Raw genomic sequence first — 54,853 nt, forward strand, 5'->3', positions numbered from 1 at the left:
TGGGGGACCGACTTGGTCGTCGTGGCCAGGGTGCGGGCGGCGGCCCGTCCGAGGCTCAGCGGGGCCTGGTCGGAGTCCACCGGGTCGGTGACAGTCACAGCGAGAACCACCCAATCATTCGTAAGCCGGGAATGCCCGAGGCTGGCAACGAAGAATCAACATAGCAACGGCGCCCGCGCACACAATGACACGATCGAGTCGGCGGGCTGATCACCTGGTTGGTTTCCGGCCATTCCGGGCATCATCTCCCGTCGCGTGCCGGCCGGTCATCACCCGCTGTTCCCGGTCGTCACCCGGTCGGGAAAATCGCAGCCCGTAAGGGGAATTCGTCGTCGCGGTGGGGCACGGCGCAGGCCACCCCGGCGGCGGTGAACTGCGCCGAACCGGCTATGGTCGCGGCCTGGGTGAGGCCACTCGGATGAATCGAACAATTCTCGGTTGTCCGCTCGGAAATGGGTGGCTAACTTGAGCGATCCGGCGGTGAATCCGCTTGGCGGGAAAGGACGTGGATGAACATCTTCGTGGCCGGCGGTCTCTGGGTGGCCGGCGCGGCTCTCGTCGGGGGCGTGATCGCGTACCTGGTCCGCCGCTTCGGCTGGGACGAGGGACGGCCCGACAACAACGACGCGGCGGGCCAGGTGTTCACCATCGTCGGCGGGCTGCACGCGGTGCTCGTCGCGTTCGTGCTCATCTCGCTGTTCGACGCGGTCGGCGGCGCGAGCCAGGACGCGCAGACCGAGGCGGACAGCCTGGTCGCGGCGACCTGGGCGGCCGACGCGTTGCCCGCCGAGACGAAGGACCGCGTGCACCAGCTCGCCATCGCGTACGCGCAGACCGTCGAACAGCAGGAGTGGCCGAAGCTGAGCGGCGGCAGTGACATCCCCGCCACGGGCTGGACGCAGCTGGACCAGATGCGCCAGGCCGTCGCGGCCGCCGAAGTCGATGGAGACTGGCAGATCGACCGCAAAACCGAGGCGAGCAACCAGCTTTGGGCGGTCTACCAGGCCCGCACGCAGCGGCTGAACAACGCGGGCGGCGGCGGGGTCGGGGCGGTCGTCTGGTTCGCGCTGATCCTCGGCAGCCTGATCACCGCGATCCTGCTGCCCAACCTCTTCGGCGGCACGCGGCTGGCCGCGCACATCATCATCGTCTCCACCCTGGCCGGCACGATCACGTTGCTGCTGTTCGCGATCTACCAGCTGCAGAACCCGTTCAGCGGCGGCGCGAAGATCCCGGCGGAGGCGTTCACCGGCGCGCTGGAAAGGCTGGCTTGACCGGCAGGCGGGCCCGCTGGGCGGCGATGCTCGGCGTGGCCGCGGCGGTCTCGGCCCTGCTGGCGGCGACGGGCTGGCTCGCGCCCGCGTCGTCCCACCGCCCGGCGGCCCAGGACCCGGCGGGCTGCACGGTCCTGCAGGCGGAGAACGAACGCGACGGCGCACCGACGACGTTGCGGCTGCTGTCCCTGCCCGGCGGCGCGACGAAACGCCTGACCCAGGCGGGGTACTGGATCAACGCGATGGGGTACTCGGCCGCGCAGGACGCGGTGTACGGCGTCGCCGACGGAACGCGTCGCGGCCGGTACGACCACGGTTCGCACGCGGTGCGGATCGACGCGTCGGGCGCGGTGACGGACCTCGGCGTGGTCGGCCGGGCGGGCGCGCAGCGTCCGGTGTGGAGCCAGGTCACCGGGGCGACGGCGGGCGCGATCGCCGGGAACCGCTGGTACGTGCGGCAGGACAGCGATCTGTACACAGTGGACATCGACCCGGCGTCGGCGGACTACGTGCGCGTGGTGCACCGGACGGCGTTGCGGCCGGTGTCGCTCGCGGTGGGGGTCGACGACTTCGCGTACGACTCTTCTTCCGGCCTGCTGTACGGGATCTCGACGACTTCGCGCGGAGACGGTGCGGTGGTGACGGTGGACCCGTCGACGGGCAAGGTCGCGCCGGCGCCGGAGCTGCGCTTCCCGCCCGGGGGCGCGTACGGGTCGGTGGTGCTCGGGCCGGACGCGATCTACGCGACGGCGAACCGGGACGGGCGCCGGAGCGTGACGTACCGGTTGCCGCGGGACGGTTCGGGCCCGGCGGTGGAAGTGTCGACCGGGCCGGCGCTGGTGAGCGGGGACGCGGCCGGGTGTTTCGCCGAGTCTCCGCCGCCTCCCACGACGACCTCGGAGTCCCCTTCGATACCGCCGAATTCGCCCCCTTCCGTGCCGCCGAACTCACCACCCTCGGTGCCGCCGAACTCGCCACCGCCACCGCCACCGCCTCCCGCACCGACGCCGACCACACCGGCGCCGGAGCCGCCGCCACCGTCGCAGCCGCCCCCGGTGGAGCAGGCGGTGGCCCCGGCACTGACACCCACCCCGACCCCGACCCCGGTGGCCACCCCGGTCGAGCTGGCCCCGGCACCGACCGCACCCCCGTCGAAGCGGTACGTGCAGCCGACGGAGAAGCCGGAGCCGGTGGTCGACGGCACGGCGGTGAAGACAAAGGAGAAACGCCGCTGGGGACTGACGGCCCTGATCCTGGTCCTGGGCGGCGGAGCAGCAGTGGCCCACCGCCGCCACCGCTGACGCGGCGCGGCAGCGCGAGGCTCGACGCCGGGACCAGCACGCCCGCCGGCACCGCTGACGTCCCCACGGTCGTGGGGGGGGGCCGGGGGGGGTTAACACTTTGGCACCCACCCACCCCCCCAGCGGCGGCAGACCGGCCGAGGTGCCCGGCTAGAAGCCGCCGCACGGCCGTGTGTCGTGCGGCGATGCCGGCTCCCGTGGCGCCGGTCGTGCCCGGGCGAGGCGACCACCGACCCGCCCGGACGAGGCGACCACCACACCCTCCGGCCCCACCGTTAACGCCCCGGCCTCCTCGAAGCCAACCCCCGTCCACTTCGGCCACGAAGACTCCTCCTCCGGTGCGGTCCACGCGCCGGAGGAGGAGAAACGGGATGAAGCGGGTAACACTGGCCCTGGTCGCCGGGGTGCTGGCACTGCCGCTGGCCGCCGGGCCGGCGGAAGCGCACGACCACGGGCCGCGGGCGAAGGACGATCACCTCCGCACCCACGCCGGGCGGAGCCTGACCGCCGATCTGCTCGGCAACGACCGTGGCACCGCCGTCGTCCGGCACACCGCCGCCGCGCACGGGAGCGTCGACCTCGCCGCCGACGGCACCCTTCGCTACACCCCCGCGCCCGGTTTCACCGGCCGGGATTCCTTCACCTACACCGTTTCCGACGCCGTCAAGCTCTACCCGACCGCCCTCAAGCCGCTTGCCACCATCGGCGGCGTCCAGATCAAGGGCGGCGCGTACGGCTCCGCGCTCACCCCCGTGCCCGGCGAGAAGAACGAGTTCTACGGCCTCACCGACCGCGGCCCGAACGTCGACGCCCCCGACGGCGGCAAGATCGAGCCGCTGCCCGCGTTCACCCCGGCCATCGGGAAGTTCCGGCTCCGCGACGGCAAGGCCGTGCTGGAGAAGACCATCGCGCTGCGCGCCCAGGACGGCACCCCCTACAACGGCCAGGTCAGCCCGCTCGCCGACACCGGCGAGAAGATCGTCGACCTCGAGGGGAACGTCCTGCCGCAGTCGGCGAACGGCTACGACTCCGAAGGCCTCGTCGCGCAGCGGGACGGCACCTTCTGGGTCTCCGACGAGTACGGCCCCTTCATCACCCACTTCGGCCGCGACGGCCGCGCGCTCGAGCGGCTCTCGCCCTTCGACGGCTCGCTGCCGGCCGAGCTGAAGTACCGCGTGCCGAACAAGGGCATGGAAGGCCTCACCCTGACCCCGGACGGCCGGACGCTCGTCGGCGTCATGCAGTCGGCCCTGCAGCAGCCGGACCTGACGAAGAAGCCGGGCAACGTCACCACGCTGCGGATCGTCACCGTCGACCTGCGCACCCGCGCCACCCACGAATACCTCTACCTGCTCGACGACCCGGACACCACCGGCACCGCGGTCAGCGAGATCACCGCGCTCTCGGCGACACGGTTCCTGGTGGACGAGCGCGACGGCAAAATGGAGCCGGGCGCCTACAAGAAGCTCTTCGAGATCGACCTGACCGGCGCCACCGACGTCGGCCCGCGGGCCGCGGGGTACGACGCCGTCAAGGGCGGCCTGCTCGTCGGCGGGAAGAGCATCGACGCCTACGTCGGCAAGGACACCACGGCCCAGGCGACGAAGGACCTCGCCGCGGCCGGGATCAAGCCGGTGAGCAAGAAGCTGTACCTCGACCTGGGTGCCCTCGTCACGAGCCTCGACCCGAGCGGTGGCTTCTTCGGGCACGACAAGGTCGAGGGCGTCGCGACCACCGACGGCGGCCGGACCGTCGTGATCAGCAACGACAACGACTTCGGCATCGACGGCGTGACGAACGCGGCCCCGCCGTACGCGCTGCACCCGAAGACGCTGCCGGACGGCCGTCAGGACGACGGCGAGTACCTCGCGGTCGACACGGCGAAGCTCCCCGCGGTGACGAGCACCGCGACGGTCACGATCGACGTGCGGTAGCCGTCAGTACTTGAACTGGTCGACGTTGTCGGCGGTGATGAGCAGCGGATCGCCCAGCAGGACGGTCTTCGACTCGACGTCGTACCTCACCGCCGGCAACTCCAGGTTCACCCTGTTGACCGGCAGCAGCGGCTTGCCGTCGGCGACCTGCTTCGCCGTCCACGCGGTCAGCCAGCCCAGCGACTCGACGTTCCACAGCACCGACTCGGAGCACGAGCCGTCGAGCAGGAACGGCTTGATCGACTGCGGCGTCCCGACGCCGACGGTGAACACCTGCCCGATCTTCTGCTGCTCGCGGACCGCCTTCGCGACCCCGGGCGCGGACGTCGTGCACTCGCCGACCAGGCCGGTGAGGTCCGGGTGGCGGGCCATCAGCTCCTTGGCCAGGTTCGTCGCGTTGTCCTGGTCTTCGCCCGCGTACACGGTCTCGACGACCTGAGCCTTCGGGTAGTGCTTGGCCGTGTACTCCTTCTGGACCGAGATCCACGTGTTGAGGTTCGCGGCGGCCGGGCCGCACGAGACGATCGCGTACTTGCCGGTGCCGCCGGTCCGCTTCATCAGCGCGTCGGTGAGCGCGGCGCCGATGCCGTCGGCGCTGGCCTGGTTGACGAACACCTCGCGCTGCGTGCCCGGCGCGTCGGTGTCCGAGGTGAGCACGTGGATGCCCTTCGCCCGGGCCTCGGCGATGGCCGGCGCGAGCGCGGCCGGGTCGTTCGGCGCGACGACGATGACGTCGACCTTCTGCGCGATGAGCTGGCGCATGATGGTGACCTGGTCGGCGGGGTCGACGGTCTTCGGGCCGATGGTGGACCACTGCACACCCAGTTGCTTCGCCGCTTCGACGCCGCCCGCGTCCATCGCCTGGAAGTACGGGATGCCGCCGACCTTGGGCACGAACACGATCCGCGTCGGCGCATCGGCGGGGGCGCTGCCCAGCTGTTCCGAGCAGCCCCCGAGCGCGAGCGCCGCGCTCAGCAGCAGCGTCGCGACCAGCCGGGACGTCTTCGTCGGCCCTCGCATCCCCACCCATTCCTCAGGACTTTCGAACGGTCTGCGCGCGGTGGAGACCAAGGGGGAAGGTAGGGCCCCGCGTAACGGTGGTCAACGGGGTGTGCGCAAAGGGTTACGGAAGCGAGTTCTCCTTCGTGGCTTAAGGCGGAATTTCGCCTGGTCGGCGGTGTCGGCTACGCTGGGTGACGGTGGCTGACCGTTCCGTACTTGCCCGCTGTCGGCCGCCATGGCGCTCGCACTGTCCCGCCGGGGACCACGCTGTGGCGCGTGAGACACGCGCGTCGATACCCCTTGGGGGTATAGTACCGGGCATGAGCGAACAGTACGGAGCTTCGTGGGCGACGGCGATCCAGGCGACCCTGCACTGCCTGACCGGCTGTGCGATCGGCGAGGTGCTCGGCATGGTCCTCGGCACGGCGTTCGGCCTGCACAACGCGGCGACCGTCGTCCTGTCGATCGTCTTGGCGTTCGTCTTCGGCTACGGCCTCACCATGCGGGGCGTGCTGAAGTCGGGGCTGTCCCCGGCGGCGGCGTTCAAGGTCGCGCTGGCCGCGGACACCGTGTCGATCGCCGTCATGGAACTGATCGACAACACGGTCGTCGTGGCGATCCCCGGGGCGATGAACGCCGGCCTCGCCAGTTTCCTCTTCTGGCTGGCCCTGGCGCTTTCGCTGGCCATCGCGTTCGTGGTCACGGTGCCGGTGAACAAGTGGATGATCGGGCGCGGCCTCGGCCACGCGAAGGTGCACGCCCACCACCAGCACTGACGGGGAGGTGGCGGCCTCCCCGGCGGGGTCAGACGCTCGACAGGTCGACGGCGCGGTCGACCTTCCGCCGGTCGAGCACCCGCAGGATGCCTTCCAGCAGGTAGTAGTCGGCGTAGGGGAGTGACACCTCGATGCCGTCCTCGGCCGGCCGGTTGCGGGTGCAGCGCGCGACGCTCGCCTCGGCCCGGGTGGACTTCGTCGTCAGGCACGTCTGCGAGACGGCCTCGAGGATCCGCAGCGCGCTGTCCCGGTACTGCGTGCGGTGCGTGATCTCGGCGAGGTCGAGCAGGCCGCAGGCCATGATCACGCCGGCGGAGGCGTCCTTGACGTCGTTCGGGGCCTGCGGCGCGAGGTAGTCCCACACCGGCACGTGGTCGGAGGTCAGGCGGGACAGCGCGAAGTCCGCGAGTTTTCGGGCGGTGGTCAGGAACTCCTGGTCACCGGTGCGGCGGTGGATGGTCGTGAACCCGTAGACGCCCCACGCCTGCCCGCGAGACCAGCACGACGCCGGGCTGTAGCCCTGCACCGTGTTGGGCCCGACCGGCGCGCCGGTGACCGGGTCGAAGTCGAAGACGTGCGGGGTCGACCCGTCCGGGCGGACGAAGTTCTTCTGCGCGGTCTTCGCGTGCGCCACGGCGATGTCGAGGTACTGCGGATCCTGAGTCTGCTTGCTCGCGAAGGCCAGCAGGTCGAGGTTCATCATCGTGTCCATGATGACGCGGCCGGCGTCCTTCGGATCGGTCAGCGCGCCCCAGGCGCGGATGAACTTCCCGGCCGGGTTGTACCGCTTGATCAGCGACGCCGCGGCCTGCACCGCGCCCGCCTTCCACTTGTCGTCGCCGGTGAGCCGCCACGCGGTCACCCACGACGGGTAGAAGAGGAAACCGAGGTCGTGCGTGCCGGTGTCGTTCTGGCGCGGCGCGAGTTTCTCCGCGGACGCCAGCGCGAGGGTCTTGAATTGTTCGTCGCCGCTGTGCAGCCAGGCCAGCCACAACTGGCCGGGCCAGAATCCGCCGACCCAGTCGCCATTCTGCGAATAGGTCCATTTCTCGAACTTCGTGCCGACCGGAAACGCAGTGACGCCGGGGGCGACCGCGCGGAGCTTGGCTACTGCGTAGTCGGCCGCTTGGCGGAGCGTCCGGGTGACCGATGCCTGGTCGAAGGTGGTCGAAGTGCTCGCGGCCGCGGCCGCGGAAGTGCTGGCGCTCACCGCCACCGCGGCACCGGCCGCGGTGGTCAGCAGGGTTCTCCGGGTAACGCTCACAGGTGCCCGCCATTCCGTGTGGGGAAATGTTCCAGGTGCCCGGAGTTTTTCACAGTCGCCACGACGTGTACAGCGGGCGGGCATATGTTCAGGAATGTGAATGATGGACCGGTGAGCGGAATACCGGGGAAAGGGCGAAGGCCCGGCGGGGGACGCCGGGCCTTCGCTTTTCTCGCGGGGATGAGGGCAGTCAACCACGCGAAACTCGGGGCGTACTCGAGCCGCCGGTCAGCACAGGGGGGCGACCGGTTCGTCGGAGCCCGTCTGCAGGTACGTGTCCGACACGTAGTTGTCCGGGCCGATCCGGTCCCAGATCGTGCTGGTGCCGAACGTGCCGGTGACGCTGTCGCCCAGGACGTAGCACTCGATGTTCACCTTGGCGTAGTTCGCCGCGAGGCCCTTGACCGCCGCCGACGTGCTCGCGCTCGCCCGGACGTTCATCGGGTCGCCCGCGGTCTTCACCGTGCCGGTCGGGCCGGTGCCCGTCCACAGGTACGTGACGTTCAGGTTCCCGTTGTCCGACATGCCGAGCCCGTCGTAGAAGACGCCGTCGGCGAGGTCGATGCCGGCCGGGTTGCCGACCTTGTAGCCGAGGTCGTCCTTACCGCCGTTGTAGCCGTTGTGGTAGGCGGCGTACGCCTCGGGCTGCCCCTGCGGGAGGTCCTTGTACTCGTACCGCACGGAAGCCGGGTTCCAGTAGTCGTCCTTGGTGTTCCACGGGCCGACGTCCCACACCGGCGCGTACTCGCAGCGGCTGTTGTCCGTCTTGCAGACGCGGACGCTGTAGGAGCCGGAGGCCTTGGGCGAGAGCCCGCGCCCGGACGGCAGGGCGACGAAGTGGTCGCGGCTGGTGATCACGTGGCCGTTGGCGGTCGTGTGGCCCGTGAGGCCTTCGCGGGTGCCGAAGATCTTGTAGGTCAGCGCGGCCGTGGCGGCCAGCGCGTTCACCTGCGGGACGCTGTCCGCGCTGAGCGCGACGCCGCGCACCGACGGGCGGACGCCATCGGTGTCGCTGTGCAGGCTGATCCGCGCCTGCACGGCGCTGACGGCGGTCTTGAACGCGGTGCCGGCGGGCGTCCACTCGGTCCAGTCGTCCGCGCCGGTGCGGCCGCGGACCTCGACGTCGACCGCGGTGCCCTTGGGGGTGTCGGCGGACAGCTGCGCGCTGACGCGGTTCGCCGGCGAGCCCAGTGCGTGCTCGGCGGTGATGAGGCTGCCTTCACTGCCGGCGAAGACCTGCGCGGTTCTGTGCCAGGCGGCGTCGGCCAGGGTCAGGGTTCCGCCCGCCCCGGTCACGTTGACGTCGTCGTAGTCCACAGTGGACACGTCGGCGGTCCAGGTGGCGTTGGTGGCGGCCTGGGCGGGGGCTCCGGCCAGCGCCGTCACCGCCCCGGCGGCCAGTACCGCCGCGGTCACGCGGCCGGCTTTGTTGATCCGGATCATCCCCGGTTCTCCTCTCGCACTCGTTCACTCGAACGTGGCGAAAGACTGACGGGGTGGCGTACATGATCCGTACAAGCATCAAGCGGAAGCGATGTGCGGCGGCTCCTCCACCGAGGTCACGGGCTCCGGCGGCCGCGACGAGAGCTCCCGCCAGATCGCCAGCGCGCGCTCCGAATAGTCCCGGGACCGCTCCGGTTGCGACAACGCCCGGTGCAGCTCACCGAGCAGCTGCGACACCTCGGCCTCCGACCGCCGGTCCCCGTTGCGGCGGTGCACCGAAAGCGAGTTCACCAGCAACAGCTGCGCGTGCGCGAAGTCCCCGCTGTGCAGGCACAGCTCGCCGAGGTTCTGGTTCGCGTACCCGACGCAGTGGTCGTCGCCGAGTTCGGTGAAGATCGCGATCGCCTGGTCGACGTGCTCGCGGGCGGCCGCCAGGTTGCCCTGGTGCTGGAACAGCAACCCCAGCCGTTTGTACGCGTGCGCCTCGCGGTGGCGGTCGCCGATCGCCGCCGACAGCTCCAGCGCGTCGGTGAACCAGCGCTTCGCCGCCGCGTAGCAGCCGCGCGACATCCACACCGCGCCCGCGCCGAGGCGCGCCACCGCTTCGCCGTTCGGGTCGCCTTCCTCCGCGAACAGCTTCAGCGCTTCGTGGCAGTGGTCGAGTGCAAGGCCGTCCTCGCCGTCGATGCGCAGGATCGTGGCCAGGCCGGTCAGCGCGATCGCCACGCCCTGGGCGTCGCCGACCCGCTCGAACAGCGCCTTCGACTCCTCGAACGCCACCCGTGAGCCGGCGTACTCGTCCTGGTAGAGCAGGTACTGGCCGAGGTTGCGCTGCACGATCGCCTCCGCGCGCAGCGAACCCGTCCGGCGGGCCGCCGCCAGGGCGATCGTGTGCGTGCTGTGCCAGTCGTCCTGGTGCCCGCGCAGGTCGAAGTACGGCGTCAGTGCCGACGCCAGCTGCCAGGCCAGGTCGTCGAAGCCCTGTTCGGCCGCCAGCGAGACCGCCGCGACGCTCGTGTGCCGCTCGGCGGCGAACCACGCGGCGGGATCGTCGGGCAGGACGTCGGCGGGCACCGCCGGCCGGGGCAGTTCCTCGTCGCAGTACATGCCGAAGAAGTGCAGTGGCATCCGCCGCGCGGCTTCCAGCGCCAGCGCGAGGTACCCCTCCAAAACCCGCCGAAGCGCCGCGCGCGTCTTCGCCGCGTCACTTTGCTCCGCCAGCTCCACCGCGTACACGCGCAACAGGTCGTGAAGCCGGTAGCGCGGCTGCCCGGCCGAATCGGACCCGACGAGCTCGACTAGGTGGCCGTCGACCAGCACGTCGAGGACGTCTTCGGCGTCACGGCGGCCCAGCACAGCTGCGACCGCCCACGCCGGGAACTGCACCGGCCCGAGCAGGCCGAGCCCGCGGAACGCCGTGGCCGCCGACATCGGCAGCAGGTCGTAGGACAGCGTCACGCTCGCGCGGACGGCGAGGTCGCCGACGCGCAGCTCGTCGAGCCGGCGGTGCTCGTCGCGCAGGCGGTCGGCCAGCAGCCGCAACGTCCAGCCGGGCCGGTTCGTCAGCTTCGCGCCGGCCACCCGGATCGCCAGCGGCAGGTGCCCGCACTGGCGCAGGATCGCCGCGGCGCTCTCCGGCTCGGCGGCCACCCGCTCGGCGCCGACGATGCCCTGCAGGAGCCGCGCGCCTTCGGCCTCGGGCAGGAGGTCGACGTCGACCGGCGTCGCCCCGGGGAGCCCGGGCAGCCGGAGCCGGCTGGTCACCAGCACCGCGCACGCGCCGGCCCCGGGCAGCAGCGGCCGGACCTGGGCGGCGCTGCCGGCGTCGTCGAGCACGATGCACATCCGCCGTCCGGCCAGCCGCGAGCGCAGCAGCGCCGAGCGTTCGGCCGGTTCCCTCGGTAGGCCCGCGTCCGGGATGCCCAGCGCCCGCAGCAGTTCCGCGAGCACGCCCATCGGCGCCCGCGGCGACGACGACGTGCCGGCCAGGTCGACGTGCAGCTGGCCGTCGGGGAAGTCGTCGCGCACGGCGTGCGCGATCCGGATGGCGACCGCGGACTTCCCGACGCCGGGGGCGCCGGAGAGCACGACCACCGCGGGCGTGCCGGAGTCCGCGCGCTCGCGCAGCAGACCGGCGACCTCGCGCAGCACGTCGTCGCGGCCGGTGAAATCCGGGAGGTCGAGCGGCAGCTGGCAGACCGGGACGAAGTCCACCGGACGCCCGGCGGGCACGCTTTCGGACACGAGCGTCGCGCGCAGTTCCCGCAGCTGCGAGCCCGGCTCGGCGCCGAGCTCCTCGCGCAGGACCCGCTCGGCCGATTCGTACGCCTCGACGGCGTCCGCGGTCCGGCCGGCGGCGCGCAGCGCGACGATCAGCTGCGCCCACAGCTCTTCACGCAGCGGGTGCTCGGTAACCAGGCCGCGCAGTTCGGCGACGGCCTCGCCGCAGCGGCCGAGGTCGATCCGCGCGCGCAGGCGCTGTTCCTGCACCGACAGGCGGAGCTCGGCGAGCCGGGCGACGCTCGCGCCCCAGCTGTGGTCGTGCGGGAGCCCTTCGAGGACTTCGCCGCGCCACAGCGCTTCGGCCCGGTCGAGCAGCTTGAGAGCGCTCTCGGCGTCGGCGCGATCGAGCGCTTCCTGCGCCTCGCCTGCCAAGGCCGTGAACGCGAGGTGGTCGAGTTCTTCCGGCGACGCGGTCAGCAGGTAGCCGGAGGCCCGGCTGCTGATCCGGTCGCCGAGGCCGGGGTCGAGCTCGGCGAACCGTCTTCGGAGCGAATGGACGTACGTGCGGATGTTCGCCGCGGCCGAGCGCGGGGCCGATTCCGGCCACAGGACCTCGACCAGCACGTCCGCGGACACGACGACGTTCGGCTGCAGCGCCAGTGCGGCCAGCAGCAGCCGGGGCTTGGGCCCGCCGAGCGGGATCACCTGCCCGGAAGCGGTGACTTCCAGCGGACCGAGGACGCGGATGGTAAGCGAGGTGGCCTCAACCTGCCCGATGAGTTCCCCCATGAGCGGATGCTATGACCCGTTCGACCTCGGGGATAGATCCATTCGGAGTGTCCGTGGCCTTTGTACGCGTCGTGTACGAGCCCGGGTCACGCTCCCGCCATGAAGCGTTCGAACCTCCGGCGGATGGCCGGAATAGGACTCGTCCTCGCGACGGTCGGCGCGCTGGCGGTGGGCGGCGCGGTCGCGGCGTCGGCCGCGGCGACCGGCACCGTCAAGACCGCCGGCGACCCGCTCAACGTCCGCCGGGCACCCACCGCGGGGGCCACGGCCGTCAAGACCGTCGCGAACGGCGCGTCGGTCGCCATCGACTGCCAGATCACCGGTTCGTCGGTGACCGGGACCTACGGCACGAGCACGCTGTGGGACTACGTGCCCGCGCTCGGCGGGTACATCTCGGACACCTACGTCTACACCGGCTCCGACCAGCGGATCGCGCCCGACTGCGGCGTCGGTTCGGGCAGCGGCCAGTGCGCCGACGCCTGCGCGGGCGAAGGGCAGTACCGCTCGTCCGACTCGCACTTCCTCGTCTACGACACGGACGCCGACGGCTACTCGGCCGTCGTCGCGTACTGGCTCAAGGGCGGTGCCGGGCCGTTCTACGTCTGGAACTCCGGTGGCGAGGGCACGAAGGTCGACAAGGCCGTCACCGTCCCGCACGGCGGCTGGGTGTTCTACAAGGTCTGCGTCGCCAACTACACGACCGCCAAGCCCGACCTGAAGTCCTGCTCCGAGGGCATCACCGATTTCGCGGCCTGACCGCGGCTCCCCTTCCCCGAAAGGCATTTCCGACATGGTTCAGGTCAACCGGCGCAAGGTCCTGCTCGGCGGGCTCGCCGCGGTCACCGCCACCGCGGCGTCGGCGGCGCTGCCGTCCTGGGCGAACGCCCGCACCACGGCGGCCGCGCCCACCATCCACGACCCCTTCCAGCTCGGCGTCGCCTCCGGCGATCCGCTTCCCGACAGCGTGGTGCTCTGGACGAGACTCGCGCCGGCGCCGCTCAACGCCGACGGCTACGGCGGCATGCCGGACGCCACCTACGCGGTCGACTGGGAGATCGCGAACGACGAGGCGTTCTCTTCGATCGTGCAGACCGGCTCGGTGAACGCGGTCCGCGCGGCCGCGCACAGCGTCCACATCGAACCGGTGGGGCTGCAGCCGGCGCGCGAGTACTTCTACCGGTTCAAGAGCTCCGGCTACATCTCGCCGGTCGGCCGCACGCGCACCGCGCCCGCCGCCGGGGCCGCGGTCAACCAGCTCAAGTACTGCTTCACCTCCTGCCAGCACTGGGAGGAGGGCTACTACCACGCGTACAAGGGCGTCGTGGCCGACGACCCGGACCTGGTGCTGTTCCTCGGCGACTACATCTACGAGAAGAAGTCGGGCCGGGTCGCGGCGGAGCGCAACCCGCGCAGCCTCGCCGTCCCCGACGACACGACCACGCTGGCGCTCTACCGCGCCCGCCACGGCCAGCACAAGACCGACGCCGACCTGCAGGCCGCGCACGCGATCGCGCCGTGGGTCGTCGTCTTCGACGACCACGAGGTCATGAACAACTGGAACGGCACCACCTCGCCCGCGTCCGCCGCGCGCAAGGCCGCCGGGTTCCAGGCGTTCTACGAGCACACCCCGATCCGCTCGACCGCGAAGCCGAACGGCGCGTCGATCCAGCTGTACCGGCAGCTCATGTGGGGCAACCTGGCCCGGTTCCACATGCTCGACACGCGTCAGTACCGCAACGCGCAGGTGGCCGACCCGTCCGGCTCGGCCGGCCCGGCCTGCACCGACATGCGCAACACCTCGCGCAGCATCCTGGGCAGCACCGAGGAGGCGTGGCTGCTCAAGCAGTTCGAGTCGCACCCGGCCACCTGGGACTTCCTCGGCCAGCAGGTCTTCTTCGCCACGCGCGACGGCGACGGCGACAAGGCCACCTGCGAGAGCCCCGACTCCTGGCAGGGCTACGAGGCCTCGCGCGACCGGATCGCGAAGGGCTGGGTCGACCGGAAGGTCGCCAACCCGGTCGTGCTCACCGGCGACGTCCACCGGCACTGGGCCGCCGACCTGCGGCTCGACTACTTCGACCACAGCGACCCGCTGATCGGCTCGGAGCTGGTCACGACGTCGGTGACGAGCAACAGCGACACCGCGACCCCGCCGAGCGCGGCCTGGCTGGCGAACAACCCGCACATCAAGTACTGCAAGGGCGAGCGCGGCTACGTCCGCGTCACGACCACGCCGGGGCAGATGCGGGCCGACTTCATGACGACGTCCGACACCAGCGTCTACGACCCGGCGTCGGTCGTGATCAAGAACGACGTCAGCTACGTAGTGCAAGCAGGACGGCCTGGCCTGCAGAAGGTCTGACACCCGGGCGCTACGCTGAGTGACGTGAGCGAAGAACTGGGCCTGCGGGAGCGCAAGAAGCTCCGCACGCGGGCGGCGATCTCGACGGCGGCCATCGGGCTCTTCACCGAGCGCGGGTTCGACGCCGTCGGGGTCGCCGAGGTGGCGCGGGTGGCCGAGGTGTCCAAGCGGACCCTCTTCGCCTACTTCCCGACGAAGGAAGACCTGGTGCTGCACCGGTTCGCCGACCACGAGACCGACGCGGCGGACGTCGTCCGCGCCCGGCGGCCCGGGCAGGGCGCGCTGGCGGCCCTGCGGGAGGCGTTCCTGCGGGGCCTCGAAGAGCGGTCGCCGGTGACGGGCCTGTGCGACGAGCCCGCGGTGCTCGCCGTGTTCCAGCTGGTCACCGGCACGCCGGCGCTGGTGGCGCGGCTCGCCGAGTTCACGTCCGCGGGGGAGGCGGCGCTGGCCGGGGCGCTCGCCGAGGCCGGCGTCCCGGCGCCCGACGCCGGGCTGGCCGCCGCGCAGATCGCGGCCGTCCGCCGGACGCTGGCCACGGCGAACATGGACGCCGTCGCGGCCGGCGTTCCCGCGGCCCGGCGGCACCCGGAGGCGGTCGTGGCGGCCGAACGGGCGTTCCACCTGCTGACGTCCGGCGTAGGGTTCGCTTGAGCCGCGCGGGTTATGCCGGATTCATGGTCCGGACCATGACGAATGCACGTTTTCACCGGGCTCCGCGAAGGTAGACTGCGAAAATCCCGAAAGGACGCCGGAGTCCGGTCGGTGTCCCCATCGATCTTCCGTCCACACGAACACCGGGGGGACCCGCGTCCCACTGGGGGTGGCGCGGGTCCCCCGGGTCTCCCGCGAACGGTTCCTTTTCCGCTTTCCCGGTGATCTTGACACCGCGCTCGCGGCACTCGTAGGCTGAGTGCTCCGCCGTCATACCGAGTATTTCTCGATTCATGACAAGGCGGTTCACGGTGAAAAGATTCCTGCTGATCTCCTGTGCGGTCGCGGGACTGGTGGTGGCCGGTTCCGGCATCGCCACCTCCGCGCCCGGCGGCGTTTACGACGTCAAGGACTACGGCGCCAAGGGAAACGGGTCCACGAACGATTCCGGCGCCATCGACAAGGCGATCACGGCAGCCAACGCGGCGGGCGGCGGCACCGTCCGGTTCGCCTCGGGGAACTACAAGTCGGCCAACACGGTCCACCTGAAGAGCAACGTGACGATCCAGCTCGACGCGGGCGCGACGATCACCGGGTCGAGCGCGGACAGTTACGACAAGCCCGAGTCGAACCAGTGGGACGACTACCAGGACTACGGCCACAGTCACTTCCACAACGCGATGTTCTCCGGCGACAAGCTCACGAACATCGGGTTCACCGGCGCCGGCACGATCGACGGCGGTGGCAACCTCATCACCGGCAACCCGAAGTCCGGCGAGGCCGACAAGATCCTGTCGCTCACCCGCTGTGACGGACTCACGCTGTCCGGGATCAAGCTGCGCCGCGGCGGCCACTTCGCGGCGCTGATCAACGGCTGCACGAACGTCGTCTCGGACAAGCTGACGATCGACACGTCGAGCGACCGCGACGGCTGGAACATCATCAGCACGACCAACGTCACGATCACGAATGTCACCATCGCGGCCAACGACGACGCACTCGTGTTCAAGAGCGACTACGCGCTCGGTGCGAAACTGCCGAACGGGAACGTCACGGTGAACAACGCGAAACTGTCGGCGGTCTGCTGCAACGCGCTGATGTTCGGTTCCGAGACGTGCGGTGACTTCACCGGTTACCAGTTCTCGGACATCACGATCACCGGCGCGCACAAATCGGGGATCGGGATCGTTTCGATGGACGGCGCGAAGATTTCCGACGTCCACTACCGCAACATCACGATGTCGGGCACGTACTCGCCGATCATGATGAAGATCGGCACGCGCAAGCGGTGCGGGAACAAGCCGGGCGTCGGGTCGATCAGCGGCATCACGTTCGACAACATCACCGGGACGCACACGGGCACGAACTTCAGCCCGACGCTCTGGGGCGCGGACAGCACCCACCGCGTCTCCGACGTCACGTTCACCGGCGTCCACCTGAACGTCCCGGGCGGCAACGGCACCGCGGGCACGGGCGTCCCGAGCAACGACGCGACGGACTACAACCCGAAGAGCATCGGCACGCGGCCGTCCTACGGCTGGTACCTGCACTACGCGTCGGGCGTCAAGTTCGCCGACAGCTCGGTGGAGTTCACGAAGGACGACGGCCGCCCGGCGAGCATCGTCAACAACAGCTCGGACATCACGTTCGACCACTTCACGGCGGAGAAGGGGACGAAGAGCCCGTACGACGTCGGCTTCCAGACCGTGACGGGCTACTGCGTCAAGGACTCGGCGACCACGTCGGGCTCGGCCCTGCGGTTGAACACGTCGGGCTCGACCTCGAACTGCTGACCTCGCACACGAAAGGGCCCCGGCCGGTGAGCCGGGGCCCTTTCTGCGGCGCGCCTCGAAGTCAGTGCGAGTACTGCTCGTTCATGATGAGGAACGCGCCCAGGCCGTGGAAGTCGTTCGTCTTGCGGGCCCGGGCGAAGTAGTAGGACAGGTCGCCGACGTTCGTGCCCTCGCAGATGTCCGTGATGTTCGTCAGGCCGTCCGAGCCCACCGAGACCTTCTTCAGCACGCCGGCGTACCCGCGGTCCGCCACCGCCTGGTACGACGCCGGCAGGTAACCGCGCTCGACGCCGCGGGCCATCGTGAAGGTGTACATCGACGACGCCGACGTCTCCAGCCAGTTCTTGGAGTCGCCGCCGCGGTCGACGACCTGGTACCAGCGGCCGGTCGCGGTGTCCTGGAAGCGCTGGTAGCCCGCGGCCAGGAACCGGACGATGTCGATCAACGCCGCCCGGCGCGGGTGGTTCGGCGGGAGCACCTCGAGGATGTCGATGGCCGCCATGCCGAACCAGCCGATCGCGCGTGCCCAGTGGTACTTCGAGTGGTGCCCGGTCCCGGACGCCCACGACTCGGAACCGTCCTCGTCGTACGCGTGGTACAGCAGGCCCTTCGCCGGTTCGCGCAGGTGGCTGAAGTAGACGACGAGGTTCTTCGCCGACTCTTCGAAGCAGTAGCCACCGTCGTCGAACGCCGCGCCGTACAGCGCGAGGAACGGCTGGGCCATGTACACGCCGTCGCCCCACAGCTGGCCGACCTTGCTGGTCGCGTGGAACATGCCGCCGTCGGACGTGCGCGGGTAGGCCGGGAACCGCTTGCGCAGCTGGTCGGCCGCCGTCTTGTACTTCTTGCGGCCCGTCTCGGCGAACAGCAGCGGCAGCATCTGGCACGAGCGCATCGAGTCGAGGTTGGTGAAGCTGTTCGAGATCCCGCTGTCGGTGATGAAGCGGTCGTACCACGCGACGATGTAGTCGAGGTACTTCTGCTCCCCGGTGCGCTTGTAGAAGAGGTACTGGCCGTAGAGGTACAGCCCGAGGGTGTAGCCCCAGCCGCCGATCTTGTCCGGGGTGTAGCGCTTCATCGTCGAGTCGATCACGGCCCGGGACCAGTCCGCCGGTGCCGCCGCGCCGCCGATCGGAGGGAGCCGGTCCGCCGCGCGCGCGAGGGGCCCTGCCACGGCGAGGGCGCCCAGCGCGCCCAGGGTGCCGGTCAGGACCGCGCGCCGGGTCGGGCGAAGGGGGTGCTCGGACATTCGTTGTCCTTTCGTGCACAGGCCCCGGTGGTGCGGGCAGTTCCGAGGCAGGGCACGGTCGGGGACTCGTGCCCTGCCCCGGAAGGGGTGGCCGGGATGCCGATCCGCCGTCCGTCGGCATCCCGACCAGCTCTGGGGGGCGCGGCGTGCTGCCCGTGTCGCCGGAGCGGTGGGGGAGAGCGAAAGCGCTCTCTGGGGAAACATCTACTCGCCTCCGGGATGCCGAGTCAAGAGAGATCGGATCTCTCGTGTCATATATCAGATATTTAACCCGGTTGGCCGTAGTCACGATGTACCGGCCGCTGGGACTGCGCGAAAAGGTCGGATCTCAGTATTGACCGGGCCCGGAATCCAGGAGTACACCACCGGGTGGACCAGACCACTTGGAGGTCACTGATGTCAGCCAAGTTCCTGCGGCGGGTGCTCGCCGCCTGCGCGTCGATGCTGGTGGTCGCCGGGCTCGTCGCCGCGCCCGCGTCGGCCGACTTGCAGAAGCCGTCCCAGCAGTGGCTGCGCGACAGCCAGGCGGGCCTGTTCCTGCACTGGGGCATGCGCACGTCACCCGGCTACACCAGTTGCAGCGCCTGGGAAAAGGCGATCACCGACGGCGGGTGGAGTCCCGATTACTGGGTCACCGAAGCCAAGAAGCTGCACGCGTCGTACCTCGTGCTGGCGTCGTTCCACAGCCGGCTGGGCTACTCGCGCGCCTGGCCGTCGAAGATCCCCGGCAGCTGTACCACCAAGCGGGACTTCCTCGGCGAGCTGATCGCCGCGGCGAAACCCCAGGGGCTCAAGGTCATCCTCTACATGACCAACGACGCCCAGTGGCACGACGAGGGCGGCCACGAGTGGCTCGACTCCGCCGGCTACTCGAAGTACAAGGGCAAGACCGTGAACCTCGACAGCCAGGACGGCTTCGGCCAGTTCAGCTACGACAACTTCTTCGAGGTCATGAAGAACTACCCCGACCTCGGCGGCTTCTGGATCGACAACGACAACGCCTACTGGGAGTCGCACGACCTGTACGAGCAGATCTACCAGCAGCGCCCGGACTACTTGCTGAGCAACAACAACGAAGACACGCCGATCATGGACACGATCAGCAACGAGCAGAAGACCGGCATGTCACCGGCGTACGACTACCCGCAGGCGACGTACACGGCGATGCCGCGGCTGACGGAGGCGTGCTTCAAGCTGCCCGACACCGGCTCGTGGTGGTACGGCGGCTCGAACTCGGCGGTGAACAAGGCGCTGAACATCGGACGTCTGGTGACGAACTCGGGTTCGTCGATCAAGTCGCTGATGGCCGAGACGGCGATGGTGAACGGCAAGTTCCCGTCGAACCAGGAGGCGTTCAACAACTTCGCGAACACGTTCCTGGGCCCGATCTGGGAGTCGCTCGGCGGCACCGAAGGCGCCGGGTACATGTACGGCGGCATGCAGCCGGGCTTCTGGAACGACGGCGCGCACGGCGTCATCACGATCAAGGGGGAGACGCAGTACGTGCACGTCCTGACCAAGCCGTCGGGCAGCACCCTGAAGATCCGCGACAACGGCTACCGCATCCGCGGCGTCACGAACCTCCGCACCGGGGCGGCGATCCCGTTCACCCAAGGCGGCGGCAGCCTGACGCTGACGGGCTTGTCCGGCTGGGACACCTACGACACGGTGTTCAAGGTCGAGACGGCCGGCCGCACCGGAACGTACGACCCGAAGACGGTGACGCTCAAGGCGAGCGCGTCCACGAGTGGCCACAGTGGACAGTCAGCGAGCGACGGCGACTACCTGACGTACTTCGACAGCAACAAGACGTTGCCGGTGAACCTGGACTACGACCTCGGGTCGGCGAAGAAGGTCCAGTACCTCGGCCTCAACCAGCGAGAGGACTCGGTCAGCTACGCGCGCTCGGACAGCGAACAGTCGGCGCGCATCAAGGCGTACAAGGTGTTCGTGTCGAGCGACGGCAAGAACTGGGGCAGCGCGGTGAAGTCGGGCACGCTCCCGAGCCACCGCGGCGTCCAGTTCGTCGACCTGTCGGCGGTGACGGCCCGGTACGTGCGCCTCCAGGTGACGAGCACGTACGCGGCATCGAGCGACGGCACGCGCTACAAGCGCCTCCGAATCGACGAGACGTGGCTGGGCTCGGACTACGCGACGGCGGCGGGCTGAGTGACCGGCGATTCACAGAACCCGGTCCAAAGCCTCGGGCCGGGTGGCTTGGGCGATGGCCGTTTCCAGGGTCCGGTGCAGCTGCCCGGAGTCGGCGGATGCGAAGTAGTGCGGCATGTCGGCGCGATCGAGTGCGGCCGCCTTCGGTCCGATTCCCAGCAGATAGGGCGAGTAGAGGATGAGGCTGTTCGGCCCGGGATCCGCGCACAGCGCCGCCATGCCGGGAAACTCGCTCGCTTGGTAGACCTCGAATCGGTCGGCGTCACCGGCGTGCCGTTCCTTGAATCGTCGGAATCTCGTCAGCGATTCCTTGATCTTGGGGGCGAGTTGTTCGCCGCGCAGCCTGGAGAAGATCACCGTCGCTTCGCCGGCCGGATCGAGCAGGACGCAGCGATATGTCCCACCCCGCCGGAGGAAGTCGATCACCGCGTCCCGGTAGACCGCGGGCCGGTCGGTGGTGGTGAGCCGATTGGAGCAGGAGTTGAGCGTTGTGCCCAAGTCCAGGACGTCGTGCGAAGCCGTGCTGACCAGATGTGCCTTGTCCTCCTGGCTCGGGCGGCCGGGATAGGCGTGGACCCGTACGTTGCCGGGCAGCCCGGTCGATCGCAGCCATGTCCGCCGACCCGTCTCCGTTTCGTCGTGCGTGACCATGAGATAGATCTGATGGTCTTCGAAGGCGCCGACCCATTCGAGTCCGTGACCGAAGGGGCCCGCCACTCGATGTACGGCGTCGGATACGGCCAGCCTGTCGGGCGGCACCACCTCTTCCAGGTGTGCCGCGAAGTTGATGTGCGGGGAATGGATCGAAGCGAGCCGGTCGGCGGGCAGCCGGATCGGGCCTTTGTGCACGGCCAATCGGAGCCTCAGTTCGCCGGCGAACTCCGCCTTGGCCAGCTCTTCTCGCAACTGCGGGACGTCTTCGGTGAGAATCGCGCGTCCTGCGCTGAGCGTGACGTCACGCGTCACGCTCTCGTTGTCGTCGTGCAAGATGAAGAACCCGCCGTCGCCGCGCCAGCTCCACAGCTCGGCGCGAGCACAACCGTGGTCCTGGGCCTCCTTCTCGACCCTGGCGATCAGTCTTTCCCGCATCAGGTCGAACGCGTGCGCGGCGCGGTCGCGGGGGTTGCGGTCCACGATGCTGGAGTACCCCGACGCGTCGAGGAACAGGACGTACACGTCGTCGTAGGTCACGTCGGCCTTGAACTGATCCGCGTCCATCGCCCCAGCACACCACACATCGTGGGTGGTGTCTTGCCGCCTGTCTGCGAGCGGCGGTTCAAGGTCGATCGACGGCCTGGCCGGGAATGGCGAATCCGGGTGGGATGTAGATGCTTTCCAGGAACTCCAGGACGGTGTGCACGGCCAGCAGGGTGGCCAGGTACTGGTAGGACGAGTCCTTCTCCGCGTCTCCGAAGTCGGCGATGCCCCGCGCGATGATCCAGTCCATGTCCCGGCAGGCGAAAGCGAACCCGTAGGACTCCTGATCGCCCAACACGATGCGCTGATTGCTCTCGTGGAGAGCCGCCAGCTGCCGGCCGTCGCGGAGCAGCTTGTCGCCGGAGGCCACCGCGTCGGACAGAACGGATACCTGCGGGGTGAAATCCGCGGCCAGGTCGGCGGGTCGATGACGATCGGGCAGCTCGGTGATCGCCGCCGCCAGCCGATCGTGGAGCTTGGCGCCGGTGGGATCGAAGCGCGCGAGCTGCAAGTTCATCGGACCCCGGCTGGCGACCTCCGGTCGCGGTTCGAAGCGGTCCGCCGTGAGCCGGCCGGGTTCGTACCACCAGACGGTCTGCGGGAGGTAGACATCGGCCTTTCTGGTGTGTCCGGCCAGTCCGGCGGCCATGCCGGCGAGGACCCATACGTTCGCCCGGTAGAAGGTGGAGATCTCGTCGACGGCGTGCTGGGCGTGCAGACCGTACGCTTGGCCGATCAGCGTCACCGCCACCGTGAGGTCGGCCGGTGGTACCGCGAGGCCGGCGGCGGTGAAAGGGACTTCCGCGTGGTAGTAGGGGCGGTTGCGGCGCACCACGTGCGGCCGGTCCTCGATGCCCAGTGCGGCCAGAGTCGCCCGGAGCTCGATCGGCTGCACCGTGAGAACGAGGATGTCGACGTCCCGGACGTCCTCGACCGGCGCGGGATGACGCCGCGGCGGGCTGCTGTCCGGGCCCGGCGGAAGGAACGAATCGACGACCGTGACGTCGAACGCGGCTCGCTCGCGGGGCGGTATCGTCGAAGCCCGGCTCGCGTAGTCGCGCATCATGAGGATGCGCTGGATTCCTTCGGGCTGACGGTGGAGGAAGTGGGCTATCGACGCCATCGACTCTTCGGCGCGTTCACGTCGCCGGCGCGGCGATCGCGGGCTCATCACGACCACACCCGGCGCGGACTGGGAAGATCGTAAAGCGAGTGGATCGGCACACCGTCCAGCTGTTCGGCCGGCACGAAGTTGAAGACGGGGGTGTAGGCGTGTGGTTGGATCTGGAACGCTTTCAACAGGTGCAGCATCTGCTGCGCCGTGGTGTTCGAGACGTTGATCTCGTCAAGCACCACCACACTCGCTTGCTGTTGTGACAGGTGTTCCAGCTGGCGACCCCAGCCAGTGCTGCGGGCGAGTTGCCGGATCTCGCCGAGAGTGCTTTCTTCGGATTTGGTCAGTGCTTCCCGCGGAAGCGGCACCGCAACCATCGGGTCGTCCGCCCAGTGCTGCATCCGGCGGATCAACAGCTGTACCGCGGGCTCCTCGGGGCAGACGATCACCACGCCGGGAGGCGCTACGTCCTGCATCACCTGCTCGAGCTTGTAGGCAACGCAGTCGCCGAATCGCTCGAAGATCGCGGAAAACGGGGGGAAGTGGAGCAACCGGGGCGTTTCGGGCGGTCCGTACAGTTCGGGCTTCCATTCGACACTGGTGAGGATGTACCACGCATCGTAAGACCGGAGTCCGGCGAAATCGTCCCGCTGCTTGTCGGTGTGAGGGAGCCTCAATCCGCACTGGTCGCACTGCTCACGGCTGACTCGTTCGGCGGCGACCGACTTGATGGGCTGGACCGCGGGGAGGCCGTTGCCCTTCGTGTGGAAGTCCGAGGACATGAAAGCAGCCACCGAGTACCGATGCAGTTTGTACCCCGCATCGATCGCCTGCTGAGCTACTCGCGTGTAAGTGGCTCCCGTTTTGATGAAGTCGAGGAGGAGCATGTACGTCGTCCTGGGAGTCGGCTCGGGTATCCGCGCGGGATCGTCAGGCCATTTGCTCCAGGGGACGTTGAGCCGGTTGGCGGTGGCGGTAACGGCTCGCTCCATCCAGGAGTCGGTCGTCTCCGGGATCAGCAGGGCCGTCCGGCCGGTCCGGTTGCGCGTCACCTCGATGATGGCGTCGTGCAGCACTTCGGCCAGTTCGGTGACGGCGCGCGAGCCGTCGAAGAAGAAATGGCTGCAGTACTCCTCACTGATCTCGAAGTGCCCGATACGCCGGATGACCTTGTCCTCGAAGTCCTGCCGGGGTGCCCCGTTGAGCGACCGGTACTTGATCTGGAAGAGCTCGCGGTCGAGGGACGACAACGGCTGTGGACGCCCGTGCGGTTCCAGGCCACCGGTTTTGTCCACGACGACGACAGTGCCGGCTTCGGCCGATAGGTCGAGTATCGGCGTCCAGAACGGGCTGAAGGTGTTGTGGGGGAAGCTGGGAAGCACCACGACACTAATCTGCTCGGCCCTGGTCGCGAACTTCGTCGCGCACAACGCGACCCAGTGGAGGAAGTTCTCTCCCATGTCTCCGTAGCGATTGCCCGAGCAGTCGATGATCTTTATTTCACGATGGGTTTCCGAGGTGGTGAAGCTCAGGATCTCGGTGGACGGCAGGACGGAGTTCCGGATGTCGTCTGCCGGGATGTAGCGCGTAAAGGTCGCGGCGTGACGGACCGACACCGAAGTGACCAGCCGCCTCGCCAGCCACTCGTGGAACTTTTGGCGGTCTTCGTCCACCGGCTCGGACGCCAGGGTGCCGACTCGCAGTACCTCGGTCTCCAGCTGCCAGGGACGGCGCGGGCTACCGGGCATAGCGCAGCGGCAGACGCACGGAAAGCAGATTCCCGTGGAACGGCTGACCGGCGACGTGTGAGATGTGAGCTCTGTAGCGCCGGGGACCGCGGCGCCGCTGGTGAGAGGCGCTGACGAGGTTCAGCTGTTGATTGCCTGTGCGGATCTCGAGCGATCCACCGAAGAGGTCGACGACGCACCGGTAAAGGGCGTGGAGGCCATACTCTTGCGGAACTTCGCGCGTGCGCGGTATCAGGCTCGGTGGCGCCTTGGCCGGGCGATGGGAAATTCCGGGAAAGACCGACGCCAGCAGCAGCTCCTCGTCGGTGGCGTCCGCTTCGGGTGTCCACTGAGCGGAGTACTTCGCCCGCCGTGGGCGCCAGCCCGTCGCCTCGATGACGAAGGTGTCGTTGACCGCCGCTTCGGTGACCCTGATCGGCTGACCTGCCGACAGGCCGGCGCGGAGCGGTCGAACCATGCTGTTGCCGTTGTCCCACACCGAGATGACGAGCTCTTTTGCGCTGCCGGGGCCGGTGCTCGCCACCCAGGAGCCGATGGTCAGCAGATCGCCACCCGGGTGTAGTACGGCGTTCGTCAGCAATTCGTAGATCACTACGCGTGCGACTTCGGCGCCGCTGTGCTTGAGCGCGGTGTCGAGAAAGCTGAGGACGACGGGTCCCCGCCAACGCGACCATTCGGTCGCGACGACCGAGGAGATCTGCGGGTCCGCTTGGAAGAAGTAGGTCAAGAATCCGAAGAAACGCTCATCTCGAAGCCGCTCGTAGGCAGTGCCGGACGCGCGGTTCGGCGCGGGACGCAGGAACCTGACTTGATCGCGAATCGGCAGTGCGCCGTCTGCCCAGTGCAGGGTGCCGAACTGTGATCTGGAGACCATTGCGGCGGCCGAAGGGAAGGCGCATTCCAAGAGGAAGTCCGTTACGGCGGGATCACTCGGTAATGAGATCAAGGTTTCCCGCCGAGCCGCACTGCGTTCGTTGAGCGCGGACAGTAGCGTCATCAGGCCGGTGATGTCGATCGTTGTGGCGTCGGCGAGGTCGAGATCAAGAGGTGCGTCCTGCTCGGCGGATGTCAGCTTGGCCAGAAGTGCGGACGCTGACGCCGTGTCGATCCGTTCGGGCAGCTGGATGCGAAGCCATTCGCATGAGCTGGCCTCGACCGTCATGGGCGTTCCCCTCGGCTGCGGCGACTGATTCCGAAGCCTCAAATGCTCCTTGGTTTCGAAGGGTACAACAACCACCCGAATGAGTGACGGAGATGCGTTTGGGCAATTGAGCTGTTTTTGTCAGCTATTTGTCACCTACTACGGTGAGTGCTTGACTGATCTCTACCTTGTCCCCGAATCGGACCTCAAACGTTGTAGCAGCAACTCAGCGTCAACGGAAGCTGGAATACGTTAATGAATCACGTGAACGCAATCATGTTGTCCGTCAGTCTGTGGTCGCGATGAGGTCCAGGGTCAGCGCCGCGGTCCAGCCGAACGAGCGGGCACCGTGGCCGGCGCCGGTCAGCGGGTCCACGTACTCGGCGAAGTCCGTCCGCGCGGCCGTCGAAACGAGGTCGTCACGCAGGCGCTCGGCCAAGGCGTGCTCGCCGTGGCGCAACAGCCCCTGGCGGACCAGCCAGCCGACGTTGGCCCACGACGGGCCGCGCCAGTAGCGGCCCGCGTCGAAGTCCGGCGCCGTCAGGTCGTGGCTCGGGACGCCGTGGCCGCGTCCGAGCCGGAAGCGGGGCCCGGTGGCCGTCGCCAGCAGGGCCGGGGCGACGGCCAGGTCCGGCAGCAGCAGCGGCAGCAGGCCCGCGCACGTGTGTGCGCGGGTCAGCGAGCCGGTCCGGACGTCGCGGGCGAAGAAGAAGCCGTTGTCCCACAGGGTTTCCTGCATTGCCTTCTCGACGCGCGCCGCGGATTCGCGGTGGGTGGCGGCGGCCGCGGGCAGGCCCAGCACGTCGGCGATCTCGGCCAGCGCCAGTTCGGCGTCGGCCAGGATCGCGTTGAAGCCGGGATCTTCGACGACGAACTCGCCGAAGCCTTCGTAGCCGCGGTCCCGGTAGTCGGCCGCGAGCCGGACGTACCGGCCGTAGTCCTCGTCGCTCGGCCGGTCGGCGGCGTCGCCGTGCTGCAGGTCGCGGCGGACGAACCCGTTCGTCGGCGTCACGCGGGAGAGCGGGCCGTCCCAGGCCGGGCTGTTGTCCATCCCGGACTCCCACGGGTGCACGATCGCCGCGAGCCCCCGCCCGCCGGCGTCCCGCGAAACCCGCAGGTACTCGTGCCAGGCCCGCAGCTTCGGGTACAGCGTGGCGAGGAACGTGCGATCGGGCTCGGCCTCGTGCACCGCCAGCACCGCCCGCGCGTGCACCGGCGGCTGGACCAGCCCCGACGTCCGCCGCGCGCGCCAGAAGTCCGGGCCCGGGAAGTACGCCTCGGGTGGGGTGTCGGGGTTGAAGAGGATGTGCGGGACGCGGCCGTCGCGCCACTGCGCGGAGAACAGCGTCAGCAGTTCGCGACGCGCTCGCGCGGGTGACAGGTGCCGCAGGCCGATGGCGATGAACGCCGAGTCCCAGCTCCACTGGTGCGGGTAGAGCGAGCGCGACGGCACGGTCGACGAGCCGAGCCAGTTGCCGTCGAGGACATCCGCGGCACGCCCCCATGTTACATCCATATGTCCAATCTATCTCCGACTTGTGTATTGTCAATGGACAAAAGTCCGAGGGAGGGCGATGACGACCAGCGCCGGCGAGCTGTTGCAGCTGGTCAGGACGGGGCAGGCGACCACGCGAAAAGCCCTGCTCACGCGCAGTGGACTGTCGCGCACGACCCTCACCGCGCGCCTGGATCGGCTCCTGGACGCGGGCCTGCTGGCCGAGGACGGCCACGAGGACTCCACCGGCGGCCGCCCGGCCCGGCACCTGCGGTTCGACGACCGGCACGCCGTCGTCCTCGCCGCGAGCGTCGACACGATGCACGCCGAGGCCGCGCTCACCGACCTGACGGGTCGCCGGCTGGCCTACCGCGCGGGCGACCTGCGTGTCGCCGACGGCCCGGAGCCGGTGCTCGGCCGGATCGCGGAGTGGTTCGAGGAGATGCTGGCCGAGGCGGACCGGCCGGTGTGCGGCGTGGGGATTTCCGTGCCAGGTCCGGTCGAGCCGGGACGCGGCCGCGTCACGCAGCCGCCGATCATGCCCGGCTGGGACGGCTACCCGATCGACGCTCACCTGGAGGCCCGCTTCGGCGCCCCGGTGCTGGTCGACAACGACGCGAACCTGATGGCGCTGGGCGAACACCGCGCCCGCTACCCGGACACGGCCGCGCTGGTCGTGGTCAAGGCGTCCACCGGGATCGGCGCCGGCCTGGTGATCGGCGGCGAGGTGTACCGCGGCATCGACGGCGGCGCGGGCGACATCGGGCACGTCCGCCTGCCCGGGCACCCGGACGCGCGCTGCCTGTGCGGTTCACTCGGCTGCCTGGCGGCGGTCGCCGGCGGCGGCGCGCTGGCGGCCCGCCTGACGGAGCTGGGCCTGCCGACGACGTCGGGATCGGGCGTCCGCGAGCGGATCCTGGCCGGCGAACCGGCGGCGGTACGGCTCGCGGAGGAGGCCGGCCGCGAGGTGGGCGAGGTGCTCGCGACGCTGGTGTGCGTGGTCAACCCGGGCGTATTGGTGATCGCCGGCGACCTGGCCGAGCCGCACTTCGTGACCGGCGTCCGCGAAGTGCTTTACCGGCGCGCGCTGCCTCGCTCGACCCGGAACCTGCACGTGGAAATCGGCGGCCGCGGCGAAGCGCTCGGCGGGGCGGTGGCGATGGTGGTCGAGGCCCAGTTCGCGCCGGACGCGGTGAACCGGCGCCTCGAAACACGAGCCTGACGGCCGAACTACCGTCACCTCCGGACTGTCCCGAGTGGACGGAGCAACCGACTTTCGTAGGTGGTGGCCGCCCTGCTCGAGTGTTCCGCAATACGGACACGAACCGGACTAACCTCCCATCCGGCATTATTCCTCGCGTAATTCGTGCGACAAATCGGATTTCCGTACCACGCGCGGGGACACGTGAATTCGCGACCAGATAACGGTTCCGCAAGTACTTCCCCGCGGGCGGAACACCGATCTAGTCTCGTCCGGTGTTCCAGGCCCATTTCCTGGGGGCCGCTTTCGAGAGGGAGATTTCTGTGCGAAGAAGCTCCACCCTGCTCCTTTCGCTCGCGGTGGTCGGTGGCCTGACCGGCGCCGTACCCGCGACGGCTTCGGCGCAGGGGCGTTCCGACATTCCGCAGTCGCACCCGTTGTGGGCGAACGCGCAGGCGAAGGTCGCCGACACGGCGCCCGCGTCCAAGCTGAGCTTCCGGGTCTACCTGAACCAGCGCGACAACGCCGGCGCCGAGGCGCTGGCGCAGGCCGTGTCCGATCCGGACAGCAAGACCTACCGGCAGTACCTCAGCCCGGACCAGGTCCGGGACCGGTTCGCCGCCAGCGACGCGACGGTGAACGCCGTCAAGTCGTGGCTGACCGGCAGCGGGTTCAGCATCGGTGACGTCCCGTCGAACCGCGCCTACGTCGAGGCCACCGGCACCGCCGACCAGACGCAGAACGCGTTCGCCGTCAAGCTGGGCAAGTACAAGGTCAAGGGCCAGACCCTCCGCGCCGCCGACAAGAACCTGTCGGTGCCCGCGAACCTGGCGAGCGACGTGCTCGGTGTCGTCGGCGTCGACCAGGCGACCAACCTGTTCAAGCCGGACCACGCCACCGGCTCCGGGACGCCGTCCGACGTCGCGCCCGGCCCCGGCTTCCGCAACGCGAAGCCGTGCAGCGCCTACTACGGCGAGAAGGTCGACACCACCGACCCCGCCTACAACGGCAAGCACCTGCCGTACGCCCCGTGCGGCTACACCCCGGCGCAGCTGCGGTCGGCCTACGGCGTCGACAAGGTCGGAACGGACGGCAAGGGCACGACGATCGCCATCGTCGACGCGTTCGCCTCGCCGACCATCTACTCCGACGCGAGCACCTACGCGAAGAAGAACGACCCGCAGCACCCGCTGAAGCAGAGCCAGTTCAAGCAGCACGTCTTCCCGGCGAACCCGGTCCTCGAGCCGCCGGACCAGTGTGACGCGGCGGGCTGGTACGGCGAGGAGACGCTCGACGTCGAGGCCGCCCACGGTCTCGCGCCGGGTGCGGACATCCTGTACGTCGGCGGGGAGTCCTGCGAGGACAACGCCCTCGACGTGGCGCTGAACTACGTGATCGCCGGCCACAAGGCCGACATCGTGTCGAACTCCTACGGCGACACCGGCGAGGACATCCCCGCCGATGAGGTCAAGGTGTTCAACCAGATCTCGCTGCAGGCGGTGCTCGAGGGCATCGGCGTCTACTTCTCCTCGGGCGACAACGGTGACGAGGTCGCGCGCCTCGGCACGCCGTCGCCGGACTTCTCCGCCTCGGCGCCGTGGATCACCGCGGTCGGCGGCACGTCCATCGCGATCGGCAAGGACGGCAAGCGGATCTTCGAGACCGGCTGGGAGACCAGCAAGTCCTCGCTGACCAACGGCGTCTACGGCCCGGCGGCCTACACCAGCGGTTCCGGTGGCGGCACGAGCCGGCTGTTCGCGCAGCCCTTCTACCAGAAGGGTGTCGTGCCGGACGCGCTGGCGAAGAAGAACCAGACGGGCAACAACAAGGGCCGGGTCGTCCCCGACATCTCCGCGGTCGGTGACCCGAACACCGGCTTCCTGGTCGGCCAGACGCAGACCTTCCCGGACGGCGCCTACTACGACCAGTACCGGATCGGCGGCACGAGCCTCGCGTCGCCGGTGTTCGCCGGCATCATGGCGGTGGCCGACAGCTTCGACCACTTCCACCACGGCTTCATCAACCCCGTGATCTACAAGCTGACCTCCCGCACCTCGGCGATCAGCGACGTGAAGCACGTGGACGCCGCGGTGGAGCGTGTCGACTACGCGAACGCGGTCGACGCTTCGGACGGCCTGCTCACCTCGGTGCGCACGCTCGACTACCAGGGTCTGACCATCCACACGACCCCGGGCTACGACGACGTGACGGGTCTCGGCACGCCCAACGGGCTGCTGTTCCTGCTGCTCGTCTAGTACGTACTCCATGAAGGGCACCTTCATGGCCTTAACGGCCATGAGGGTGCCCTTCATGGCATTCCGGTGGTCCCGGCGAGGGGAATGACCGCCCGGACCGTCGTCCCACCGGCGCCGCTCGCCACCTCGAGCTCCCCACCCAGCGCCTGCACCCGGTCCCGCAGCCCCGCCAGACCCGTCCCGCCCTCGACGTCCGCGCCGCCGACGCCCGGGTCGGTCACCTCGACCCGCAGCTCCGCCCCCTCGACCGTGATCCGCACGTCCGCGTGGTCGGTCTCCGCGTGCTTCAACGCGTTCGTCAGCGCCTCCGACGCCACGAAGTACGCCGTCGCCTCGACGGTCGCGTCCAGCCGGGGCACCGTGCCGACCGTCAGGGCGACCGCCATCGGGATCCGGTCGGCCAGCGAACGCACCGCCGCGACCAGGCCCGCTTCGGTGAGGATCGCCGGGCGGATGCCACGGGCCAGTTCACGCAGCTCGGTGATCGCGGTCTGCAGCTCGTCGACCGTGCCGGCCAGCAGCGTCCGGACCTCCGCCGGCAGCGCGTCGCCGGGCCGGCGGCCCGCCATCCGCAGCAGCAGCACCACGCTGACCAGCCGCTGCTGGGCGCCGTCGTGCAGGTCGCGCTCCAGGCGGCGGCGCTCCTCGTCGCCCGCCGCGACGAGCCGGGCCCGCGACGCCCGCACCTCGGCCAGCCGCTGCTCCAGCTCGGCCGTCAGCCGCTGGTTGTCCAGCACCAGCCCGGCCGCCGCGTTCAGCGCGTCGATCGAGCGGCTGTCCTTCCACACCTCGTCGTCCTGCACGAGCGCCGCCAGCCCGGTGCCGTCGCGCTCCAGCAGCAGCCGGATCATCTCCGCGTTGCCGACGCGGGCGCGCAGCACGCCGGTCAGGAACGCCAGTGGCCACAGGCAGAACAGGATCCGGTACGCCTGCAGCATCGGCTCCGACAGCGGGTGCCCGTCCCCGAGCGCCGTGCCGACCCCCGACGCGAACGCGCCGGACAGCGCGATGACGATCACCGGCGACAGCAGCCGCCGCTGCGGCAGCCGTCCGGTCAGCCACCGGTAGAGCAGCACGACGATCACCCCGGCGCTGATCGCCGTGGCGGCGAGCTCCAGCACCCGGTCGGCGACGACGCTGCCGTCGTGGCCGGCGGAGACCGCCAGCAGGTCGCGCGGGTCGTCGTTGACGAGGAGCCCGAGCACGCCCAGGCCGAGCACCACCGAGTAGGCCGCCGCGACCAGCAGGCGTTCCCACCGCGACCGGAGCTTCCCGTGCGGGAAGGCGAGCACGAGGTGCGCGATCACCGGGCCGGACGCCGCGCGCAGCGGCACCGTGAGCGTGTACAGCACCGGGTCCGGGGTGAACTGCAGGTCCTCGAGGAACAGCGCGACCCCGGCGAGCGCGATGAGCACGCCGATCGCGTTCGCCGGGCGCCGCACGTGCGCGACCGCGCCGGCGAGCAGGAACAGGAACCCCGTGACGGTGCTGAGGGCCGTGTCGAACGCGGAATGGCTGCCCTCGGCCGCCTTGAGGGCCAACGCGGTGACGCCGAGCGCGAAACCGGTGGCCAGCAGGCCGGTCATCGCGAGCGTCCGCGGATGCTGGACCACGACAACCCTCCCGGTGAGCCTCGCCGGGCAATCCTGGCGGGTGTGTGCGGCGGTTCGGCAACGGCTAACCGTGATTCGCCCGTTCGGGCCGTCGCGTTACACCACGCGGACGCGCTTTAGGGTGATCGGGACAGGAGGCGGCACATGAACGGACTGGGTGCGGAGGTCTTCGGCGGGCGGATGCCCACCGGAGGCCGTGACCTGGCGATCGAGACCCACGGCATCGCGCCGGTGCCGGAGGGCAACCGGTTCGGGCGGCCGTGGCGGCTGTTCAGCGTGTGGTTCGCGCCGAACCTGACCATGACGGCGGTGTTCACCGGCACGCTCGCCGCGGCGTACGGCCTCGGGTTCTGGACGGGCGTGGCCGCGATGCTCGCCGGCACCGTGCTCGGGTCGCTGCCGGTGGCGTACCTGTCCACCTGGGGGCCGCGCACCGGCACCGGCCAGCTGCCGCTCGCGCGGCTGCCCTTCGGCGGCGGCGTCGTGCTGCCGGGGCTCGTCCAGTGGCTCGGCTCGATCGCCTGGGACGCGCTGGTCGGCCTGTTCGGCGGCGAGGCGCTGGCCGAGCTGACCGGGCTGCCGTTCTGGGCCGCGGTGCTGATCGTGCTGGTGCTGCAGTGCGCGCTCGGCGTGTTCGGCTACGCCCTGATCCACCGCGTGCAGGCGGTGATGAGTGTGCTGCTGGTGCTCGCGTTCGCCGCGCTCGCCGTGAAAGTCCTTTCCGGGCACACGATCGCGACCGCCGACACGGCTTCGGGTGCCGACCTGGCGGGCGGTGTCGTGCTGTTCACGACGATCACGTTGTCGCTGGCGATCTCCTGGGCGCCCTACGCTTCGGACTTCAGCCGCTACCTGCCGGCGAGCACGTCGTCGCGCTCGGTCTTCTGGGCGACGCTGCTCGGCCTGACGGCGTCGTACGCGATCGGCGAAGGCCTCGGGCTCGCGCTGGGTTCGTCACTGGGCGACCAGACGGCGACCGGCGTCGCGGCGCTGCTCGGCGGTGGGTTCCTGGGCTCGCTCGCGCTGGCCGTGATCGCGCTCGCGGCGGTGTCGTCGAACGCGATGAACGACTACAGCGGCTCGCTGGCCCTGCAGACCGTCGGCGTCCGGCTGCGGCGCCCGGTGTCGGCGGTGGTCGTCACGGTGCTCGCGTTCGCGCTGATCCTCTGGATGCACAGCGGCGACCTGTCGGCCAAGTTCCAGAACGTGCTGCTGTTCGTCAGCTACTGGATCCCGCCGTTCCTCGGCGTCGTCATCCCGGACTGGCTCGCGCGGACCCGCGGTGGCCGAAGCGTGGACGTGCTGGCCGCCGTTTCCGTGCGTCCGTGGGCCGCGCTCGTGGCGTTCGTCGTGGGGTTCGGGGCGGCGGTGCCGTTCATGAACACGTCCCTCTACACCGGACCGGTCGCGTCGGCGCTGCACGGCGCGGACCTCGCGTACTACGTCGGGCTCGTCGTTTCGCTGGCAGCGTACTTCCTGCTCCGGCGCCGCCTTGACCTCAAGTAATGTAGAGGTTTGACGATGGTGTGGTACCCCTCGAAGGAGGAACCATGCCAACCGCACTCGTCACCGGTGCGTCCGCGGGTCTGGGCCGAGCCCTGGCCGCCGCCCTGGTGAGTCGCAAGTGGACAGTCATCGGCGACGGCCGGGACGCGGCAGCGTTGGGTTCGGCCGCCCGGGAGATCGGCTTCACGGCCGTCCCCGGCGACGTCGCCGACCCGGCCCACCGCGCGTCGCTGGCCGACGCCTGTCCGTCCCTTGATCTGCTCGTCAACAACGCCAGTTCCCTGGGCGTCAGCCCGCTGCCGTCCCTGGGGAGCTATCCCTTGGCGGAACTGGAAAGCGTCTACCGCGTGAACGTCTTCGCGCCGCTCGCCCTGACGCAGTTGCTGCTCCCGGCGCTTTCCCACGGCACGATCATCAACATCAGCTCGGACGCCGCCGTCGAAGCGTACGAAGGCTGGGGTGGCTACGGCTCGGCGAAGGCCGCGCTCGACCAGGTCACGGCCGTGCTCGGCGTGGAGAACCCGGACCTGGCGGTGTACGCGGTCGACCCGGGCGACCTGCGCACGGCGATGCACCAGCGCGCGTTCCCGGGCGAGGACATCTCGGACCGGCCGCTGCCGTCGTCCGCGGTCCCGGCTTTCCTGAGGTTGCTGGACGAGCGTCCACCGAGCGGCCGCTACCGGGCCGCGGACCTGCTGGTGGGCGTATGAACATCCGGTTCGACCTGCCGGACGAGCTGTCGGCCTCGGCCCCACCGGAGGCGCGCGGCCTGGCGCGGGACGAGGTCCGGCTGCTGGTCGCTTCGCCTTCGGGCGTCCACCACACGGTGTTCTCGTCGCTGGGTTCGCACCTGCGCCCCGGCGACCTGCTGGTGGTGAACACGTCGGGGACGCTGCCGGCGGCGGTCGACGCGATGCGCGGGGGACGCCCGGTGATCGTCCACTTCTCGACGGCGCTGGACGACGGCTCGTGGATCGTCGAGCTGCGTGCGCCCGGCGGGCCGTTGCTCGACGGCCGGGTGGGGGAGAAGGTGGAGCTGCCGCTGGGCGCGTCGCTGACGTTGGTGGCTCCGGCCGCACCGGGCGACTCGCGGCTTTGGCGGGCGGAGGCGTCGGTCTCGCTACCGGGGTTCCTCGCGGCGGTGGGCCGCCCGATCCGCTACGGGTACGTGCCGCGCGAGTGGCCGCTTTCGGACTACCAGACGGTGTTCGCCCGCGAGCCGGGCAGCGCGGAGATGCCCTCGGCGGCGCGGCCGTTCTCAGCGTCGCTGGTGACACGCCTGGTGACGGACGGCGTGCTGTTCGCGCCGCTGGTGCTGCACACGGGGGTGTCCTCGCCGGAGGCGGGCGAGCCGCCCCAGGCGGAGCGGTTCCGGGTGCCGCCGACGACGGCGGCGCTGGTGTCGTGGGTGCGGTCACGAGGCGGCCGCGTGATCGCGGTGGGCACGACGGCGGCCCGGGCACTGGAGTCCTGGTCGGACGGCGCGGCCGAGGGCTGGACGAACCTGGTCCTGGGCCCGGACCGCCCGGCGCGGGTGGTGGACGGGATCGTGACGGGTTTGCACGCACCGGACGCTTCGCACTTGCTGCTGCTGGAGGCGGTGGCGGGCCGTGAGCTGGTCCAGCGCGCGTACGACGCGGCGGTGGAGCGGCGGTACTTGTGGCACGAGTTCGGCGACGTGTCCTTGCTGCTGCGCCGCTGATCGGGCCCTCAGGCAGGGCCCACCCTCCCTGGGGGACCGTCCCGCTTCCAGCGTATCGGCGCGCCCCGACGAGAAGCCGGGAAACCGCAGCCCGGGCCCGGGTTATCCACATCCGGCCCGGGCTGTGGGCAACTCGAGCCGGGCCCTGCCGTCGGCCGGGCAACCCAAGCTAGCGCCGCACCGGCTCCTCGCGCCGTCGTGACCGGAGCAACCCCGTCACCGCCACCACCGCGATCCCGAGCCCGACCCCCGTCACGATCGAAGCCACCAAGCTCGCCTCGCCCGTGAGCAGGCCGAACGCCCCTCCCAGGTACACCGGGATGCTCACCGCCACCGGCAGCCAGTTCCGCAGCGAAAACGCCCGGTCCGACGCCAGCCACAGCACCAGCGTCACGGCCGCCCCGGTGAAGACCGGGATCGCCCAGACCACCAGGCTCGTCAGCGCGTCCATCCCGAGCGACCTGAACCACTCGAACGTCGCCTGGCCCATTCCGATGAACAGCACGACCAGCGCCACGCGGACGCCGGTGGCTCCCTGGCCCCGTCGGCTCGTCATGTTCCCTCCCGAATCCGTCGTCACCTGTACCACGTCCGGGTGAAGCGACAGGTTGCCCAAAACGCCCAGGCGTTTCAGATGCCGGGAACATCTCGCGTCCACGGGGCCCAGCCCGCATGCTCTCCCAGCACTGAACGAGCACCGAAGAGCGAGCGTGAGCAGCCCTTAGGCGCACCGGTCATCGATGTCAAGGAATCTCACCGGGTTTCCCGAGATGCGGATGGCTATGCGCCCCACTGGGTGACCGTGCGAACCTCGCCCCGACACCGACCCCCGAAAGGCGACGCCGACGTGCGCACCCACCACAGAACCCGCTTCCTGGCCTCGGCGCTGGCCGCCCTGACCGTCGTGGGCGTGCTCGCGGGCTGTTCCCGCGCCGCGGAACCCGCCGCGGCTCCGGCCGCGAACGCCGGCGCCGCCGCCGAGGTGCGGCTCGGGTTCTTCCCGAACGTCACCCACGCGCCCGCGCTGATCGGCGTCAAAAAGGACTTCTTCAAGCAGGAGCTGGGCTCGACCAAGCTCACCACCCAGACGTTCAACGCGGGCCCCGAAGAGGTCAACGCGCTGCTGGGCAACTCGCTCGACATCGCCTTCATCGGCTCCGGCCCGGCGATCAACGCCTTCACCAAGTCCAAGGGCACCATCCAGCTGGTCTCGGGCGCCGTCTCGGGCGGGGCGCAGCTGGTCGTCAAGCCGGACATCACCAGCGTCGACCAGCTCAAGGGCAAGACGATCGCCACGCCGCAGCTGGCCAACACCCAGGACGTCGCCCTCAAGAAGTTCCTGGCCGGCAAGCAGCTGACCGACCAGGTCAAGATCACCAACCTGGACAACTCCAAGACGCTCGACGCCTTCAAGAAGGGCGAGCTCGACGGCGGCTGGCTGCCCGAGCCGTGGTCCTCCCGGCTGGTGCTCGACGCCGGGGCGAAGGTCCTCCTCGACGAGAAGACCCTGTGGCCGGACGGCCGCTTCCCGACCACCGTCGTCATCGTGCGCAGCGAGTTCCTGCAGCAGCACCCGGACACCGTCAAGGCCGTCCTGAAGGGCCAGCTGGCCGCGATCGACTGGGCGAAGGCCAACCCGGCGGACGCGAAGACCGTGGTCAACGGCGCCCTCAAGGAACTGGCCGGCAGCAGCCTGAGCCAGGCCGTCATCGACCGCGCGTTCTCGAACATCGAGCTGACCACCGACCCGATCCCGGCCGAGTTCCCGCAGCTCGCGCAGGACTCGGTCACGGCGGGCGTGGTCAAGTCGGCGGTAGCGTTGAAGGGCTTCGCCGACTTCGGCCCGCTGAACGAGGTCCTCAAGGAGAAGAACCAGCCCGCCGTGAACGCCCCCGAACTCGCCAAGTGATCTCCGAGAGGCAGCTTGCGATGACCACGACCCTCCCGACCGGCCGGAGCAGCTTCACGGGCGCGACCGCGGTCCGGCTCGACGGCGTCCGCAAGACGTTCGGCCCGGCCGGCCGGGCGGTCGTCGCGCTCGACGGCGTCGACCTCACCGTCGCGCCCGGCGAGTTCGTCTGCCTGCTCGGCGCGTCCGGCTGCGGCAAGAGCACGCTGCTGAACCTGGTCGCGGGGCTCGACGCGCCGTCGGCGGGGGAGATCACGCTGAACACGTCGCGGCCCGCGGTCATGTTCCAGGAGGCCGCGCTGATGCCGTGGCTGACCGCGGCCCGCAACGTGGAGCTGCCGCTGCGGCTGGCCGGTTTCGGCCGCGCCGAGCGCCGCGAAAAGGCCGCCGAGCTGCTGGAGCTCGTCCGGCTGGCCGACGCGGGCGGCAAGCGGCCGCACGAACTGTCCGGCGGAATGCGGCAGCGGGTCGCGCTGGCCCGCGCGCTCGCCGCGACCCTGCGCGTCGGCGGCGACCCGGAGCAGGCGCTGCTGCTGATGGACGAGCCGTTCGCCGCGCTCGACGCCATCACCCGCGACGTCCTGCAGGGCGAGCTGCTGCGCGTCTACCGCAGCACCGGCACGTCGGTGCTGTTCGTGACCCACGACGTGCGCGAGGCCGTCCGGCTCGGGCAGCGCGTCGTCCTGCTGTCGTCGCGGCCGGGCAAGGTCGTGCGCGAGTGGACGGACGTGCCCCTGGCCGACGCCGAGGAGCTCACCGAAGAAATCACGGGACACTTGCGTGAGGTGATCAGCACCCATGCCGCAGCTTGACCGGCCCGCGGAAGCCGACCTGGACGCGGTCGGCGCCGGACTGGACTCGCTCGACGCCCCGGCCGGCGACCGCCGCCCGGGCTTCTGGAAGCGGTTCGCCTGGGGCTTCCTGCCGCCCGTCGGCGCGCTCGTCCTGCTGATCGTCGTCTGGCAGGTCCTCTGGGCGGCGGCGTTCTGGTCGGAAGCGCAGCTGCCCGCGCCCATCGCGGTGTGGGACGAGTTCTGGAGCCGCGTCGTCGACGGCCAGGTGTTCGGCTTCGTCTGGACGTCGGTCCACCGCGCCGCACTCGGCTTCTTCGCCGGCGTGGTGATCGGCACGCCGCTGGGCCTGGTCGTGGCGAAGGTCCGCGTGGTGCGCGCGGCGATCGGGCCGCTGCTGACCGGGCTGCAGAGCCTGCCGTCGGTGGCGTGGGTGCCGGCCGCGATCCTGTGGTTCGGCATCAACGACGGCGCGATCTACTTCGTCGTCCTGCTCGGTTCGGTGCCCTCGATCGCCAACGGCCTGGTCTCCGGCATCGACCAGATCCCGCCGATCCTGCCGCGCGTCGGCCAGGTGATGGGCGCGAACCGGATCTCGTCGGCGCGGCACATCCTGCTGCCCGCGGCGCTGCCGGGGTTCCTGGCGGGCCTGAAGCAGGGCTGGGCGTTCTCGTGGCGCTCGCTGATGGCCGCGGAGCTGATCGCGTTGTCGCCGCAACTGGGCGTCGGGCTCGGCGCCTACCTGAACCAGGGGTCGTCGCTGAACAGCATCGAGACGGTGATCGCCGCGATCTTCCTGATCCTGCTGGTCGGCATCGGGATCGAGCTGCTGGTGTTCCGCCCCCTGGAACGCGCGGTGCTGCGGGCCCGCGGGCTGACCGCGTCGCTCTAGCTCACTCCACCGCGATCTCGAGCGAGAGCTGCTGGAGCAGCTGCAGGACGTCCGGCCCGGGGTTCTCCCGCTCGTAGGCCTCGACGACCTTGACGAACCCCATCAGCAGCCCGCGCATGATCGCCTCCTGGCGCTGGGCCAGCTCGTCGATGGTCGTCGTGGTGTACTCGAGCGCGCCTTCGAGCAGCTCGGGGTAGCCGCTCGTGCCGGGCTCGCCGCCGTCTTCGAGGTTCTGGCGAAGCCGGTAGACCGACGCCAGCAGGCCGATGCCGGTCTGCACCAGGTCAGTGTCTTCCATCACGAGAGCATGGCACGCGCCCCGGGGACCCGCCCCCCTGGTGGAGCCCCGGAGACGACGCGACCCCGGACCGTGGAGTCCGGGGTCGCGTCGTTCGTTCGGAAGGGGACGGGTCAGCGGCCCCGGCGTCCGCCCGCGCGGGTGCCGGACGAGAACGCCGCCGCGCCACCGCTCGAGCCGGAGCCCGACCGGCGGGCGCCCGAAGCGGCGGCGGGAGCGCCGGAACGGCGAGCGCCGCCCGAAGCCGCCGGAGCACCGGACCGCCGCGAACCGCCCGAAGCGGCTCCCGACCGGCCCGAACCCTGACGGTCCGACCTCGGCTGCTGCGACTCCTCGCGCCGCGCCTGGCCGTTCGCCCGCGACCGCTGTCCGCCGCGGTTCTCCTTCGGCGTGCCGGGGGCGCCGCGCCGGCCGCGGCCCGAACCCGGCGCCGCGCCGGTCGCCGAAACCTTCTTCGGCCGGTTGTCCACCGGCGGCCGCTTCGGCGACGCCGTGAACGAACGCTCACCCGGGGCCAGCTCCGCCAGCAGCGGGTGACCCGGGCCGAGCTGCGTCGTCGTCGGCTTGATGCCGGCCTTGCGCGTCAGGTCGCGCACGTCGCGGACCTGCGCGTCCGTCATCAGCGTCACGACCGTGCCGGACGCGCCCGCGCGCGCCGTGCGGCCCGAGCGGTGCAGGTACGCCTTGTGCTCGACCGGCGGGTCCGCGTGGATGACCAGCCGGACGTCGTCGACGTGGATGCCCCGCGCCGCGATGTCGGTCGCGACCAGCGTCTTCGCCGCGCCCGAGGAGAACGCCTCGAGGTTGCGCGTGCGCGCGTTCTGGCCGAGGTTGCCGTGCAGCTCCACCGCCGGGACGCCGGACGCCACGAGCTTGCGCGTCAGCGCCTTCGCGCGGCTCTTCGTCCGCGTGAAGACCAGCGTGCGGCCCGGAGCCGCCGTCAGGTCGACCAGCACCTGCAGCCGGTGGGTCTCCTCGAGGTGCAGCACGTGGTGCTCCATCGTCGAGACCGGCGACTGCGCCGAGTCGACGCTGTGCGTGATCGGGTCGTTCATGAAGCGCTTGACCAGCACGTCGACGCCGTTGTCCAGGGTCGCGGAGAACAGCATCCGCTGCCCGCGCGACGGCGTGGCGTCCATGATCCGGCGCACCTCGGGCAGGAAGCCCAGGTCGGCCATGTGGTCGGCCTCGTCGAGGACGGTGATCTCGATGGCGTCGAGCTTCACGTGCCCGGAGCGCATGTGGTCGGCGAGCCGGCCGGGGCAGGCGACGACGATGTCGATGCCGTCACGCAGCTTCGTGATCTGCGGGTTCGCGCTGACCCCGCCGAAGATGGTGGTCGTCTTGAGACCCAGCGGCTTGGCCAGCGGCAGGATGGACGCCTCGATCTGCGTCGCGAGCTCGCGGGTCGGCGCCAGGATCAGCGCGCGCGGGCGGCCCGGCTTGCGCCGCGTCGGGCCCGCCGAGAGGCGCGCCAGCAGGGGCAGCACGAAGCCGTAGGTCTTGCCGGAGCCGGTCCGGCCGCGGCCGAGCACGTCGCGCCCGGCGAGGGTGTGCGGCAGGGTCGCCGCCTGGATGGGGAAGGGCTCGGTAACGCCCTGAGCGGCCAGCGAGTCCACGAGCGTGGCGGGCAGGCCGAGTTCAGCAAAGGTGCTCATAAGTGCATGCGGGCGCCTTGACGCCCTGGTCTCCATAACCTGAGAAGGGTTGTCCTGCCCGGCGCAGACCTGTGTTCGGCCGCGGCGCGTGGTAGTCGACAACAGCAGCGGGCCGAGGCAGAACTGAGCGGCCCGCAAGATCAGTGTAGCCGGTCGGGGTGACGTACCCCCAGTGAGATTGCCCGCACTCTAGGGGGCTTGCTAAGTTACCGGTCGGTAATCGAGGAGGCTCACCCATGTTGCTGAACCCGCACGAGTACGACCCGGCCCACTTCGACGCGGAAACGCGCCGGCTGCTCCGGGCCACCATCGACTGGTTCGAGCAGCGTGGCAAGGCCAAGCTCGCCGAGGACTACCACGCGCGCACCTTCTACGCGGACTTCCTCGAGTTCGCGGGCAAGGAAGGCCTGTTCTCGACCTTCCTGACGCCGGCCGCCGACGCCGAGGGCAATCCGGACAAGCGCTGGGACACCGCCCGCGTCGCCGCGCTGTCGGAAATCCTCGGTTTCTACGGCTTGAACTACTGGTACCCCTGGCAGGTCACGATCCTCGGCCTCGGCCCGGTGTGGCAGAGCGGCAACGACGTCGCCCGCAAGCGCGCGGCGGCCGCCCTCGACGCGGGTGGCGTCGGCGCGTTCGGACTGTCCGAAAAGGACCACGGCGCCGACATCTACTCGTCGGACCTGGTGCTGACGAAGGACGGCGACGGCTACCGCGCCACCGGCTCGAAGTACTACATCGGCAACGGCAACTGCGCGCGCACGGTGTCGGTCTTCGGCCGCATCGACGGCGTCGAGGGTCCGGACCAGTACGTCTTCTTCTACGCCGACTCCGAGCACCCGAACTACCACGTCGTGAAGAACGTCGTGCCGTCGCAGATGTACGTCGCCGAGTTCCGGCTCGAGGACTACCCGGTGCGGGCCGAGGACATCCTGCACGTCGGCGCCGAGGCCTTCAGCGCCGCGCTGAACACCGTCAACATCGGCAAGTTCAACCTCTGCTTCGGCGGCATCGGCATGGCGACGCACTCGCTGTACGAAGCCATCACGCATGCGCACAACCGCGTCCTCTACGGCAAGCCCGTGACGAACTTCCCGCACGTGCGCCGCGAGTTCGTCGAGGCCTACGCGCGGCTGACCGCGATGAAGCTGTTCTCCGACCGAGCCGTCGACTACTTCCGCAGCGCCAACGCCGACGACCGCCGCTACCTGCTCTTCAACCCGATCACCAAGATGAAGGTGACGACCGAGGCGCAGAAGGTGATCGGCCTGGTCGCCGACGTCGTCGCGGCCAAGGGCTTCGAGGCCGGCACGTACCTCGCGATGTCCAAGAACGACATCGACGGCCTGCCCAAGCTCGAAGGCACGGTGGCGGTGAACCTCGCGCTGATCGCGAAGTTCATGCCCGCCTACCTCTTCGCGCCGCAGGAGTACGCGCCGGTCGGCACCCGCACCGACGCCGCGGACGACGAGTTCCTCTTCCGGCAGGGCCCGGCGCGTGGCCTGTCGAAGGTCCGCTTCCACGACTGGAAGACCGCCTACGCCGAGGCCGCGCACATCCCGAACGTCGCGCTGTTCACCGAGCAGGCCGGCTACCTCGTCAAGCTCCTCACCGAGGCCGCGCCGGACGAGGCGCAGCAGGCCGACCTCGACTTCGGGCTCGCGCTCACCGAGCTGTTCACGCTCATCGTGTACGGCCAGCTGATCCTGGAGCAGGCCCGGATCACCGGCGTGGACGCGCGCGTCGTCGACCAGATCTTCGCCGTGCTGGTGCAGGACTTCAGCGCCGCGGCGGTCGACCTCAACGGCAAGGCGAGCTCGACCGAGGCCCAGCAGGCGATCGCCCTGGCCGCGCTGCGCAAGCCGGTGGTGGACGCCGAGCGCTTCGAGAACGTCTGGACGCGGGTCCGCGAGCTCTCCGGGGTCTACGCTATGCACCCGTGATGGCCAGGAAGTACCGGCTCGGCGTGACGCGGAAAGCCGCGAACGTGGTCGTGAATGCGCTGCTGGAGCGGGGGATCCCGATCACCGGCGGCACCGGGTACCTGCTGACCACCCGGGGACGCAGGACCGGAGTGGACCGGACCACTCCGGTCAACGTCCTCGAGGTCGGCGGCGACCGCTGGCTCGTCTCGCCGTACGGGCAGGTCGGCTGGGTGCACAACCTGCGCGCCGGCGCGACCGCCCGGCTGCGGCGCGGCCGCACGCGCGAGACGTGGGTGGTCGAGGAGGCCGACGCCGCGACGGCCGGGCCGGTCCTGCGCGCGTACGTCCGCAAGATCCCGGTGACGGCGCCGTTCTTCGACGCGAAGCTCGGCGACGCGGCCGAGGCCTTCGCCGCGGAAGCCGATCGACACCCGGTCTTCCGGTTGGCAAGATCAGGAGCGTGAACCGAGAGCGGGCGGCGGAACTCATCTGGGACGCGTGGCGGACCGGGAAACGCCTCGACGGGCTGCCGGACGACGCCCGCCCGGGCGACGCCGCCGAGGGCATGGCCGCGCAGGCGGCGCTCGCCGAGCTGGCCGGCCCGGTGTCGGGCTGGAAGATCGCCGCGACCACCGCGTACGCCCGGCAGTACCTGGACGTCCCCGGTCCGCTGCCGGGCGTGATGTTCGAGCGGTTCCACCACGCCGAGGGCGAGCCGGTGCCGGCCGACACGATGACCATGGGCGTCGCCGAACCCGAGTTCGCCTTCCGGCTCAAGGCCGATCCGGGCTCGTCGCCGTCGCTGACCGCGGTGCTCGACGCCGTCGACACGATGTTCCTCGCCCTCGAGATGCCGGACAGCCGCTACACCGACCACCAGCACGCGGGCGGGCCGCAGCTGCTGGCCGACGTCGCGTGCGCGGGCCGGTTCGTCGAGGGGCGGCCGGTGCCGGGCTGGCGCGACCTCGAGCTGCCGCGGCAGGCGGTCGTCCTGCACGCCGACGGCGAACAGTTCTCGCGCGGCAGCGGCAGCCTGGTGCTCGGCGACCCGCGGCTGGCACTGCACTGGCTGGCGATGGAGCTGGCCCGCCACGGCCGTTCCCTGCGCCCGGGCGACGTCGTCACGACCGGGACGGCGACCCCGCCGTGCCCGATCCGCGCCGGCGGGCACGTCGTCGCCGACTTCGGTGCGCTGGGCAGTGTGGAAGCGCGGTTTGTCTGAGCAAGGTCACGAGTTGACGACCACAGGGTTCAGGGATATTCCAAATCGCTTGCCTGCAGCCAGCACACCCAGGCAGGTCGCGGTGCGCAGCGGGACTGGTTTGCCAAGGTTGAACTCGCACGACGAAGCGATGGCTGCTGACTCGTCGCTGACGTGCAGTAACGACACCGTGGGCAGTTCCTGCTGCAGTTCTCGATACGCCGCTGTCTGATCTTCATTCAGTAGAACTGCGACGTTTCCGCACTGGCCGATGCGTTTGAGTAGCTCAGGGCTCACTTGTGTCGTGCGCAAGTCGAAACGCCAAAGCGTCGACGTTTCACGCTCGCGCTTGAGCGATTCGCACTCGTCGTCAGTGACACCGTTCCGAAGGTCCAAATTGTCCGGCTTCTGCAACTCCGACACTTCAACGTGGGTCCAATCTGCGATGGTGCTCTCGACGTAGTCGTGCACCTGCTGTGGAAAGTCAATGGGTTGCACGCCCAGTACCAGTGGTGTGTATGTGCTGGTGCGGGCCGTGATCGACGAACCGCCCCTCTCGAGGGTAATTCCACTGAGCGGCAAGCTTTCGTTGTAGTCCTGATAACTGAGAAAGTGGACCGATAGTCTGTTGGCATCGCTCGGTCCGAGGGTGCCGGTGGTGGAGTAGATCAACTTTATTGTCAGTGGTCGCTTGTCGGCGCTTTGTGCGGCGATCATTCCTTCGAGAACCTCGTGCCACTGTCCTGGCGCGAGCTGGTCGAAGTGGCCGAGGACGGCGGCTTGATCGTACGAACCTTTGCCGACTTGCCGACCTGATTTGATCTGGATTTCCGCGGCGCGGTCTGTCGGGTCCCCGGACAGGTCTGGCCATTCGTTGTCTTTCAGAATTACGTAACACGCGGAAATATCGCCGACTACCATTCGGCTCATGCGTTTGTCTGCGGTTTCGCTGCCCGATGAACCGCAGGCGGGTGGTTCCTGTGACAAGACAAAAACAGCTGCGGGGATCAGCAGTAAGGCCGTTGCGGCGATGATGTATGGCGCCTGACGTCGCCGGGCCTGGCGCGGCGCAGCGGCCGTATTGACAAGTCGTTCCTGTAGTCGGACGTGCCAGAATTGGTACGTGCCTCCGGCGACCCGAAGCAAGCCGCGTTTCCGAGCATCCTCCAAGAATGTCAGCAGCGTCCAGGGCAACGCGTCCATTGAAGCCAGGCGGAACCGCGCGACGAAAAAGCGCGGCCAAGCTCGGGTTGTCAATACCGCGACTGCGAAGAGGATGGCGAGGAAGATGCTCGCGACGATGAGGACGGGCAGGTTTTCTCGGGTGAGCCTCCATGGGACGTGTTCTTCCACCGGTGGAAGGTGCAGTTCCACCACCGTCGGCAGGTCGAGAGTCAAGGCAATCCGCTGGCCGAGGTAGCCCGCCAACGCGGCGGCGCCGGTGGCGGCCAGGACGCTTGCCGTCCCGGAGACCAGACCCGTTGCCAGCGCGGCGACGAGGGTGGATCGACGGTCCTGCCTCAGCAGGGAATTCGGGTCCGGACGGGTTTGTTGTGCGGTGCGTGAGGTGATCAGTTCATGCATTCCCACGGCGAGTGCGGCTACGAGGGAGAGCGCGAGCAGGGCTCCTGCGAGAGCGGTCTGCGTCACCACCACTTGATCGGTGAGGTTCGCGGAGTTGAAGGAGATCGACCACAGCAGCAGACCAGGAAACAGGACGAGGAGACCGCCGGTGATAGCGCCTCTTGCGAGTCCGGACTTCTGACTGTGAGTAAGAGGTCCGCTGCTGTCCGGAGCTCGGCGGGCGCCCGCGAGCCACAATGCGCTAACCACGATTCCGAAGATGATCCCCACCGCAGGTGGCGAGTACATCACCTGGGTCACCGGGTCCTGGTCGTAGTGGGTTAGGTCCGGCAGTACGGCCGCGTTGACCAAGAACGCGAGGAAGAACATCGAGATCCCGGCGGCCACGCCGATGACCGAGGCCGTCCAAGGTGAGAGTGTCCGGTCGGCCAACCGCCACCAGGCGAAGTCGCGTTCTCCGTGGGCGTGCATGTAACGCGCCAAATATGTCAACCAGGCGCGTGACCGATCCGCCGACCACCGCCGTCTCCACCAGGACCGACCCGGCGATTCGACCTGGTATACCGCTTCCACGAGCAGGTCGATCAGCTGGTCCTCGACCGCGTGACGGCTGCCGAAGGTGGTGGCGTCGAGCAATTCGGCTGGATCCTCCTGATCATAGGCCACTTTGAAGAGCGACAGCATGAGCGGTGTGCTCAAGGCTGCTGCGATCGGACTAGTCGGATTCCTGGTGATGTCGGTGGCGACGGCTTGCCAGGCCGGGTTTCCCGTCAGTTCGGCGAGGATGTCGGACTGTGCGACCGGCTGGATCTCGACGACGGGAGCTCGCAGCAATGCCGGCGCACCGCCGGCCAGTTCATCGGCGTATTCCACCGACCGGCAGGTCATGACGATCGGCCGGTTTCCGTCCAGCGTATCGTTGATTCGGCCGATTGCGCGGCGCCGCAGGTGCTGCGGCAACTCGTCCAGTCCGTCGAGTATCGGCAGAAGTAGCTGGCGGGTGAGCAAGCTGCGAGGGATCCGTTCTTGTCCGCCGTAGTGGCCGGCGGCGAGGGAGCGCACCAGCCAGTCATCAAGCGATTCCGTGACCGGGTCCCAAGACGACATGGACAAGAACACAGGCACCGGAATGCCGGTACTGGCCCGTCGGAGCAGGCCGACGGTGAGCATGATCGAGAGAAACGTCTTGCCCGAACCGGGTTCGCCTAGCACGACAAGTCGCCTTCCCGGAATTCGCTCGAATTCGCGAGCGAGTGTGTCGGCGGCGTCGTCCGGGTTGCCGGTCAGCTTGCCGTCGAGCTTGAGTCGGACGGCTCCGGTTCGCGCGGCTGCCCAGCACAGCGGGATGGCCTGGGAGCCGCCGAAGCGCTGGCGACGGTCGCGGATCTCTTTCGCCCACTGTTCCAGTAGATCGCCGACCAACGAGTCGGCTTCCTGATCGAGCTGCAGGACAGGCTCGCGTCGCCGAAGGTACGCCATTACCGCGAAGATCGTCGTACCGATTGCGATTAGCGTCGCCGCGATGCTGCTGTATGAGTCGTTCTCTTCGAGAGAGTGATTGATCAGGACCACGATGACAGTGAGAATGACCGCCGAGGCCGCGATGGAAGCGGAGATTGTGAGCGTACGTCGCCGGTGCGGTGATCCTGGTGCCATCAACAGGTGCCTGTCTCTGAGTGGGTGGGGTCATCCTTCAGTCGCTGACGTCTGCCTGGATGCAACAACTCGGTATGCAGTACGTCGTCGCACTAGAGTGATTGAACGGCAACTTTTGGTAGTTGATTCCTGGTTCTTGCTGCGGCGGTCCTGATGCCTGACGCGATTTTGATGGTTCGCGCGCTCAGTACCAGGCGATCGCGCGGATCGGCCCCTGGATGCTCGGTCCTTCTCACCCGGCGCTGCTCGTGGTTGTAGCTGGCCTGGTGTGCAGGAGGGCGTCGCGCTGCCGTTTGGATAAGCCTTCGACGGCGAGCCGTTTTGCAGACTCGACGTCGATCTTCACTGTCGGCTTCGGGTTCCGGCGCGCTGGGCAGCGTCGAGGTGCGGTTCGCCGGGGGAGGGTAATTCGGCGGTTCCGGGGCTATCGTCGGCGCGTGGGCGAGCGCGGCAGGCCACGGCACCCCGACCGGCTGACCCCCGCAGAGTGGCGGGTGGTCGACGCGGTCCGCCACGGCCTGACCAACGGCGAGATCGCGCGGCGGCGCGGCACCAGCCGGGACGCCGTCAAGTTCCACGTCGGCAACGCCGTCCGCAAGCTCGGCCTGGCCGGGCGGGCCGAGCTGCGTGCGTGGCGCGGTGCCCCGGCGGACAGCGCGCTCGCGGGCCGGACGGGTGAGGAGGCGGCGGTGCTGGGACCGATCGGGCAGGTTTCGCGGACGGTCACCGACCTCGGCCGGGCGAAGGCGTTCTACGGCGGCGTGCTCGGCCTCTCGCACTTGTACACGTTCGGAGACTTGGCGTTCTTCGACTGCGACGGCGTCCGGCTGTTCCTGACGGCGGGTGAAACGAAGGGCGCGGAGTCGGTGCTGTACTTCAGCGTCCCGGACATCGACGCGGCCTACGACGAACTGCTGGGGCGCGGCGTCGAGTTCCTGGGCGCGCCGCACCTGATCTTCCGGCACGAGTCCGGCGTGGAGGAGTGGATGGCGTTCTTCACCGACCCCGACGGCCACACGACCGCGATCATGAGCCAGGTCCCGCCTCGCTAGGGTGATCGGGTGCTGACGTTCCGTGCCGGGTTCCTGGTGCTCGCCGCGGTCGTGGCGGCGCTCGACGCGGGGTTCTGGTGGTTCGCGCACGCCCAGCACCAGACGACCGCGCGGATCGGCTTCCTGGTGGCATTCGTGCTGCTGCTGGCGCTGCTCGCGGTGTCGGCGGGGCTGGTCCGGTGGGAGATCGCGGCCCCGCTGGGCGCGGCATCGACGTCGGGCCTGTTCTTCGTCGGCGCGGCGGCGATCTTCAACGTGGGCTTCGGGTTCCTGCTGGCGGCGGTCGTGGAGGCAGCATTGGTGCGTCGGCTGGTCCTCGACGCGTCCCCGACGGGGTGGCGAGGCGGGACCGGCCTGATCAGCTCGGCGGCCGCGGTGGTGCCGGCGGTGCTGTTCGCGGTGGGGCTGGCGGCGCTGCGCTGAGCCGTTTTGTCGGTGCCCCCTGCCACGATGTGGCCGTGATGTCCTGGAGAGATCGACTCAGCGCCCTCGCCCGCGAACAGCTGCCCGCCGAGGTGGCGGCGAAGTGGGCCGAGCTGTTCCGGCCGGGCATCCGGCTGGTTCCCGCCGGTGCGGGGCCGCGCGTGGGACGGATCGGCGGCGCTCCGGCCCTGCCCGAGGAGCTGGCGTGGCCCGAGTGGCCCGGGCGGGGACCGCTCGACTTCCTGGCCGCGTTGGACTGCGCGGCGCTGCCCCGTGAGTTCCTGAGCATCCCGCTGCCCGAGGCGGGCACGCTGTTGTTCTTCTACTTCGACGGGTTCCGCCGGGAATCCGACGACTCGCCGTTGCTCGAAGACGTCGAGGGCAGCCGGGTGGTGTTCGTGCCGGCGGGGGTGCCGGTCGTCGAACGGGAGGCACCCGAAGGTCTCGACCCCTACCCGGCCCGGGACCTGTTCGGCGAGGTCGTGGCCACGGCGCCGGAGCGGGAGCACATCCTGCTCGACCAGACCAGGATTTCGAACGGGGAGTCCCTCGCCGAGGCGGCGGATGGCCCTCCCGACTTCCCGGGCACCGATGTGTTCGGCGAACTGGTTGCGACGGCCCGCGGGGGAGGCCGGGAGCATCAGCTCGGCGGGTTCGCCGCGCCCGTGCAGGGCGCGGTGGAGAACGAGATCGCCGCGGAGGTCCTGGGCGACTACCGGGACCCACGGCGGGTCGAAGAGGCGGCGCGCTGGGTGCTGCTCGCCCAGATCGACACCGACGACGAAGCCGACATGATCTGGGGCGACGCCGGAATGCTGTACTGGATGATCCGGGCCGACGACCTCGAGGCAGGCCGCTTCGACCGCGCGCGGTGCACGCTGCAGTGCGGGTGAAACTGATCGCAGAGGATGCTTTGCAAAGAGGTCTCTGCGGTCTAGTCTGGTCGGCATGACCAGGGATCGCCGGACCGAGTCGTCACGCCCGATCGACGCGCGGATGCTCCGGGCGCTGGCCCACCCGCTGCGGATGCGCATGATCGACCTGCTGCAGGCGGACGGCCCCGCCACCGCGACCGGGCTGGGGAAGCGGGTCGGGGAAAGCTCCGGGACCACCAGCTGGCACCTGCGCCTGCTGGCCGAGGCCGGTCTGGTGGAGGAGGACACCGAGCGCGGCAACAAGCGCGAACGCTGGTGGCGCTCGGCGCAGAAGGCAACGCGGATGCGGGCCGCCGACTTCATCGACGACCCGGATCTCGCGGCTCCCTTGGAGAGCTTCCTGCGGGCCGTGGTCGAGCAGCGCTACCAGGCGGAGGCGCAGTTCCTCAGCGAGCTGCCGCAGTGGGTCGAGCAGTGGCGCGACAAGGCCGTTTTCGGCGACGCGAGGTTGTCCCTCACGCCCGAGGAAGCGGGCGCGATGAGCGACGAGATCGACGAGGTGATCAACCGCTACCGCCGGGACGCGCGGCCGGGCGACCACAACGTGATCGCGCACTGGTCGGCGTTCCCGTGGCAAGCGCGACCGGAGGAACCCGGCACATCGAAGTCCGAATGAGGGGGACGAACGTGGTGCATTTTCTGCTGGCGGAAGACGTGGTCCGCGAACGGGAGACCGAACTGAGACGGGTCGCGGCCCGAGTGAATCGCCCTCGGCGTGAGTTAACGCGACGGCAACGCCTCGGCTGGCTCCTGGTCGAAACCGGCCTGAGGCTGGCGGCGAACCGGGACCGGCCGCGCCCGCGCCGCTCGGCGGTTTCCGGCGGCGGTTGCAACACCGCTGGTGTCAGTGGGTGGTGAGCAACTGTTTCCTGCGTTGCCGCCGCGGCCTCGACCGCCGCTGCGGCCCGCCAGCGGTTCGCGATCAGTAGTCGATCCCACCCGCCGAGCGGCCTCCCCGTTGCCATTGCCTGTGTTCATCAGCGCAACGTAGGTGGCTCGCTCCTCGGTCACGCCGGGACGGTTTCCGGAGCGTGGTCGGCAGGGACCGGCCGCGCCCCCGCCACACCCAGGGGGAACGTCCCGGGTCCAGTTTATCGCCGCTCCCTGACGAAACCGGCGGAAAGCCCGCTGGCGGGCGGAGTTGTCCACAACGCCGCCGGCCTGTGGGTAACCGAGCTTCTACCTGCCGAACCCGGCCCGCCGGCCGCCTGAACGACGAAAGGCCGCCTCCGGAGAGGCGGCCTTTCGCGTTGGCCTACTTGCCGAACCCGGCCCGCCGCAGCGCGTCCGCCATCGAGCCGCTGCCGCCAGAGCCCGAGCCGGAGCCGGAGTTGCCACCCCGGCCGCCACCGCCACCGGAGCCGCTACGCTGACCGCCGCCACCGGAACCACCCCGGCGCTGACCGCCACCGCCGCCACCCTGGCCCCGGTCACGACCGCCGCCACCACCGCCACCGCGGTTACCGGACGGAGCACCCGGCTCATCGTCCAACCGCAGCGTCAGCGAAATCCGCTTCCGCGGCACATCGACATCCAGCACCTTCACCTTCACGATGTCCCCAGGCTTCACAACCTCCCGAGGATCCTTCACGAAGTTCTTCGACAGCGCCGAAACGTGTGCGAGCCCGTCCTGGTGCACGCCGACGTCGATGAACGCTCCGAACGCCGCCACGTTCGTCACCACGCCCTCCAGGCGCATCCCCGGCTTGAGGTCGCCGATCTTGTCCACGCCCTCCGCGAACGTCGCCGTCTTGAACGCCGGGCGGGGGTCGCGGCCCGGCTTGTCCAGCTCGGCCAGGATGTCCGTCACCGTCGGGAGGCCGAACGTCTCGTCCACGAACTCCGCGGGACGAAGAGACGACAGCGTCCGCGTGTTGCCGATCAGCGAGCGCAGGTCGGTTCCGGTGGAAGACAGGATCCGCCGCACCACCGGGTACGCCTCCGGGTGCACCGACGACGAGTCGAGCGGGTCGTCGCCGTCCGGGATGCGCAGGAAGCCCGCGCACTGCTCGAACGCCTTGGGCCCGAGCCGCGCGACCTCCTTCAGCGCCGTCCGGGAACGGAACGGCCCGTTCGTGTCGCGGTGGGAGACGATGTTCTCCGCCAGTCCCGTCGTGATGCCCGAGACGCGAGTCAGCAGCGGCGCGGACGCCGTGTTGACGTCGACGCCGACCGCGTTCACGCAGTCTTCGACCACCGCGTCGAGCGAGCGCGACAGCGAAACCTCGGAAAGGTCGTGCTGGTACTGCCCGACGCCGATCGACTTCGGGTCGATCTTCACCAGCTCGGCCAGGGGGTCCTGCAGCCGCCGGGCGATCGAGACCGCGCCGCGCAGCGAAACGTCCATGTTCGGCAGCTCGGCCGAAGCGAACGCCGACGCCGAGTACACCGACGCGCCCGCTTCGGACACGATCGCCTTCGTCAGCTTCAGCTCGGGGTGCTTCTTGATCAGCTCGATGGCGAGCTTGTCCGTCTCGCGCGACGCCGTGCCGTTGCCGATCGAGATCAGGTCGACCTGGTGCCGGGCGCACAGCGCCGCCAGCTCGGCGATCGACTGGTCCCACTTGTTCGCCGGCTGGTGCGGGTAGATGACGTGGGTGTCGACGACCTTGCCGGTCGCATCCACGACGGCCACCTTGACGCCGGTGCGGAAGCCCGGGTCGAGGCCCATCGTGGCGCGGGTGCCGGCCGGCGCGGCCAGCAGCAGGTCGCGCAGGTTGGCCGCGAACACGCGCACGGCGTCGTCCTCGGCCGCCTGGCGCAGCCGCATCCGCAGGTCGATGCCCAGGTGCAGGAGGATCTTGGTGCGCCACGCCCAGCGCACGGTGTCGTTGAGCCACTTGTCGCCCGGGCGGCCCTCGTTGGTGACGCCGAACTTCGCGGCGATGCGCGTCTCGTACTGGGTCGGCCCGACCTGCGGCTCGTCGGTGGGCTCGTCCGGCGACATCGTGAGGTCGAGGACCTCTTCCTTCTCGCCGCGCAGCATCGCGAGGATCCGGTGCGAGGGGAGCTTGGTGTAGGGCTCGGAGAAGTCGAAGTAGTCGGAGAACTTCGCCCCTTCCTCCTCCTTGCCGGAGCGGACCTTGGCGACCAGGTGGCCCTGGCCCCACATCTTCTCGCGCAGGTCACCGATGAGGTCGGCGTCCTCGGCGAAGCGCTCGACGAGGATCGAACGGGCACCGTCGAGCGCCGCCTGCGCGTCCGCGACGCCCTTGTCCGCGTCGACGAACACTGCCGCCGCGGCCTGCGGGTCCGTGGTCGGATCGTTCAGCAGGCCGTCGGCCAGCGGCTCGAGCCCCGCTTCGCGCGCGATCATCGCCTTCGTGCGGCGCTTCGGCTTGTAGGGGAGGTAGATGTCCTCCAGCCGCGACTTCGTGTCCGCCGCGAGGATCGACGCCTCGAGGGCTTCGTCGAGCTTGCCCTGGCTGCGGATGGATTCGAGCACCGCGAGCCGCCGCTCGTCGAGTTCCCGCAGGTAGCGCAGCCGCTCTTCGAGCGTGCGCAGCTGCGCGTCGTCGAGCATGCCGGTGACTTCCTTGCGGTACCGCGCGATGAACGGGACGGTCGAACCGCCGTCGAGCAGCTCGACGGTGGCCTTGACCTGTCCTTCGCGCACGCCCAGTTCTTCGGCGATCCTCTGCTCGACCGACACGCTCACTGCAACACGCTCCTGCTTCGCCTGGTTCCGATCGTCTCATTCTGCCGTTTCCGCCACCCCGACTTTCGGATGGGGCTCCTTGACAATCAGATTGGTCTAGTCCATTTTGTGGTGACCTGCCTCACGACCAGTGGAGGTCGCCCCGTGGTCCCCAAAGCCCGTCTGGCTCTGCTATCGTTACTTTCCGCGGTCGCGCTGTGTCTCGGCGTGACATTCGTCCTCGCCGGGAGCGCCTCGGCGGCCAACATCCTCGCCAACCCCGGCTTCGAAGCCGGCACCTCGGGCTGGACGTGCACGTCCACGCCGACCGCGGTGAGCACCCCGGTCCACAGCGGGAGCCGCGCCCTGAACGTGACGCCGACGTCGTCGGACAACGCGCAGTGCTCGCAGACGCTCACCGTCTCGGCGAACACGGCGTACAAGCTCTCGGCGTGGGTCCAGGGCAGCTACGTCTACCTGGGCGTTTCCGGTTCGGCGACGACCAGCACCTGGACGCCGGGCACCAGCGGCTACTCGCAGCTTTCGCTGAGCTTCACGACCGGCTCGAGCACGTCGCTGACGGTGTACCTGCACGGCTGGTACGGCCAGCCGACGTACTACGCCGACGACGTCAACCTCGACGGCCCGGGCACCCCGCCGCCGACGACGCCGACCACGCCGACGACGCCGCCCACCACGACCACCCCGCCGACGACGACCACGCCGCCGCCGACCCAGGGTGACCTGCCGAAGCACGTCCTGACCGGCTACTGGCAGAACTTCTACAACGGCGCCAAGGCGTTGAAGCTGGCCGACGTCCCGACGAAGTACAACATCATCGCGGTGTCGTTCGCGGACGCGACGGGCACGCCGGGCGCGGTGAGCTTCACGCTCGACTCGGGCCTGTCGTCGCAGCTCGGCGGCTACACGGACGCGCAGTTCAAGGCCGACATCAAGACGGTCCAGGCGCGCGGCCAGCGGGTCATCATCTCGGTCGGCGGCCAGAACGGCACGATCAGCGTGAGCGACTCCTCGTCGGCCAACAACTTCGCCAACTCGATCAAGTCGCTGATCTCGAACTACGGCTTCGACGGCGTCGACATCGACCTCGAGAACGGCATCAACGCGACGTACATGGGCCAGGCGCTGCGCAGCATCTACAACGGCGGCGGCAAGGTCATCACGATGGCGCCGCAGACGATCGACATGCAGAGCACCCAGGGTGGCTACTTCCAGCTGGCGCTGGGCATCAAGGACATCCTGACGGTCGTCAACATGCAGTACTACAACTCCGGCACGATGCTGGGCTGCAACGGCAGCGTGTACGCCCAGGGCACAGTCGACTTCCTGACGGCGCTGGCGTGCATCCAGCTCCAGGGCGGCCTGCGGGCGGACCAGGTGGGTCTGGGCCTCCCGGCGTCGTCGCAGGCGGCGGGCGGCGGGTACCAGGCCCCGGCCAACACGGTGTCGGCGCTGAACTGCCTGGCGAAGGGGACGTCGTGCGGCTCGTTCAAGCCGTCGGCGACGTACCCGGCCATCCGCGGCGCGATGACGTGGTCGATCAACTGGGACGCGTCGAACGGGTACGCGTTCGCCAACACGGTGTCGGCCGGGCTCGCGGGCCTGCCGTAACCATCCGCTGAAGCTGGTCGTGAGTGAGAAACAGTGTTCTAACACTGTTTCTCACTCA

The 54,853-nt window shown here is 69.6% G+C and carries 41 protein-coding genes; 25 read left to right on the plus strand and 16 right to left on the minus strand.

Annotation, left to right across the window (positions count from 1 at the left end):
* Positions 1-509 precede the first annotated feature (509 nt).
* The 3 genes from QQ657_RS50725 (at position 510) to QQ657_RS50735 (ending at position 4,509) form a co-directional block, all read left to right on the plus strand.
* A complete protein-coding gene (locus QQ657_RS50725) occupies positions 510-1,274 on the plus strand; it encodes a bestrophin-like domain (RefSeq protein ID WP_284749642.1) in 765 nt (254 codons plus the stop codon).
* Entirely contained in the window at positions 1,271-2,575 is a 1,305-nt protein-coding gene (locus QQ657_RS50730) for a DUF6923 family protein (RefSeq protein WP_284749643.1), read from the plus strand. The genes QQ657_RS50725 and QQ657_RS50730 overlap by 4 nt, the downstream gene beginning before the upstream one ends.
* A gap of 371 nt (positions 2,576-2,946) precedes the next feature.
* Positions 2,947-4,509 carry an esterase-like activity of phytase family protein gene (locus tag QQ657_RS50735; RefSeq protein ID WP_284749644.1) on the plus strand — a complete coding sequence of 521 codons (1,563 nt, stop codon included), beginning with the start codon at positions 2,947-2,949 and terminating at the stop codon, positions 4,507-4,509.
* Between the two features lie 3 nt (positions 4,510-4,512).
* Here the strand turns inward: QQ657_RS50735 and QQ657_RS50740 are convergent, their stop codons facing one another.
* The gene (locus QQ657_RS50740; RefSeq protein WP_284749645.1) at positions 4,513-5,529 is read right to left on the minus strand and encodes an autoinducer 2 ABC transporter substrate-binding protein; all 1,017 of its coding nucleotides are present in this window, start codon (positions 5,527-5,529) and stop codon (positions 4,513-4,515) included.
* A gap of 302 nt (positions 5,530-5,831) precedes the next feature.
* On the opposite strand from QQ657_RS50740, the gene QQ657_RS50745 reads away from it, so the two are divergent.
* Positions 5,832-6,287 (plus strand): DUF4396 domain-containing protein, encoded by a 456-nt coding sequence (locus QQ657_RS50745; protein ID WP_284749646.1) that lies wholly within the window; start codon positions 5,832-5,834, stop codon positions 6,285-6,287.
* 28 nt (positions 6,288-6,315) lie between these two features.
* Here QQ657_RS50745 and QQ657_RS50750 read toward each other — a convergent pair whose 3' ends face one another.
* The 3 genes from QQ657_RS50750 to QQ657_RS50760 form a co-directional block, all read right to left on the minus strand.
* Positions 6,316-7,551 carry a glycoside hydrolase family 88 protein gene (locus tag QQ657_RS50750; RefSeq protein WP_284749647.1) on the minus strand — a complete coding sequence of 412 codons (1,236 nt, stop codon included), beginning with the start codon at positions 7,549-7,551 and terminating at the stop codon, positions 6,316-6,318.
* Positions 7,552-7,779: 228 nt separating this feature from the next.
* Positions 7,780-8,994, minus strand: coding sequence for a DUF8814 domain-containing protein (locus tag QQ657_RS50755; protein WP_284749648.1), 1,215 nt, complete (start codon positions 8,992-8,994; stop codon positions 7,780-7,782).
* Positions 8,995-9,072: 78 nt separating this feature from the next.
* On the minus strand, positions 9,073-12,006 hold the full coding sequence (locus QQ657_RS50760; protein ID WP_284749649.1) for an AfsR/SARP family transcriptional regulator: 2,934 nt from the start codon (positions 12,004-12,006) through the stop codon (positions 9,073-9,075).
* A gap of 99 nt (positions 12,007-12,105) precedes the next feature.
* On the opposite strand from QQ657_RS50760, the gene QQ657_RS50765 reads away from it, so the two are divergent.
* The 4 genes from QQ657_RS50765 (at position 12,106) to QQ657_RS50780 (ending at position 16,812) form a co-directional block, all read left to right on the plus strand.
* Positions 12,106-12,762: an SH3 domain-containing protein gene (locus QQ657_RS50765; RefSeq protein ID WP_284749650.1), complete on the plus strand. Its 657-nt coding sequence runs from the start codon at positions 12,106-12,108 to the stop codon at positions 12,760-12,762.
* A 34-nt stretch (positions 12,763-12,796) separates the two neighbouring features.
* Positions 12,797-14,368, plus strand: a complete 1,572-nt coding sequence (locus QQ657_RS50770; protein ID WP_284749651.1) for an alkaline phosphatase D family protein — start codon at positions 12,797-12,799, stop codon at positions 14,366-14,368.
* 24 nt (positions 14,369-14,392) lie between these two features.
* Complete coding sequence (locus tag QQ657_RS50775) at positions 14,393-15,019, plus strand: TetR family transcriptional regulator (RefSeq protein ID WP_284749652.1); 627 nt, start codon at positions 14,393-14,395, stop codon at positions 15,017-15,019.
* A gap of 311 nt (positions 15,020-15,330) precedes the next feature.
* Positions 15,331-16,812, plus strand: a complete 1,482-nt coding sequence (locus QQ657_RS50780; protein ID WP_284749653.1) for a glycoside hydrolase family 28 protein — start codon at positions 15,331-15,333, stop codon at positions 16,810-16,812.
* 61 nt (positions 16,813-16,873) lie between these two features.
* Here the strand turns inward: QQ657_RS50780 and QQ657_RS50785 are convergent, their stop codons facing one another.
* Positions 16,874-18,061 carry a glycoside hydrolase family 88/105 protein gene (locus QQ657_RS50785; protein ID WP_284749654.1) on the minus strand — a complete coding sequence of 396 codons (1,188 nt, stop codon included), beginning with the start codon at positions 18,059-18,061 and terminating at the stop codon, positions 16,874-16,876.
* 396 nt (positions 18,062-18,457) lie between these two features.
* On the opposite strand from QQ657_RS50785, the gene QQ657_RS50790 reads away from it, so the two are divergent.
* The gene (locus QQ657_RS50790; RefSeq protein ID WP_284749655.1) at positions 18,458-20,230 is read left to right on the plus strand and encodes a discoidin domain-containing protein; all 1,773 of its coding nucleotides are present in this window, start codon (positions 18,458-18,460) and stop codon (positions 20,228-20,230) included.
* Between the two features lie 12 nt (positions 20,231-20,242).
* Here QQ657_RS50790 and QQ657_RS50795 read toward each other — a convergent pair whose 3' ends face one another.
* From QQ657_RS50795 to QQ657_RS50815, 5 genes are all read right to left on the minus strand, one after another.
* Entirely contained in the window at positions 20,243-21,364 is a 1,122-nt protein-coding gene (locus QQ657_RS50795; RefSeq protein WP_284749656.1) for a hypothetical protein, read from the minus strand.
* Between the two features lie 142 nt (positions 21,365-21,506).
* Positions 21,507-22,598, minus strand: a complete 1,092-nt coding sequence (locus tag QQ657_RS50800; protein ID WP_284749657.1) for a hypothetical protein — start codon at positions 22,596-22,598, stop codon at positions 21,507-21,509.
* Positions 22,598-24,214 carry a hypothetical protein gene (locus tag QQ657_RS50805; RefSeq protein WP_284749658.1) on the minus strand — a complete coding sequence of 539 codons (1,617 nt, stop codon included), beginning with the start codon at positions 24,212-24,214 and terminating at the stop codon, positions 22,598-22,600. Before QQ657_RS50805 ends, QQ657_RS50800 begins: the two co-directional genes overlap by 1 nt.
* Before the next feature lie 64 nt (positions 24,215-24,278).
* Positions 24,279-25,451 (minus strand): STAS domain-containing protein, encoded by a 1,173-nt coding sequence (locus QQ657_RS50810; RefSeq protein ID WP_284749659.1) that lies wholly within the window; start codon positions 25,449-25,451, stop codon positions 24,279-24,281.
* A 265-nt stretch (positions 25,452-25,716) separates the two neighbouring features.
* A complete protein-coding gene (locus QQ657_RS50815) occupies positions 25,717-26,946 on the minus strand; it encodes an amylo-alpha-1,6-glucosidase (RefSeq protein ID WP_284749660.1) in 1,230 nt (409 codons plus the stop codon).
* Positions 26,947-27,004: 58 nt separating this feature from the next.
* Between QQ657_RS50815 and QQ657_RS50820 the strand changes: the two genes are divergently transcribed.
* A complete protein-coding gene (locus QQ657_RS50820; RefSeq protein WP_284749661.1) occupies positions 27,005-28,147 on the plus strand; it encodes an ROK family transcriptional regulator in 1,143 nt (380 codons plus the stop codon).
* 302 nt (positions 28,148-28,449) lie between these two features.
* Positions 28,450-30,381: a S53 family peptidase gene (locus tag QQ657_RS50825; protein WP_284749662.1), complete on the plus strand. Its 1,932-nt coding sequence runs from the start codon at positions 28,450-28,452 to the stop codon at positions 30,379-30,381.
* Positions 30,382-30,434: 53 nt separating this feature from the next.
* On the opposite strand, the gene QQ657_RS50830 is transcribed toward QQ657_RS50825, so the two are convergent.
* A complete protein-coding gene (locus tag QQ657_RS50830) occupies positions 30,435-31,967 on the minus strand; it encodes a sensor histidine kinase (RefSeq protein WP_284749682.1) in 1,533 nt (510 codons plus the stop codon).
* Positions 31,968-32,138: 171 nt separating this feature from the next.
* Between QQ657_RS50830 and QQ657_RS50835 the strand changes: the two genes are divergently transcribed.
* The 3 genes from QQ657_RS50835 to QQ657_RS50845 are packed head-to-tail and all read left to right on the plus strand — an operon-like array spanning position 32,139 to position 35,202.
* A complete protein-coding gene (locus QQ657_RS50835) occupies positions 32,139-33,500 on the plus strand; it encodes a purine-cytosine permease family protein (protein WP_284749663.1) in 1,362 nt (453 codons plus the stop codon).
* A 44-nt stretch (positions 33,501-33,544) separates the two neighbouring features.
* On the plus strand, positions 33,545-34,210 hold the full coding sequence (locus QQ657_RS50840; protein WP_284749664.1) for an SDR family NAD(P)-dependent oxidoreductase: 666 nt from the start codon (positions 33,545-33,547) through the stop codon (positions 34,208-34,210).
* Positions 34,207-35,202 carry an S-adenosylmethionine:tRNA ribosyltransferase-isomerase gene (locus QQ657_RS50845; protein ID WP_284749665.1) on the plus strand — a complete coding sequence of 332 codons (996 nt, stop codon included), beginning with the start codon at positions 34,207-34,209 and terminating at the stop codon, positions 35,200-35,202. Before QQ657_RS50840 ends, QQ657_RS50845 begins: the two co-directional genes overlap by 4 nt.
* 169 nt (positions 35,203-35,371) lie before the next feature.
* Here QQ657_RS50845 and QQ657_RS50850 read toward each other — a convergent pair whose 3' ends face one another.
* Positions 35,372-35,758 carry a hypothetical protein gene (locus tag QQ657_RS50850; protein ID WP_284749666.1) on the minus strand — a complete coding sequence of 129 codons (387 nt, stop codon included), beginning with the start codon at positions 35,756-35,758 and terminating at the stop codon, positions 35,372-35,374.
* Positions 35,759-36,049: 291 nt separating this feature from the next.
* Here QQ657_RS50850 and QQ657_RS50855 point away from each other — a divergent pair, with 291 nt between their 5' ends.
* The 3 genes from QQ657_RS50855 to QQ657_RS50865 are packed head-to-tail and all read left to right on the plus strand — an operon-like array spanning position 36,050 to position 38,794.
* The gene (locus QQ657_RS50855) at positions 36,050-37,111 is read left to right on the plus strand and encodes an ABC transporter substrate-binding protein (RefSeq protein WP_284749667.1); all 1,062 of its coding nucleotides are present in this window, start codon (positions 36,050-36,052) and stop codon (positions 37,109-37,111) included.
* Positions 37,112-37,131: 20 nt separating this feature from the next.
* Positions 37,132-37,923, plus strand: a complete 792-nt coding sequence (locus QQ657_RS50860; RefSeq protein ID WP_284749668.1) for an ABC transporter ATP-binding protein — start codon at positions 37,132-37,134, stop codon at positions 37,921-37,923.
* Positions 37,910-38,794 (plus strand): ABC transporter permease, encoded by an 885-nt coding sequence (locus tag QQ657_RS50865; protein ID WP_284749669.1) that lies wholly within the window; start codon positions 37,910-37,912, stop codon positions 38,792-38,794. Before QQ657_RS50860 ends, QQ657_RS50865 begins: the two co-directional genes overlap by 14 nt.
* A gap of 1 nt (position 38,795) precedes the next feature.
* Here the strand turns inward: QQ657_RS50865 and QQ657_RS50870 are convergent, their stop codons facing one another.
* Together QQ657_RS50870 and QQ657_RS50875 are read right to left on the minus strand one after the other, a co-directional pair.
* Positions 38,796-39,092: a hypothetical protein gene (locus tag QQ657_RS50870; RefSeq protein ID WP_284749670.1), complete on the minus strand. Its 297-nt coding sequence runs from the start codon at positions 39,090-39,092 to the stop codon at positions 38,796-38,798.
* A gap of 113 nt (positions 39,093-39,205) precedes the next feature.
* Positions 39,206-40,750, minus strand: a complete 1,545-nt coding sequence (locus QQ657_RS50875; protein WP_284749671.1) for a DEAD/DEAH box helicase — start codon at positions 40,748-40,750, stop codon at positions 39,206-39,208.
* A 236-nt stretch (positions 40,751-40,986) separates the two neighbouring features.
* Here QQ657_RS50875 and QQ657_RS50880 point away from each other — a divergent pair, with 236 nt between their 5' ends.
* From QQ657_RS50880 to QQ657_RS50890, 3 genes are read left to right on the plus strand one after another with little or no spacing between them, the layout of a single operon-like run.
* On the plus strand, positions 40,987-42,693 hold the full coding sequence (locus QQ657_RS50880; RefSeq protein ID WP_284749672.1) for an acyl-CoA dehydrogenase family protein: 1,707 nt from the start codon (positions 40,987-40,989) through the stop codon (positions 42,691-42,693).
* Positions 42,693-43,139 carry a nitroreductase family deazaflavin-dependent oxidoreductase gene (locus QQ657_RS50885; protein ID WP_284749673.1) on the plus strand — a complete coding sequence of 149 codons (447 nt, stop codon included), beginning with the start codon at positions 42,693-42,695 and terminating at the stop codon, positions 43,137-43,139. The genes QQ657_RS50880 and QQ657_RS50885 overlap by 1 nt, the downstream gene beginning before the upstream one ends.
* Positions 43,136-43,897, plus strand: coding sequence for a 2-keto-4-pentenoate hydratase (locus QQ657_RS50890; RefSeq protein ID WP_284749674.1), 762 nt, complete (start codon positions 43,136-43,138; stop codon positions 43,895-43,897). Before QQ657_RS50885 ends, QQ657_RS50890 begins: the two co-directional genes overlap by 4 nt.
* 6 nt (positions 43,898-43,903) lie before the next feature.
* Here the strand turns inward: QQ657_RS50890 and QQ657_RS50895 are convergent, their stop codons facing one another.
* Positions 43,904-47,032 carry an NACHT domain-containing protein gene (locus QQ657_RS50895; RefSeq protein ID WP_284749675.1) on the minus strand — a complete coding sequence of 1,043 codons (3,129 nt, stop codon included), beginning with the start codon at positions 47,030-47,032 and terminating at the stop codon, positions 43,904-43,906.
* A gap of 521 nt (positions 47,033-47,553) precedes the next feature.
* Between QQ657_RS50895 and QQ657_RS50900 the strand changes: the two genes are divergently transcribed.
* Genes QQ657_RS50900 through QQ657_RS50915 form a run of 4 tightly spaced genes read left to right on the plus strand, consistent with a single transcriptional unit; the run spans position 47,554 to position 50,142 of the window.
* Positions 47,554-48,168, plus strand: coding sequence for a VOC family protein (locus tag QQ657_RS50900; protein WP_284749676.1), 615 nt, complete (start codon positions 47,554-47,556; stop codon positions 48,166-48,168).
* A gap of 9 nt (positions 48,169-48,177) precedes the next feature.
* A complete protein-coding gene (locus QQ657_RS50905; RefSeq protein ID WP_284749677.1) occupies positions 48,178-48,591 on the plus strand; it encodes a hypothetical protein in 414 nt (137 codons plus the stop codon).
* Positions 48,592-48,629: 38 nt separating this feature from the next.
* Complete coding sequence (locus tag QQ657_RS50910) at positions 48,630-49,484, plus strand: YwqG family protein (RefSeq protein ID WP_284749678.1); 855 nt, start codon at positions 48,630-48,632, stop codon at positions 49,482-49,484.
* A 55-nt stretch (positions 49,485-49,539) separates the two neighbouring features.
* On the plus strand, positions 49,540-50,142 hold the full coding sequence (locus QQ657_RS50915; protein ID WP_284749679.1) for an ArsR/SmtB family transcription factor: 603 nt from the start codon (positions 49,540-49,542) through the stop codon (positions 50,140-50,142).
* Positions 50,143-50,781: 639 nt separating this feature from the next.
* On the opposite strand, the gene QQ657_RS50920 is transcribed toward QQ657_RS50915, so the two are convergent.
* A complete protein-coding gene (locus QQ657_RS50920; RefSeq protein WP_284749680.1) occupies positions 50,782-53,184 on the minus strand; it encodes a Tex family protein in 2,403 nt (800 codons plus the stop codon).
* Between the two features lie 144 nt (positions 53,185-53,328).
* Here QQ657_RS50920 and QQ657_RS50925 point away from each other — a divergent pair, with 144 nt between their 5' ends.
* On the plus strand, positions 53,329-54,795 hold the full coding sequence (locus QQ657_RS50925) for a chitinase (RefSeq protein WP_284749681.1): 1,467 nt from the start codon (positions 53,329-53,331) through the stop codon (positions 54,793-54,795).
* Positions 54,796-54,853 lie beyond the last annotated feature (58 nt).

This window comes from Amycolatopsis ponsaeliensis (assembly GCF_030182635.1).
GTDB lineage: Bacteria > Actinomycetota > Actinomycetes > Mycobacteriales > Pseudonocardiaceae > Amycolatopsis > Amycolatopsis ponsaeliensis.

Bases quoted from the DNA above. Each gene is read 5' to 3' on its own strand.
- QQ657_RS50910 (WP_284749678.1), top strand. From the start codon at position 48,630: ATGTCCTGGAGAGATCGACTCAGCGCCCTCGCCCGCGAACAGCTGCCC.
- QQ657_RS50860 (WP_284749668.1), top strand. From the start codon at position 37,132: ATGACCACGACCCTCCCGACCGGCCGGAGCAGCTTCACGGGCGCGACC.
- QQ657_RS50885 (WP_284749673.1), top strand. From the start codon at position 42,693: ATGGCCAGGAAGTACCGGCTCGGCGTGACGCGGAAAGCCGCGAACGTG.
- QQ657_RS50735 (WP_284749644.1), top strand. From the start codon at position 2,947: ATGAAGCGGGTAACACTGGCCCTGGTCGCCGGGGTGCTGGCACTGCCG.
- QQ657_RS50915 (WP_284749679.1), top strand. From the start codon at position 49,540: ATGACCAGGGATCGCCGGACCGAGTCGTCACGCCCGATCGACGCGCGG.
- QQ657_RS50810 (WP_284749659.1), bottom strand. From the start codon at position 25,451: ATGACGGTCGAGGCCAGCTCATGCGAATGGCTTCGCATCCAGCTGCCC.
- QQ657_RS50830 (WP_284749682.1), bottom strand. From the start codon at position 31,967: ATGACCGGCCTGCTGGCCACCGGTTTCGCGCTCGGCGTCACCGCGTTG.
- QQ657_RS50790 (WP_284749655.1), top strand. From the start codon at position 18,458: ATGTCAGCCAAGTTCCTGCGGCGGGTGCTCGCCGCCTGCGCGTCGATG.
- QQ657_RS50875 (WP_284749671.1), bottom strand. From the start codon at position 40,750: ATGAGCACCTTTGCTGAACTCGGCCTGCCCGCCACGCTCGTGGACTCG.
- QQ657_RS50770 (WP_284749651.1), top strand. From the start codon at position 12,797: ATGGTTCAGGTCAACCGGCGCAAGGTCCTGCTCGGCGGGCTCGCCGCG.
- QQ657_RS50785 (WP_284749654.1), bottom strand. From the start codon at position 18,061: ATGTCCGAGCACCCCCTTCGCCCGACCCGGCGCGCGGTCCTGACCGGC.
- QQ657_RS50765 (WP_284749650.1), top strand. From the start codon at position 12,106: ATGAAGCGTTCGAACCTCCGGCGGATGGCCGGAATAGGACTCGTCCTC.
- QQ657_RS50760 (WP_284749649.1), bottom strand. From the start codon at position 12,006: ATGGGGGAACTCATCGGGCAGGTTGAGGCCACCTCGCTTACCATCCGC.
- QQ657_RS50850 (WP_284749666.1), bottom strand. From the start codon at position 35,758: ATGACGAGCCGACGGGGCCAGGGAGCCACCGGCGTCCGCGTGGCGCTG.
- QQ657_RS50725 (WP_284749642.1), top strand. From the start codon at position 510: ATGAACATCTTCGTGGCCGGCGGTCTCTGGGTGGCCGGCGCGGCTCTC.
- QQ657_RS50840 (WP_284749664.1), top strand. From the start codon at position 33,545: ATGCCAACCGCACTCGTCACCGGTGCGTCCGCGGGTCTGGGCCGAGCC.
- QQ657_RS50845 (WP_284749665.1), top strand. From the start codon at position 34,207: ATGAACATCCGGTTCGACCTGCCGGACGAGCTGTCGGCCTCGGCCCCA.
- QQ657_RS50815 (WP_284749660.1), bottom strand. From the start codon at position 26,946: ATGGATGTAACATGGGGGCGTGCCGCGGATGTCCTCGACGGCAACTGG.
- QQ657_RS50740 (WP_284749645.1), bottom strand. From the start codon at position 5,529: ATGCGAGGGCCGACGAAGACGTCCCGGCTGGTCGCGACGCTGCTGCTG.
- QQ657_RS50870 (WP_284749670.1), bottom strand. From the start codon at position 39,092: ATGGAAGACACTGACCTGGTGCAGACCGGCATCGGCCTGCTGGCGTCG.
- QQ657_RS50865 (WP_284749669.1), top strand. From the start codon at position 37,910: ATGCCGCAGCTTGACCGGCCCGCGGAAGCCGACCTGGACGCGGTCGGC.
- QQ657_RS50835 (WP_284749663.1), top strand. From the start codon at position 32,139: ATGAACGGACTGGGTGCGGAGGTCTTCGGCGGGCGGATGCCCACCGGA.
- QQ657_RS50880 (WP_284749672.1), top strand. From the start codon at position 40,987: ATGTTGCTGAACCCGCACGAGTACGACCCGGCCCACTTCGACGCGGAA.
- QQ657_RS50820 (WP_284749661.1), top strand. From the start codon at position 27,005: ATGACGACCAGCGCCGGCGAGCTGTTGCAGCTGGTCAGGACGGGGCAG.
- QQ657_RS50800 (WP_284749657.1), bottom strand. From the start codon at position 22,598: ATGAGCCCGCGATCGCCGCGCCGGCGACGTGAACGCGCCGAAGAGTCG.
- QQ657_RS50755 (WP_284749648.1), bottom strand. From the start codon at position 8,994: ATGATCCGGATCAACAAAGCCGGCCGCGTGACCGCGGCGGTACTGGCC.
- QQ657_RS50745 (WP_284749646.1), top strand. From the start codon at position 5,832: ATGAGCGAACAGTACGGAGCTTCGTGGGCGACGGCGATCCAGGCGACC.